The 56,088-nt window shown below is 72.1% G+C and carries 50 protein-coding genes, 1 tRNA gene and 2 pseudogenes (2 of these 53 only partly in view); 21 read left to right on the top strand and 32 right to left on the bottom strand.

The features are described 5' to 3' along the window. Positions 1-579: the 3' portion of a L,D-transpeptidase family protein gene (locus tag NUT86_RS34880; protein ID WP_274739330.1), read on the top strand. The gene continues 210 nt to the left of window position 1, outside the view; the window shows 579 of its 789 coding nt (coding positions 211-789); the start codon falls outside the window, past its left edge; the stop codon is at positions 577-579. Here NUT86_RS34880 and NUT86_RS34875 read toward each other — a convergent pair. From NUT86_RS34875 to NUT86_RS34860, 4 genes are all read right to left on the bottom strand, one after another. Then, positions 566-2,773 (bottom strand): dipeptide ABC transporter ATP-binding protein, encoded by a 2,208-nt coding sequence (locus tag NUT86_RS34875; RefSeq protein WP_274739328.1) that lies wholly within the window; start codon positions 2,771-2,773, stop codon positions 566-568. The genes NUT86_RS34880 and NUT86_RS34875 overlap by 14 nt on opposite strands. Before the next feature lie 105 nt (positions 2,774-2,878). Beyond that, positions 2,879-3,778 carry an ABC transporter permease gene (locus NUT86_RS34870; RefSeq protein ID WP_266443836.1) on the bottom strand — a complete coding sequence of 300 codons (900 nt, stop codon included), beginning with the start codon at positions 3,776-3,778 and terminating at the stop codon, positions 2,879-2,881. Next, positions 3,775-4,725, bottom strand: a complete 951-nt coding sequence (locus NUT86_RS34865) for an ABC transporter permease (RefSeq protein ID WP_266443839.1) — start codon at positions 4,723-4,725, stop codon at positions 3,775-3,777. Before NUT86_RS34865 ends, NUT86_RS34870 begins: the two co-directional genes overlap by 4 nt. Next, positions 4,722-6,521, bottom strand: a complete 1,800-nt coding sequence (locus NUT86_RS34860) for a peptide ABC transporter substrate-binding protein (protein WP_274739325.1) — start codon at positions 6,519-6,521, stop codon at positions 4,722-4,724. Before NUT86_RS34860 ends, NUT86_RS34865 begins: the two co-directional genes overlap by 4 nt. Before the next feature lie 206 nt (positions 6,522-6,727). Between NUT86_RS34860 and NUT86_RS34855 the strand changes: the two genes are divergently transcribed. After that, positions 6,728-8,254, top strand: a complete 1,527-nt coding sequence (locus tag NUT86_RS34855; protein WP_274739324.1) for a M81 family metallopeptidase — start codon at positions 6,728-6,730, stop codon at positions 8,252-8,254. Positions 8,255-8,284: 30 nt separating this feature from the next. On the opposite strand, the gene NUT86_RS34850 is transcribed toward NUT86_RS34855, so the two are convergent. The 3 genes from NUT86_RS34850 to NUT86_RS34840 all read right to left on the bottom strand — a co-directional run bounded on the left by NUT86_RS34850 (position 8,285) and on the right by NUT86_RS34840 (position 13,309). Beyond that, the gene (locus tag NUT86_RS34850; protein ID WP_018088425.1) at positions 8,285-9,574 is read right to left on the bottom strand and encodes an MFS transporter; all 1,290 of its coding nucleotides are present in this window, start codon (positions 9,572-9,574) and stop codon (positions 8,285-8,287) included. Between the two features lie 187 nt (positions 9,575-9,761). After that, positions 9,762-11,162, bottom strand: a complete 1,401-nt coding sequence (locus NUT86_RS34845) for a glutamine synthetase family protein (RefSeq protein ID WP_274739321.1) — start codon at positions 11,160-11,162, stop codon at positions 9,762-9,764. Positions 11,163-11,245: 83 nt separating this feature from the next. Then, a complete protein-coding gene (locus NUT86_RS34840; protein WP_018088423.1) occupies positions 11,246-13,309 on the bottom strand; it encodes a SpoIIE family protein phosphatase in 2,064 nt (687 codons plus the stop codon). 206 nt (positions 13,310-13,515) lie between these two features. On the opposite strand from NUT86_RS34840, the gene NUT86_RS34835 reads away from it, so the two are divergent. The 6 genes from NUT86_RS34835 to NUT86_RS34810 all read left to right on the top strand — a co-directional run bounded on the left by NUT86_RS34835 (position 13,516) and on the right by NUT86_RS34810 (position 18,237). Further along, complete coding sequence (locus NUT86_RS34835; protein WP_018088422.1) at positions 13,516-14,385, top strand: TetR/AcrR family transcriptional regulator; 870 nt, start codon at positions 13,516-13,518, stop codon at positions 14,383-14,385. A 53-nt stretch (positions 14,386-14,438) separates the two neighbouring features. After that, positions 14,439-15,326 (top strand): 3-keto-5-aminohexanoate cleavage protein, encoded by an 888-nt coding sequence (locus NUT86_RS34830; protein WP_272595468.1) that lies wholly within the window; start codon positions 14,439-14,441, stop codon positions 15,324-15,326. Positions 15,327-15,387: 61 nt separating this feature from the next. Continuing rightward, on the top strand, positions 15,388-16,356 hold the full coding sequence (locus NUT86_RS34825; protein ID WP_274739317.1) for a 3-hydroxyacyl-CoA dehydrogenase NAD-binding domain-containing protein: 969 nt from the start codon (positions 15,388-15,390) through the stop codon (positions 16,354-16,356). After that, positions 16,353-16,823 (top strand): thioesterase family protein, encoded by a 471-nt coding sequence (locus NUT86_RS34820; protein WP_159484969.1) that lies wholly within the window; start codon positions 16,353-16,355, stop codon positions 16,821-16,823. The genes NUT86_RS34825 and NUT86_RS34820 overlap by 4 nt, the downstream gene beginning before the upstream one ends. 158 nt (positions 16,824-16,981) lie before the next feature. After that, positions 16,982-17,314 carry a DUF427 domain-containing protein gene (locus tag NUT86_RS34815; protein WP_018088418.1) on the top strand — a complete coding sequence of 111 codons (333 nt, stop codon included), beginning with the start codon at positions 16,982-16,984 and terminating at the stop codon, positions 17,312-17,314. Between the two features lie 350 nt (positions 17,315-17,664). Next, positions 17,665-18,237, top strand: coding sequence for a DUF309 domain-containing protein (locus NUT86_RS34810; protein ID WP_274740727.1), 573 nt, complete (start codon positions 17,665-17,667; stop codon positions 18,235-18,237). A gap of 93 nt (positions 18,238-18,330) precedes the next feature. Here the strand turns inward: NUT86_RS34810 and NUT86_RS34805 are convergent, their stop codons facing one another. The 5 genes from NUT86_RS34805 to NUT86_RS34785 form a co-directional block, all read right to left on the bottom strand. Continuing rightward, entirely contained in the window at positions 18,331-19,500 is a 1,170-nt protein-coding gene (locus NUT86_RS34805; protein ID WP_274739315.1) for a D-alanyl-D-alanine carboxypeptidase family protein, read from the bottom strand. Positions 19,501-19,709: 209 nt separating this feature from the next. Then, positions 19,710-20,933 (bottom strand): cytochrome P450 family protein, encoded by a 1,224-nt coding sequence (locus NUT86_RS34800; protein WP_274739313.1) that lies wholly within the window; start codon positions 20,931-20,933, stop codon positions 19,710-19,712. Positions 20,934-21,089: 156 nt separating this feature from the next. Beyond that, positions 21,090-22,310: an MAB_1171c family putative transporter gene (locus tag NUT86_RS34795; protein ID WP_274739311.1), complete on the bottom strand. Its 1,221-nt coding sequence runs from the start codon at positions 22,308-22,310 to the stop codon at positions 21,090-21,092. After that, entirely contained in the window at positions 22,303-23,013 is a 711-nt protein-coding gene (locus NUT86_RS34790) for a hypothetical protein (RefSeq protein ID WP_446750803.1), read from the bottom strand. Before NUT86_RS34790 ends, NUT86_RS34795 begins: the two co-directional genes overlap by 8 nt. After that, entirely contained in the window at positions 22,994-23,482 is a 489-nt protein-coding gene (locus NUT86_RS34785; RefSeq protein WP_018088412.1) for a helix-turn-helix domain-containing protein, read from the bottom strand. The genes NUT86_RS34790 and NUT86_RS34785 overlap by 20 nt, the downstream gene beginning before the upstream one ends. A 314-nt stretch (positions 23,483-23,796) precedes the next feature. On the opposite strand from NUT86_RS34785, the gene NUT86_RS34780 reads away from it, so the two are divergent. Continuing rightward, the gene (locus NUT86_RS34780) at positions 23,797-24,030 is read left to right on the top strand and encodes a hypothetical protein (protein WP_159484977.1); all 234 of its coding nucleotides are present in this window, start codon (positions 23,797-23,799) and stop codon (positions 24,028-24,030) included. Positions 24,031-24,058: 28 nt separating this feature from the next. Here NUT86_RS34780 and NUT86_RS34775 read toward each other — a convergent pair whose 3' ends face one another. Both NUT86_RS34775 and NUT86_RS34770 read right to left on the bottom strand, forming a co-directional pair. Continuing rightward, a complete protein-coding gene (locus tag NUT86_RS34775; RefSeq protein ID WP_274739308.1) occupies positions 24,059-24,817 on the bottom strand; it encodes a DUF6215 domain-containing protein in 759 nt (252 codons plus the stop codon). 345 nt (positions 24,818-25,162) lie between these two features. After that, positions 25,163-25,236 (bottom strand) — tRNA-Pro (locus NUT86_RS34770). A gap of 161 nt (positions 25,237-25,397) precedes the next feature. Here NUT86_RS34770 and NUT86_RS34765 point away from each other — a divergent pair. The 3 genes from NUT86_RS34765 to NUT86_RS34755 all read left to right on the top strand — a co-directional run bounded on the left by NUT86_RS34765 (position 25,398) and on the right by NUT86_RS34755 (position 27,513). Beyond that, positions 25,398-25,691 carry a YiaA/YiaB family inner membrane protein gene (locus tag NUT86_RS34765; protein ID WP_026169423.1) on the top strand — a complete coding sequence of 98 codons (294 nt, stop codon included), beginning with the start codon at positions 25,398-25,400 and terminating at the stop codon, positions 25,689-25,691. A 210-nt stretch (positions 25,692-25,901) separates the two neighbouring features. Beyond that, positions 25,902-26,552, top strand: a complete 651-nt coding sequence (locus NUT86_RS34760; protein WP_093645756.1) for a thiamine pyrophosphate-dependent enzyme — start codon at positions 25,902-25,904, stop codon at positions 26,550-26,552. A gap of 52 nt (positions 26,553-26,604) precedes the next feature. Beyond that, positions 26,605-27,513 carry a transketolase family protein gene (locus tag NUT86_RS34755; protein ID WP_274739306.1) on the top strand — a complete coding sequence of 303 codons (909 nt, stop codon included), beginning with the start codon at positions 26,605-26,607 and terminating at the stop codon, positions 27,511-27,513. Positions 27,514-27,572: 59 nt separating this feature from the next. On the opposite strand, the gene NUT86_RS34750 is transcribed toward NUT86_RS34755, so the two are convergent. Beyond that, the gene (locus NUT86_RS34750) at positions 27,573-28,496 is read right to left on the bottom strand and encodes an alpha/beta fold hydrolase (RefSeq protein ID WP_274739304.1); all 924 of its coding nucleotides are present in this window, start codon (positions 28,494-28,496) and stop codon (positions 27,573-27,575) included. Between the two features lie 183 nt (positions 28,497-28,679). On the opposite strand from NUT86_RS34750, the gene NUT86_RS34745 reads away from it, so the two are divergent. From NUT86_RS34745 to NUT86_RS34735, 3 genes and pseudogenes are all read left to right on the top strand, one after another. Further along, positions 28,680-31,871, top strand: a complete 3,192-nt coding sequence (locus tag NUT86_RS34745) for an amidohydrolase family protein (RefSeq protein ID WP_274739303.1) — start codon at positions 28,680-28,682, stop codon at positions 31,869-31,871. Between the two features lie 301 nt (positions 31,872-32,172). Next, positions 32,173-33,519: an acyl-CoA dehydrogenase family protein gene (locus tag NUT86_RS34740; RefSeq protein WP_159484987.1), complete on the top strand. Its 1,347-nt coding sequence runs from the start codon at positions 32,173-32,175 to the stop codon at positions 33,517-33,519. Between the two features lie 97 nt (positions 33,520-33,616). Next, positions 33,617-34,642 (top strand): annotated as a pseudogene (locus tag NUT86_RS34735) (MFS transporter); the annotation flags it as partial. An 80-nt stretch (positions 34,643-34,722) separates the two neighbouring features. Here the strand turns inward: NUT86_RS34735 and NUT86_RS34730 are convergent. The 7 genes from NUT86_RS34730 to NUT86_RS34700 all read right to left on the bottom strand — a co-directional run bounded on the left by NUT86_RS34730 (position 34,723) and on the right by NUT86_RS34700 (position 41,166). Further along, positions 34,723-35,793 (bottom strand): helix-turn-helix transcriptional regulator, encoded by a 1,071-nt coding sequence (locus NUT86_RS34730; protein WP_266443881.1) that lies wholly within the window; start codon positions 35,791-35,793, stop codon positions 34,723-34,725. A gap of 51 nt (positions 35,794-35,844) precedes the next feature. After that, positions 35,845-36,447 carry a GAF domain-containing protein gene (locus NUT86_RS34725; protein ID WP_018088402.1) on the bottom strand — a complete coding sequence of 201 codons (603 nt, stop codon included), beginning with the start codon at positions 36,445-36,447 and terminating at the stop codon, positions 35,845-35,847. Further along, entirely contained in the window at positions 36,444-37,064 is a 621-nt protein-coding gene (locus tag NUT86_RS34720) for a GTP-binding protein (RefSeq protein WP_018088401.1), read from the bottom strand. The genes NUT86_RS34725 and NUT86_RS34720 overlap by 4 nt, the downstream gene beginning before the upstream one ends. Continuing rightward, on the bottom strand, positions 37,042-37,440 hold the full coding sequence (locus NUT86_RS34715; RefSeq protein ID WP_093645536.1) for a DUF742 domain-containing protein: 399 nt from the start codon (positions 37,438-37,440) through the stop codon (positions 37,042-37,044). The genes NUT86_RS34720 and NUT86_RS34715 overlap by 23 nt, the downstream gene beginning before the upstream one ends. Before the next feature lie 2 nt (positions 37,441-37,442). After that, positions 37,443-37,892, bottom strand: a complete 450-nt coding sequence (locus NUT86_RS34710; protein WP_018088399.1) for a roadblock/LC7 domain-containing protein — start codon at positions 37,890-37,892, stop codon at positions 37,443-37,445. Continuing rightward, positions 37,882-39,891 (bottom strand): sensor histidine kinase, encoded by a 2,010-nt coding sequence (locus tag NUT86_RS34705; protein ID WP_274739296.1) that lies wholly within the window; start codon positions 39,889-39,891, stop codon positions 37,882-37,884. The genes NUT86_RS34710 and NUT86_RS34705 overlap by 11 nt, the downstream gene beginning before the upstream one ends. 336 nt (positions 39,892-40,227) lie before the next feature. After that, a complete protein-coding gene (locus NUT86_RS34700) occupies positions 40,228-41,166 on the bottom strand; it encodes a GlxA family transcriptional regulator (RefSeq protein ID WP_274739295.1) in 939 nt (312 codons plus the stop codon). A gap of 218 nt (positions 41,167-41,384) precedes the next feature. Between NUT86_RS34700 and NUT86_RS34695 the strand changes: the two are divergent. Both NUT86_RS34695 and NUT86_RS34690 read left to right on the top strand, forming a co-directional pair. Then, positions 41,385-41,853: pseudogene (locus NUT86_RS34695) on the top strand (DJ-1/PfpI family protein). 79 nt (positions 41,854-41,932) lie between these two features. Then, positions 41,933-42,415: a DUF2269 family protein gene (locus tag NUT86_RS34690; protein ID WP_274739294.1), complete on the top strand. Its 483-nt coding sequence runs from the start codon at positions 41,933-41,935 to the stop codon at positions 42,413-42,415. A gap of 72 nt (positions 42,416-42,487) precedes the next feature. On the opposite strand, the gene NUT86_RS34685 is transcribed toward NUT86_RS34690, so the two are convergent. Beyond that, the gene (locus NUT86_RS34685) at positions 42,488-43,672 is read right to left on the bottom strand and encodes an FAD-dependent oxidoreductase (RefSeq protein ID WP_274739293.1); all 1,185 of its coding nucleotides are present in this window, start codon (positions 43,670-43,672) and stop codon (positions 42,488-42,490) included. A gap of 263 nt (positions 43,673-43,935) precedes the next feature. Here NUT86_RS34685 and NUT86_RS34680 point away from each other — a divergent pair, with 263 nt between their 5' ends. Beyond that, the gene (locus tag NUT86_RS34680) at positions 43,936-44,535 is read left to right on the top strand and encodes a TetR/AcrR family transcriptional regulator (RefSeq protein ID WP_274740725.1); all 600 of its coding nucleotides are present in this window, start codon (positions 43,936-43,938) and stop codon (positions 44,533-44,535) included. A gap of 3 nt (positions 44,536-44,538) precedes the next feature. Here NUT86_RS34680 and NUT86_RS34675 read toward each other — a convergent pair whose 3' ends face one another. From NUT86_RS34675 to NUT86_RS34660, 4 genes are all read right to left on the bottom strand, one after another. Next, a complete protein-coding gene (locus NUT86_RS34675) occupies positions 44,539-45,402 on the bottom strand; it encodes an alpha/beta fold hydrolase (protein ID WP_274739291.1) in 864 nt (287 codons plus the stop codon). Positions 45,403-45,513: 111 nt separating this feature from the next. Continuing rightward, positions 45,514-45,954 carry a GNAT family N-acetyltransferase gene (locus NUT86_RS34670; RefSeq protein ID WP_274739289.1) on the bottom strand — a complete coding sequence of 147 codons (441 nt, stop codon included), beginning with the start codon at positions 45,952-45,954 and terminating at the stop codon, positions 45,514-45,516. A gap of 174 nt (positions 45,955-46,128) precedes the next feature. Next, positions 46,129-47,304 carry an MBL fold metallo-hydrolase gene (locus NUT86_RS34665; protein ID WP_187412997.1) on the bottom strand — a complete coding sequence of 392 codons (1,176 nt, stop codon included), beginning with the start codon at positions 47,302-47,304 and terminating at the stop codon, positions 46,129-46,131. Positions 47,305-47,653: 349 nt separating this feature from the next. Further along, positions 47,654-49,060, bottom strand: a complete 1,407-nt coding sequence (locus NUT86_RS34660; RefSeq protein ID WP_274739287.1) for an NAD(P)/FAD-dependent oxidoreductase — start codon at positions 49,058-49,060, stop codon at positions 47,654-47,656. 420 nt (positions 49,061-49,480) lie between these two features. On the opposite strand from NUT86_RS34660, the gene NUT86_RS34655 reads away from it, so the two are divergent. After that, the gene (locus NUT86_RS34655) at positions 49,481-50,497 is read left to right on the top strand and encodes a carbohydrate kinase family protein (RefSeq protein ID WP_274739286.1); all 1,017 of its coding nucleotides are present in this window, start codon (positions 49,481-49,483) and stop codon (positions 50,495-50,497) included. 50 nt (positions 50,498-50,547) lie between these two features. On the opposite strand, the gene NUT86_RS34650 is transcribed toward NUT86_RS34655, so the two are convergent. From NUT86_RS34650 to NUT86_RS34640, 3 genes are read right to left on the bottom strand one after another with little or no spacing between them, the layout of a single operon-like run. Beyond that, positions 50,548-51,453, bottom strand: a complete 906-nt coding sequence (locus NUT86_RS34650; protein WP_274739284.1) for an SAM-dependent methyltransferase — start codon at positions 51,451-51,453, stop codon at positions 50,548-50,550. Then, on the bottom strand, positions 51,450-51,728 hold the full coding sequence (locus NUT86_RS34645) for a DUF397 domain-containing protein (RefSeq protein WP_018088387.1): 279 nt from the start codon (positions 51,726-51,728) through the stop codon (positions 51,450-51,452). The genes NUT86_RS34650 and NUT86_RS34645 overlap by 4 nt, the downstream gene beginning before the upstream one ends. Positions 51,729-51,731: 3 nt before the next feature. After that, the gene (locus NUT86_RS34640) at positions 51,732-52,598 is read right to left on the bottom strand and encodes a helix-turn-helix domain-containing protein (RefSeq protein WP_026169419.1); all 867 of its coding nucleotides are present in this window, start codon (positions 52,596-52,598) and stop codon (positions 51,732-51,734) included. A gap of 137 nt (positions 52,599-52,735) precedes the next feature. Between NUT86_RS34640 and NUT86_RS34635 the strand changes: the two genes are divergently transcribed. Next, a complete protein-coding gene (locus NUT86_RS34635) occupies positions 52,736-53,197 on the top strand; it encodes an ATP-binding protein (protein ID WP_229837912.1) in 462 nt (153 codons plus the stop codon). 69 nt (positions 53,198-53,266) lie between these two features. Here the strand turns inward: NUT86_RS34635 and NUT86_RS34630 are convergent, their stop codons facing one another. Further along, on the bottom strand, positions 53,267-54,067 hold the full coding sequence (locus tag NUT86_RS34630) for an SGNH/GDSL hydrolase family protein (RefSeq protein ID WP_018088384.1): 801 nt from the start codon (positions 54,065-54,067) through the stop codon (positions 53,267-53,269). A 256-nt stretch (positions 54,068-54,323) separates the two neighbouring features. Between NUT86_RS34630 and NUT86_RS34625 the strand changes: the two genes are divergently transcribed. Continuing rightward, on the top strand, positions 54,324-55,133 hold the full coding sequence (locus NUT86_RS34625; RefSeq protein WP_266443903.1) for a tyrosine-protein phosphatase: 810 nt from the start codon (positions 54,324-54,326) through the stop codon (positions 55,131-55,133). A 16-nt stretch (positions 55,134-55,149) separates the two neighbouring features. On the opposite strand, the gene NUT86_RS34620 is transcribed toward NUT86_RS34625, so the two are convergent. Then, positions 55,150-56,088 carry the 3' portion of a serpin family protein gene (locus tag NUT86_RS34620; protein WP_266443906.1) on the bottom strand. 231 nt of this gene lie beyond the right edge of the window, so 939 of the gene's 1,170 nt are visible here — the last part of the coding sequence; the start codon falls outside the window, past its right edge; its stop codon occupies positions 55,150-55,152.

Genomic DNA, 56,088 nt, shown 5'->3' with positions numbered 1-56,088 from the left:
CTCACCGCCCGTGCGCGCACCACCGGCGCCACCATCGGGACGGTGCGGTGGTGGCAGCGGCACAACGGCCGCTGGCGGCAGGTGGGTTCGGCACCGGCCCGCTTCGGCGCCGGCGGGCTGGCCGAGGGCGGCAGCCGGGTGCAGGGCACCGCGACCACCCCGACCGGGCTGTACGACCTGCCGTTCGGCTTCGGGACCGCGCCGGCGCCGCCGGGCACCACGACCCCCTACCGCAGGGTCGGCGCCGCCTCCTGGTGGTGCGAGGACAACGCCTCCGCCTCCTACAACCGCTGGGTGGAACCGCTGCCCCCGGACTGCGCGGCCGGTGAGTCCGAGCGGCTGGCCGGCTATCCGACGCAGTACAGCCGGGCCCTGGTCATCGGCTTCAACTACCACCGTCCGGTGCGCGGCCGCGGCGCCGGGATCTTCCTCCATGTCCACGGGAAGGGCGCCACGGCCGGCTGTGTGTCCGTACCGGCCGGGGCGATGGCGCGGATCCTGTCCTGGGTGCAGCCCTCCGCGCATCCGCACATCGCCATCGGCACCGCGTCCGGGCCGACCGCGCTCACCCGCTACTGAGCGGTGCCGCGGTAAGCGGGAAGTGGCAGGCCACCCGATGGCCTGGCGTCTCCGGTTCGGCGGGCGGCGGCTCGGTGGTCGCGCACAGCGCCGTCGCGAGCGGGCAGCGGGTGCGGAAGCGGCAGCCGGAGGGCGGGTCGGCCGCGGAGGGGGCTTCGCCGCCGAGCGGGGTGCCGGGCGGGGCGGCGTCCGGATCGGGTGTGTTGACGCTGTCCAGCAGCCCTCGGGTGTACGGGTGCAGGGGGCGGGTGAAGACCTGCTCGGCGGGGCCGGTCTCGACGAGCTTGCCGAGGTACATCACGCCGACGGAGTCCGCGAGATGCCGTACCACCGCCAGGTCGTGCGAGATGAAGAGATAGCCGATGCCCTTCTCGCGCTGCAGCGCATGCATCAGGTTAAGGATCTGCGCCTGGACCGAGACGTCGAGCGCGGAGACCGGTTCGTCGGCGACGACGAGGGACGGGCCCGGCGCCAGGGCCCGGGCCAGGCCGAGGCGCTGGCGCTCGCCGCCGGAGAATTCGTGCGGATAGCGGTCCACCGCGCCGCGCGGCAGCCCGACGTCGTCCAGCAGCCCGGCGATCCGCCGCCGCTGCTCGGCGCGGTCGCCGATGCCCTGGATGACCAGCGGTTCGCGCAGTACCGCGCCCGCCCGCATCCGCGGGTCCATGGCCGCGGCGGAGTCCTGGAACATCAGCTGGACGGCCCGCCGGTGGGAGCGCAGCTCCCGTTTGTTCAGGGTGGCGATATCGCGTCCGGCGATGTGGATGGCGCCGCCACTGGGCGCCTCCAGGCCGACGGCCAACCGGCCGAGCGTGGACTTGCCGCAGCCGGACTCCCCCACGATGCCGAAGGTCTCACCGCGCCGCACGGTCAGCGAGATCCCGGCCACGGCACTTATCTCGGCGGCTCCTTTGCGGCGGGCGAAGGGGCCGCCGTGCAGCGGGTAGGTCTTGCTGACATCGGCGAGCCGCAGGAGGGGTTCGTCCGTGCGCACCGGGGGCGCGGCGGGGACGGGCGGACGCGGCTCGGCGGGGACGGGCGGACGCGGCTCGGCGGCCGGGGCGGTGCTGGAGGTAGGGGCGGCGCCGGTGGTTGGGGTGACGCCGGAGCTAGGGGCAACGCCAGAGGCTGGGGCAACACCGGAGGCTGGCGCGACGCCAGAGGCTGGGGCAACGCCGGAGACCGCGGCGGCGCCCGGTGCCGGTCCCGTGGGGTGGAAGCAGGCGAAGGCATGGGCGGTGGCGGCGGGTGTGGTGCCGTCGAGGCCGTCGGTGAGCTCCGGGTCGGCGGTGTGGCAGAGGTCGGTGGCGAAGCCGCAGCGGGGGGCGAAGCGGCAGCCGGCCGGGCGGGTGGTGAGGGACGGCGGCAGGCCCGGGATGGTGGCCGGCGGCCGGCCGGCGGCGGTGGCGCGGTCGGGGAGGGCGGCGAACAGCGCCTGGGTGTAGCGGTGCCGTGGAGTGGCGAACAGCGGGCGGACCGGGGCCCGTTCGGCGATCCGGCCGCCGTACATCACCGCGACCCGGTCGACCCGGCGGGCGATCGCCCCGAGGTCATGACTGACCAGGATCATCGCCATGCCGAGGCGGGCCCGCAGGGAGTCGATGAGTTCCAGGATCTGGTGCTGGGTGGTGGTGTCGAGGGCGGTGGTCGGTTCGTCGGCGATCAGCAGCCGGGGCTCGCACACCAGGGCCATGGCGATCGCGACGCGCTGCCGCATGCCACCGCTGAGCTGGTGCGGATAGCTCTTCAGCCGTTCGGCCGGTCGTGGCAGACCGACCAGCCGCAGGGTCTCCTCTGCCCTGGCCCAGGCCTCGGCCCTGGTCAGCCGGGTGTGCAGCAGCAGAGGTTCGGCGACCTGGGCGCCGATGGTGAGGGTGGGGTTGAGGGAGGTCAGCGGGTCCTGGAAGACCATGCCGACGGTGTGGCCGCGGACCTTCCGCAGCACGGGTTCCGGGGCGGCGGCGAGATCGGTGCCGTCGAACAGGATCCGGCCTCCGGTGATCTTCCCGCCGGGCGGCAGCAGACCGAGGACGGACAGCGCGGTCATGGTCTTCCCGCAGCCGGATTCGCCGACGATGCCGAGCGCCTCGCCGGGTGCGAGGTCGAGGTCGATCCCGTCGAGGGCCCGGACGGTGCGGCCGCGGCCGGCGATCTCCACCTGCAGAGCGTCGATCTTCAGGAGCGAGTCGGTCATGGTGTGGTTCCTCGCTTCAGTTCGTCCGGAACCGCGGTCGGTTCGTCGGCGAAAGCCGCGTCAGTTCGTCGGGGAAAGCCATGTCGGTTCTTCGGGAAACGCGCGTCAGGGCTTCTTCAGCCGTACGTCGAAGGCGTCCCGCAGACCGTCTCCGACGCAGTGGAAGGCGGCGACGGTCAGCACGATCGCAAGGCCCGGCGGGAAGATCAGCCACCAGTGGCCGACCTGGGTGTAGGTGAGGCCGGCCGAGAGCAGGGAGCCCCAGTCGGCGGCGGGCGGCGGGAGGGAAAGGCCCAGGAAGGACAGATAGGCGACGTAGAGGATGGCGTCGGCCACCTGGAAGGTGGCGTTGACGATGACGGTGCCGAGGGCGTTGGGGAGGATGTGCCGGAAGACGGCACGGCCGCCTCCGCCGCCCATCAGCCGCATCGCATGGATGTAGTCGCGGCTGCGCAGCGCCAGCGCCTCACCGCGGACGAGACGGGCCGGGGAGAGCCAGGCGACGGAGGCGACGATCAGGATGAGGAGGGGCTTGCCGGGGGTGACGATCGCGGCCACCACGACGAGCAGGAAGAGCGCCGGAATGGCGAGTGCGGCATCGGTGACGCGCATCATCACCGCGTCCGCCCAGCCGCCGAAGTAGCCCGCGACGGCTCCGTAGACCGTCCCGAAGAGGGTGGCCAGCAGCCCTGCCGCCAGCCCGACTTCGAGGGAGGTCCGGCCGCCGTACATCAGCCGGCCCAGCTCGTCGTAACCCAGGTCGGTGGTGCCCAGCGGATGGCCCGCGCCGGGGGCCCGGCCGGCCTGGGCGAGGTCGGTGTGGATCTGGTCGGTGGGGTGGACCAGCGGCCCGAGGAAGCAGAAGGCGCACAGGGCGAGCAGCACCAGCGCGCCGCTGAGGGCGAGTTTGTTGCGGGCGAAGACGGCGAGGGTGCGGCGGGCGGGGCCGGGGCCGGCCGGGGTGGTGTCCGTCCGGGCGGCGGCGTCGAGGGCGGTGGGCGTCACGTCACGCTCCTGATGCGCGGGTCGAGGACGGCATAGGCGATATCGGCGATCAGGGAACCGAGGACGGTGGCGGTGCCGACGACGAGGGTGACGCCGAGCAGGACGGGGAAGTCCGAGCTCTGGGCGGCGTTCCAGAACAGCAGCCCCATTCCCGGGTAGTTGAACATCGACTCGACGACGAGGGTGCCGCTGAAGAGGGTGGGGAGGTAGAGGCCGAGGAGGGTGGCCAACGGGATGAGGGCGTTGCGCAGCACATGTCTGGTCATGAGGCGGGCGGGCGACTGCCCCTTGGCGCGGGCGGTGCGTACGTAGTCCTCCCCGAGGTTGTCGAGGACGGCGGAGCGCATATACCGGCTGAAGACGGCGATGATGCCGAGCGCGGCGGTCACGACGGGGAGGACGAGGGCGGGCAGTTCGGCGAGGAGGCCGCCCACCGTGTCGGCCTGTGGTGCCTCGGCGGGCAGCAGGGGGAGCTCCTGGCTGAAGACCAGGATGAGCACCAGGCCGAGGAAGAACACCGGGGTGGCGTAGGCGAGGAAGGCCGCACCGGTCAGCACGTGGTCGACGGCCTTGCCGCGGCGTACGGCCTGGAGGATGCCCAGCGGGACGGCGAGCAGCGCGGCGAGTGCCAGGGCGAGGCCGGCGAGCAGTGCGGTCTTGGGCAGCCGCTCGGCGAGCAGTGCGGCAACGCCCTGGTTGAGCTTGTAGGACTCGCCGAGGTCGCCGGTGAGCAGCCGTCCCAGGTACCCGAGGTACTGCTCGGGCAGGGAACGGTCGTACCCCTGCTGGTGGTTGAAGTGGTCGACGGCCTCCGGGGTGGCCTGCACACCGAGGATGGCGCGGGCCGGGCCGCCGGGGAGCAGATGCAGCAGGACGAAGACGATCACGGAGACCAGCAGCAGCACGACGAGGGCCTGGGCGAGGCGCTTGACCAGGAAACGGATCATCTGCCGGCCCCGCCCTTCTTCACGAAGTACCAGTTCTGCGGCGCCAGGGACAGGGTCGGGTTCTGGTCGACGCCGCGCAGATCGTTGCGGATGACGGAGACCTGGTAGGCGGGGTTGGGGGTCCACAGGACCGGGAGCTGACGGGCCACCTCCCGGCCGTAGTCACGCAGGGCGGCCGGGTCGTCGGAGTACTCGGTGGCCCGGATCAGCCGGTCGGTGCGGGGATCGGACCAACTGCCCATGTTCGAGGGCGCGTTGCTAGCGAAGATCTTCTCTCCGCTGGGGTCGGGCGGGAAGTACCAGCTGCCCTGGGTGCCGAAGAAGCCGAGCTGCCACTGCGCGCAGCGGGGTTCGGTCCGTTTGCAGGGGACGGTGGTGCCCAGGACGGTGTTCAGCGGCTGCTGCCGGATGTCGAGAGTGACGCCTGCCTTGCCGAATTCGGACTTGATGACCTGCATGGTGTTGGAGGTCTCGGTCGAGCCGGACTGGGAGAGCAGCGCGAGCCGCAGCTCCTGGCCGTCCTTGATGCCCGCACCGCACTCCCCCGCGCCGGTCCCGGGCCGTACGCAGCGCAGCACACCGGCCCGCTCTGCCCAGCCGTGCCCGGCGAGCAGCGCCCCCGCCCGCCGGGGGTCGTACGGATATGGGTCGCGGTCGAGGAGACCTGCGGGGACCGGGCCGAGGGTGGGTGCGGCGCTGCCGTGCCAGACCACCCGGGAGAGCGCCTTCTGGTCGATCAGATGCTGGAGCGCCTGACGCAGATAGTCCTGGCGCAGCAGCGGTCCGGCCGTGGGGTGCTGGAAGTTGAGGACGATATAGGTGATCGCCCAGCCCTCCCACGGATCGATCCGATAGCCCCTCTCCCGGAATTTCGCCGACTGCGCCATGACCGAGGGCGGGATATAGCCGTAGTCGACGCCGCCGGCGCGCAGCACATTGAATGCGGAGTCGGCGGTGGTGAAGGGCTTGAGGACCACCCGGTCGAGATGGGGTGTGTCAGGCCCGCGGTAATGCTTGTTGGGGATCAGGGAGACCTGTCCGGAGGTCGTCCATTTCTCCACCTTCCAGGGCCCGTTGACGGTCTGCCACAGGGGGTCTGTGGCAAACCGGGAGAATTGCCTGGCGTGCCGCATCAGCCGGGCGAAGGCCCGCTCGGGGCTCTGGTTACCGGGGTTCCAGGCGTGTACGGGGAGGGCGCCGAAGTCCTGGAGTTCATTGGCCGTGAACCAGGCCGGGTTGTAGGCGCGGTCCAGCCGGAGACGGAAGGTCCGGTCGTCGACGATCTCGAAGGTCTTGACGTCGTCCGGCATCAGCCCGGGCGAATAACCGGCCCAGTCCTTCTTGTTGTGCTTGATCAGATCGAACCAGAACTTCACATCGCGGGTGGTGACAGGCTTTCCGTCGGACCACTCATAGCCCTTTTTCAGGGAGATGGTGACGGTTTTGTTGCCGTCGCGGTAGCGGGGCATTTCCGCGAGGCCGCGGGGCGATTCCATGGTCAGCGCCGCACCCTTGCGCTCGGGGGTGAACAGCGGCAGGAACAGCAGGTTCTGGATGGCGCTGTTGAAGGACGCCAGATAGCCGGGGGCGCCGATGGGGAAGATCCAGTTGGGAGTGGCGGCGGGCGGCAGCGCCATGGTGACGGTGCCGCCCTCGACGGGTGTCCCGCCGGTGGCACCGAGGTCGGTGACAACGTTGCCAGGCGGCCCGCAGCCGAAGAGCACGAAGGTACCGAGCAGGACGGCGGCCGCCATACGCCCCAGGGGCCCGCGGATGCGTGTGGTGCGCGGACCCATGCTGCCTCCGGGAGGTCGGCCGGTCGAAGTGCGAGCAAAGTACGGAGGGCCGAGAAAGGAAGTCAAGACCTTGGCGAAAGCAGGCCAACTACGGCCTATTGTCGGCGAGTTGGAGCACCGTCTGCCGATGGCCACCAGCGCACTCACCCTCAGTGCCGCTGAGGCGCTCTGGTCAACTCCAGCCCGCCCGAGGGAAAGTGAGCCCCATGTCGTCCACCCCTTCCGGTTCCCGGCTCCGCATCGGTATCGGCGGTATGGCCATCGAGTCCAGCCAGTTCTGCCCGCACCGCTCGGGATACGACGACTTCCGCATCACCCGGGAGCGTGCGCTGCTGGACCGCTACACCTGGACCCGGCCGGACGGCGAGCTGTCCGGACTCGTGGAGTGGGTGCCGCTGGTGCATGCCGTCGCGGTGCCCGGCGGGCCGGTCGAGCGCGCCGTCTACGACCGCATCAAGGAGGAACTGACCGGCCGCATCGAGGAGTCGGGCCCGCTGGACGGGCTCGTGTACGACATCCACGGCGCCATGAGCGTGGTCGGACTGGACGACGCGGAGGCCGATCTCACCGCCGCGGTACGGGCCGCGACCGGTCCCGACACCCTGATCTCGGCCGCCATGGATCTGCACGGCAATGTCTCGCGCCGCTTCGCCGAGCATCTCGATCTGCTCACCGCGCACCGGACGGCCCCGCACGAGGACGCCTGGGAGACCCGGGAGCGGGCCACCCGCAAGCTCGTCGAACGGCTGGTCCACGGGCGGGGCCGCCCGCACCGGGCCTGGGTGCAGATTCCCGTCCTGCTCCCCGGCGAGAAGACCAGCACCCGGCTGGAACCGGCCAGGTCGCTCTACGGGCGGCTGGCCTCGGTCGAGGCGCTCGACGGCGTCGTGGACGCGGCGGTCTGGGTGGGCTACGCCTGGGCCGACGAGGCACGCTGCCGGGCCGCCGTGGTGGTCACCGCGGACGATCCCGAACTCGCCCTGACGCAGGCCGGATCGCTGGCCCGTGCGTACTGGGACGCCCGTCGCGACTTCGCCTTCGCCGGCCCGACCGGTGACGCCGACACCTGTATCGCCCGCGCCGTCGCCTCCCCCGCCCGCCCGTTCCTGATCAGTGACTCCGGCGACAACCCCACCGCGGGCGGCGCCGGGGACCTCGCGTACATGCTCGGCCGGCTGCTGGCCCACGAGGAGCTGGCGAGCGGCCGGGTCACCGCGCTGCATCCGGGCATCACCGACCCCGAGGCCGTCGCCGTCTGCCGCGCCGCCGGGGTGGGCGCCGAGGTCACGCTCGGCGTGGGCGGCCGGTTCAGCGCGGGGACCGGCCCGCACACCGCACCGTATGTGCTGACCGGCACGGTCACCGCCGTGGACGAACCGGCCGGACCCGGCCCCGGTACGCCGCGCGGGAATCCGGCCTACGACGGCGGCGGCCGGTCCGCGGCCGTCACCTGCGGCGGGGTGACGGTGGTGCTGACCGAGCGCCGCAAGCCGTTCCACACCCGCGCGGACTTCGGCTCACTGGATCCGCTCGCCTACGACTTGGTGGTCGTCAAGATCGGCTATCTGGAACCCGAGCTGTACGAGATGGCCGCGGACTGGCTGCTCGCACTCACCCCCGGTGGCGTGGATCAGGACCTGCTGCGCCTCGGACACCACAGGGTGCTGCGGCCCCTCTACCCCTTCGACGACGAGGGGTTCGAGGATCCGGGTCTGACCCCGGTGTTGCTGTAGGGAGCCGGAGGCCGGGGACCGCCGCCACCCTCACGGCTGTGGATCGCGGGCGTCGTAGCGGGCGAAGGCGCGGCGGCCGAGACCGAGTGCGGTCACGGCCAGGACGCAGGCCACGCCGCCGCCGATCACCGCGGTGGCCGGGGAGGTCAGATCGGCCGCCGAGCCGGCGAGGAAGTCCCCGAGCCGCGGGCCGCCGGCGACCACGACGATGAAGACGCCCTGGAGCCGGCCGCGCATCTCGTCCGGCGTCGCGGCCTGCAGCATGGTGCTGCGGAACACCATCGAGACGGTGTCCGCGCAGCCGGCCACGGCCAGGAAGAACAGCCCCAGCCACAGATGCCGGGAGAGCCCGAAGCAGGCGATGGCGGCGCCCCAGGCGGCCACCGCGATCAGGATGGCGAGGCCGTGCCGGCGGATGCCGCCGAGCCAGCCGGAGAACAGCCCGCCCAGTACGGCGCCCACCGCGGGCGCGGCGACCAGCAGGCCGACGGTCTTGGCGTCCCCGGCGAACCAGAGCACCGCGACCGCGGGGAACAGGGCGCGCGGCTGGGCGAGCACCATCGCCGCGAGGTCGGAGAAGAACGTCATCCGCAGATTCGGCCGGGTGGCGAGGAAGCGCAGGCCGTCCAGGACGGAGGCCCGGCGCCGCGGCCCCTCTCCCTGGTCGGGCCGCATGGACGGCAGCCGCCACATCGCGTACAGCGAGCCGCTGAAGGCCACCACATCGATCAGATACGCGGTCTGATAGCCCCACAGGCCCACGATGACCCCGCCCAGCATCGGTCCGCCCATCAGACCGAGGTTGCTGGTCAGGGAGTTGAGGGCGTTGGCGGCCGGCAGCTGTTCGGTGGGCAGCAGCCGCGGGATCATCGAGCTGCGGGCCGGTGAGTTCATCGCGAAGCAGACGGCCTGGCAGGCGACGACGGTGTAGAGCAGCCAGACCCGGTGGTATCCGGCCAGCGCGGCGGTGGCGAGGACCAGGGACATCACCGTCGCGCCCATGGCGCTGTAGAGGCCCAGTTTGCGGCGGTCGACGGTGTCGGCGATGGCGCCGCCGTAGAGCCCGAAGACGACCAGCGGGACCAGTGAGCACAGCCCCACCAGGCCGACCGAGAAGGTGGAGTGGGTGATGGCATAGACCTGCAGGGAGACCGCGAGCGCGGTCATCTGCTGGCCCATCCAGGAGATGGTGTTGCCGCACCAGAGACGGCGGTAGTCCGGGGAGGTGCGCAGCGGGGTCAGATCGGCGAATATCCGGGAGCGCAGGGGTATTTCGCCCTTTTCGGAGGTCGTTGTAGAGGGCACGCGGCAGTAAAGCATGCGTCGGGGGTGCCGGGGCGGGAAGGGGCGGGAAGAGGCACTCCGGCCGCTCGCCCCTTACGCCCGGAGCGTGCGGCGGGAGGGGCGACCAGCTCGCCCGTCCCCGCCGCTCCCGGCCGGTCCGTCAGGTCTCCGGGGCAGTCCGGCGTCCAGGAGGGGGCCGCCGCCCCCGGGGCGTCCTCCGGCCTCACCAGCGCCAGCGGGTCGCGGCGGCGATCTCCTCGGCCTCGCTGTCGGCGAAGTGGGCCTCCTCGGCGCGCCGGACCGCGAGCACCGCGCCGTGCAGCACCTCGCCCATCGCCTCGTACAGCGGGGCGGACTTCTCCAGCCGGTCGGCCGCCTCGGTGAGGGTGGCGGGCAGCCGTACGATGCCGCGCCGGGCGCGTTCGCGGACGCCGAGGATGCCCGGGTCGCCGGTCTGCGGTGCCGGCAGCTGCGCCGCGGACTCGATGCCGTGCAGTCCCGCGGCGAGTACCGCGCCGACCGCGAGATACGGGTTGGCGGCGGCGTCGAAGGTCTTGACCTCGGCGTGGCCGCCGTCCGGGTCGTGGGGGGCGCCGGTGATCAGACGCAGCGCCGCCTCCCGGTTCTCCACGCCCCAGCACTGGTAGATGCCGGCCCAGTGGGAAGGCTGCAGCCGCAGATAGCTGGCGGGTGAGGGGCAGCCGATGGCGAGCAGGGCGGGCAGGGCGTTCAGGACGCCGCCGAGGAAGGCCACCGCGTCCGGCGCCAGGCCCCAGGGGGCGTCGGGGGTGCGGTGCAGGCTCGCGCCGTCGCGGTACAGGCCCAGGTGGAGGTGGCAGCCGTTGCCGACCTCTCCGGCGACGACCGACGGGGCGAAGGAGGCCCGCAGTCCGTGCCGGGCGGAGACGGCGCGGACGGTCTCGCGGACCAGCACCACATCGTCGGCGGCGCGGACGGGGTCGCCCGGGGCGGTGGTGACCTCGAACTGGCCCGGGGCGTACTCGGGGTGGAGCTGGAGGACGTCGATGCCCTGGACGGCCAGCGCCTCGGTGACATCGCGGAGGTAGTCGGAGAGTTCGACGACCCGGGTCATGCCGTACGCGGGGCCCGCGCAGGGGTAGTCGAGCGCCTCGTCCGGGCCGGTGGCGGCCGGGTGGTGTCCCTCCGGGGCGCGGGTGACCACCCATTCGGTTTCGAAGCCCATCCGCAGCTCCAGCCCGGCCGCGGCGGCCCGCTCCACCATCCGCCGGGCGAACTGCCGCTGGCAGGCGGGGTGCGGACGGCCGAGCTGGTCGTAGCGGTCCACCGGCGCCCAGGCCCAGCCGGGCTGTGCGGCGAGTACGGTGACGCGGTCCAGGTCGGGGAAGAGCCGCAGGTCCCCGTCGGGTCCGCCGAGGTGGTCGGACGCGGTGATGGCGTCGTCGGAGGTGAAGACGTCGAAGACGGGCGACATCCCGACGCCGCGCTCCGCGGCAGCGGTGAGCCGCTGCGCCGGAATGGTCTTGACGCGGGTGACGCCGGCGTTGTCCACCCAGGTCAGCGCCACATTCCGGACACCTTCCGCCTCCAGTTGCGCCGCCAGCCGGCGGGCTTCCTCGCGCTGTTCCGCAGCCCGCGTTCCCATAGTGCCGTCCTCACTCGACCGTGCCGGTGCCCGGCACCCGTGCCCGCTGATCGCCCTTGCCGGCCCGGCTCGACGCCGCCCGGTCAGGAGCAGTTGAACTCGCACCATACGCACTTTCCGCTGCCGCGCGGTTCCACACCCCAGACGTCCGCCAGGCGGTCCACGAGGAGCAGACCGCGGCCGGAGACGCCGGCCTCACCGGGCTCACGGCGTCGCGGCAGGCTGCTGGAGTGGTCCTCGACCTCCAGCCGCAGCAGCCGCCCGACGCTGTGCGGCATACGGATGTTGACCACGGCCTCGCCGTCGGTGTGCAGCAGCGCATTGGTGATCAGCTCGTCGGCGACCAGTTCGATCTCCTCGGCACGGTCCGCCGCGCCCCAGGCGCGCACCGCGGCCCGGATCATGTGCCGGGCGGCGGAGAGGCCTTCGGGGTCGGCGGGCGCGATGTGCTGGCGGAACCGGCCGACGATGTCGTGCTCCGGGGCGCCCAGCCGGCGCAGCAGCAGCAGCGCCATATCGTCCTCGCCGGTCCGGTCGCCCGCCGACTCGCAGAGCCGGTCGGCGAGTTGCTGGACGTCCTGGGGGCCGTCGCGGACCTCGCGGGCCAACTCCCGCATCCCGATGTCGAGGTCGGTGCCGGGCTGTTCGACGATGCCGTCGGTGCACAGCAGCAGAGTGTCGCCGGGGGCGAGCTGGACGGTGGTGACCGGGTAGTCGAGCCGCCGGAATTCGGAGGAGATCCCGAGCGGCAGCCCGCCGGCCACCGGCAGCCGGCGGCAGATGCCCTCGGCGTGCCGCAGCAGCGGGTCGATATGGCCGGCCCGGACGATCCGGGCCGAGCCGGTGCTCAGGTCGGCGTCGACGTAGGTGCAGGTGGCGAAGCGGTCGGCGTCCAGCTCGTTGAGGAAGGCGGAGGCGCGGCCCATGACGGTGGCGGGGGCATGCCCTTCGGCGGCGTAGGCGCGCAGCACGATCCGCAGCTGGCCCATCAGCGCCGCGGCCTGGGTGTCATGGCCCTGGACATCGCCGATGACGGCGGCGACCCGGCCGTCGGGCAGCGGGATCACGTCGTACCAGTCGCCGCCGATGTCCCGGCCCATCCGGGCGGAGCGGTAGCGGACGGCGATCTGGGCGCCGGGGATGCCGGGGATCCGGCGGGGCAGCATGGCCTGCTGGAGACCGGCGGCGAGGTCATGCTCCTGGTCGTAGAGCATGGCGCGGGCCAGGCTCTGCGCGATGCTGCTGCCGAGCGCCACCAGGACGTTGCGCTCCTGGTCGCGGAAGTCGCTCTCCCGCTCGAAGAACAGGCCGATCACCCCGATCGGGCGGCCCTGCGCGATCAGCGGCAGATATGCGGCGGAGTTGACGTTCAGCGGCTCGATGGCCGGCCACAGCCGGGGGTATGTGTGCCGGAATTCGGCGCGGCTGCCCACATAGCGCGGGGTGAGGGTGCGGACGACCTCACTCATCGGGAATTCGTCCCCCACCCGCGTGTATTCGAGGTCGGGGACGAAGCTGCCGGCCTTGCCCTCGGAGATCAGCCGGATGCGTCCGGCCTCGACGAGGCCCAGGATCACGTTCTCCGCGCCCAGCCGGCTCAGGCCCTGCTCATCGGCGAGCACCGCGATCACTTCACCGACCGTCCTGGCGTGTGCCAGGGCGGCGGTGGTGCGTTCGACGACGCTGGTGTGCCGCCGGCGCTCCTCATCGCCGGCGAGCCGCTCCGCCGCGTGGGTGTATTCGTGGCTGGCGTCGCGGACCACTCCGATGATGCGGCGGGGCCGGCCGGTGTCGTCGCGGCGGATGCTGCCCTGGGAGTGGGTCCAGCGCAGCTCACCGCTGCGCAGCCGTACCCGGAAGTAGGCGCCGTAGGAGTCGCTGCCGTCCTTGAGCGCCCGCGCGACCAGGGCGTCCAGACGGGCCGCCTCATGGGCCGGGACACGGCAGTTGAGCGTGGCCGGACGGTCGTCGTACTCCGCCGGAAGCATGTCGAACACCTCGAGGGCGGGCGGGTCCATGTGCATCAGCCCGCTGTCGAGGTCCCAGTCGAAGGCTCCCATGCCGTTGAGGGCCAGGGTCAGGTCCGGGTGGGCGGGCCAGTCGTCCGGCACCGACACGGTGGGCCGCTTCGCTCCCCGGTCAGCCATGTCGTCACTTTGCCACATTCACCCGGATTGCGGCGTCTTCAGTCCCTTCACCCGATCGGGCTGCGACGGCAGCCGTCGCCACACTGACTCTGCTCTCAGTTTCCCCGCATTCCCGCTCCCTGATGCTGGCTATATCAGGCCAATACGCACCCCGCCTTCCCCCAACCGTTGCGATGTTCTCAACACGCCTGTTACGGTCCCGGACCATGAAGGACACCCCCGGAGACCGGGTCACCGACGACGCCGGAGAGGTCACGGACCGTGTCCGGCAGGTGATCGGACGGCTCGGCTGCAGCCATCGCGAGTTCGCCCGCCGCATCGTGATGGACCCCTCGAAACTGTCCAGGTCACTGGGGGGCACCCGGCGTTTCACGCTGGCCGAGATCGTGCGGATCGCCGACATCGGCGCGGTCGACACCGGCTGGCTGCTCGGGGCCCCGGAGCGGCCCTCGGCGCCGCCCGGCCGCGAGCCGGCCGCCGTGCCCGAGGGCGGCCGGCCCCTGCAGATCGTGCGGGAGACCGTCCGGCTGATCGCCGAGCACGGCTTCCACGGCGTACGGGTCGCCGATATCGCCGCCGCCTGCGGTACCAGCCCGGCCGCCGTCCACTACCACTTCCCCGGCCGCGACGAGCTGCTGGAAGCGGCCGTGCGCTGGTGCATGGACGAGGACACCGAGCGCCGCGCCGCGGGGCTGGCCGCGGCCCCCGACGCCCGCGGCGAGCTGCTGCATCTGATCGCGCTGCAGACCCCGCGCACCGATCAGCAGCGCCGCCAGTGGCTGGTCTGGCTCGATCTGTGGGCCCAGGCCGCCCGCTCCACCGCCGTGGGGCGGCTGCACGAGCACTACTACCGGCAGTGGCGCACCACCGTCGCCGAGGTCGTACGCCGCGGCGTCGACCAGGGCGTCTTCCGCACCGTCGATCCGGAGTTCACCGCGCTCCGGCTGACCGCCCTGATCGACGGCCTGGCCACGCAGGTGCTCGCCACCGCTCCTGACAGCACCGGCCCCGACACCATGCACACCGCGCTGCTGGCCTTCGTGGAGAGCGAGCTCACCCCCGCCTCCGCGGTCTGACGCCGCCGTTCCCCGCCGAGCCCGAGGCACCCACCCCCATCGAAGGGATCCCCGTGAATCACGAGGTCATCATCACCTGCGCGCTCACCGGCGCCGGCGACACCGTCCGCCGCTCCCCGCACGTCCCCGTGACGCCCGAGCAGATCGCCGCATCGGCCGTCGAGGCGGCGGCCGCGGGCGCCGCGGTGGTGCACATCCACGTCCGCGATCCGGAGACCGGCGATCCGTCGCGCGACCCGCGGCTGTACGCCGAGGTGGTCGAGCGGATCAAGGAGACCGGCACCGACGTCGTCATCAACCTCACCGCCGGCATGGGCGGCGACCTGGTGATCGACCCCGACGCCCCGCTGCGGCAGCTGCCCGGTACGGACCTGGTGAGCGGTCTGGAGCGGCTGCCGCACGTCGAGGAACTGCTGCCCGACATCTGCACTCTGGACTGCGGCTCCCTCAACTTCGGTGACGGCTCCAACCTCTATGTCTCCACCCCCGACATGCTGCGGGCGGGCGCGAAGCGCATCCAGGAGCTCGGGGTGCGGCCCGAGTTGGAGATCTTCGACACCGGTCAGCTGTGGTTCGCCAAGCAGCTGCTGGCCGAGGGACTGCTGGACGACCCGACCGTCTTCCAGCTGTGCATGGGCATCCCGTGGGGCGCGCCGGCCGACCCCGGGGTACTGCAGTCGATGGTGCGGATGCTGCCCGAGGGCGCCCAGTGGGCGAGCTTTGCGCTCGGCCGGATGCAGATGCCGTGGGTCGCCCAGTCGATCCTCCTCGGCGGGCATGTGCGGGTGGGCCTGGAGGACAACCTGTACCTCAGCAAGGGCGTCAAGGCCACCAACGGGCAGCTCGTCGAACGCGCCGTCCAGATCACCGAGTTGCTCGGCGCCACGGTCGCCACCCCCGACCAGGCGCGCGCCCGGCTGGGCCTGAAGCCCCGCGCCTGACCCGCGACTGCGCTCCCCCGTTCTTCTCCCTCTCCTCCCCTCCACCTGGAGCCGCTCCCCCATGCCTGAAACCACCCCTGCCCCCTGCGCCCCCGAGGACGTACGCCGCATCGCCTGTATCGGCGCCGGAGTGATCGGCGGCGGCTGGGTCGCCCATTTCCTCGCCCGTGGCTACGACGTCACCGCCTGGGACCCGGCCGCGGACGCCGAGGACAAGCTCCGCCGCCTGGTGGCCGCCGCCTGGCCCGCGCTGGAACAGATAGGCCTGGCCGAGGGCGCCGCGCAGGACCGGCTGACGATCGCCCCCACCCTCGCCGAGGCAGTCGCCGACGCCGACTTCGTCCAGGAAAGCGCCCCGGAGAAGCTGGAGTTGAAGCGCTCCCTGCTCGCCGAGCTCGCCGCCGCGACCCGGCCGGGCGTGGTCATCGCCTCCTCCACCTCGGGCTACCCGATGACCGATATGCAGACCGCGGCCGAGGACGCCGGCCGCCTCGTCGTCGGCCACCCCTTCAATCCGCCGTACCTCATCCCGCTGGTGGAGGTCGTCGGCGGCGAGCAGACCGACCCCGAGGCCGTGGCCTGGGCCTCCCGCTTCTACGACGTGGCCGGCAAGTCCGTGATCACCATGGCCCGCGAGCTGCCCGGCTTCATCGCCAACCGCCTCCAGGAGGCGCTCTGGCGCGAGGCGCTGCACATGGTCGCCAACGGCGAGGCCTCGGTCGAGGACATCGACGCCTCGATCACCGAAGGGCCGGGCCTGCGCTGGGCGTTCATGGGCCCCTGCCTGACCTTCGCGCTGGCCGGCGGCGAGGGCGGAATGGCCCATATGCTCGACCACTTCGGCCCGTCCCTGAAGTCGCCGTGGACCCGGCTGGAGGCGCCCGAGCTGGACCGTGAGCTGCGTGACGCCATGGTCGACGGCTGCCGGGAGGCCGCGGGCGACCGTACGTACGCGGATCTGGTCGCCGCGCGTGACCAGGGCGTCATCGACGTCCTCCGCGCCACGGGGCGGCTGGGGAGCACCCGATGACCGACGGCACACCGGGCGGCCCGCCCCTCTTCCGCCAGACGGTCCGGGACGAGTGGATCGACTACAACGGCCATCTCAGTGAGGCCTATTACGTCCTGGTCTTCGGCTTCGCGACCGACGCCCTCATGGACGCGGCCGGCCTCGACGCCGCCTACCGCGAGCGCACCGGCTGCTCCCTCTACACGGTCGAGGCCCACGTCCGCTATCTCCACGAGGTCGCCCGCCACAGCGAACTCACCGTCCGCACCACCGTGTTGGGCGTGGACGGCAAGAAGCTCCGCCTCCTCCACGAGATGTTCGCCGGGGAACCCTCCGGCGAGCCGGTGGCCACCGAGGAGCTGTTCACCCTGCACATCGACCAGGCCGCCGGGCGCTCGGCACCCCTGCCCGCGACGGCCCGCGCGCACCTCACCGCCCTCGTCGCTCCGGCGCCGGAGTGGGCGGGACGCGGTATCCGAGAGGTGTGAGGCGGGAGGCGCGGCGACGGCGTACGGGCTGTCGGTGGGCCCCAGGCCCACCTCGCCCGCCTCACCCGCCCGAGCCGCCTCACCCGCCCCTGCTCCCTCCCGGTGCGATCCTGGACCGGGAGGGAGCCGCCTCCCTCGCCCACCGAAGGGAAGTGACCATGAGCACCACCCGAGGCCACCGCATCGACGTCACAGAAGGCACCGACCATGTCCGCGTCGAGGTCGACGGACAGCTGATCGCCGAGAGCCGGCGCCCGCTGCTCCTCACCGAGACCGGCTATCCGGTGCGGTACTACCTCCCTCCCGAGGACGTCCGCACCGAGCTGCTCACCCCCTCCGAGACGCACACCGTCTGCCCCTTCAAGGGCACCGCCTCGTACTGGTCGCTCGCCGGCGGTCCGGAGGACATCGTGTGGGCCTACCCCGAGCCGCACCCCGAGGTCGCCCGGATCAAGGATCATTTCTGCTTCTACAAGACCGAGTTGGCCTGAGCGGGAGCGGCCCGGTAGCCCACCTCGGACGGGAATAGGAAATACTCCCAACAATTCCGGGCGCGCGACGGTACCGGCAATGTGCCCGCCCCCCGGCGACGCCGACCGGCCGCACGGCGCACAATCGAAGCGTGACCGACGCCGACAGCCCCCACGACCAGCCCCTCCCCTCCCGCCCGTCCGTCCCGCACCGGGCGGGCGACGAAGGCGGCGATCCGGCCTGCTGGCTGGACCAGGTGTGTGACGCCTGCGGCCGGATCAGGGAACGGCCCGGCAGTGCGGTCTGCGAGCACTGTGGCGCCGGGGCGTCAGACGCCGGGGCGGCGGACGCCGAGGTGGCGGACGCCGAGGTGGCGGACGCCGAGGGCAGTGGCGTCCCCGACCGCGCCCCCGACCCCGTCGCCGCACCGCGCCGGCGGGACCGTGACGAGGAGGGGCGGGCCCGTAGCGCCCGCCCGCGGGACGGCCTCGGCCGGCCGCTGCCGTACGGCTCCCCGGGCGTGGCCCGGCAGCCCGAGGGGGTGCCCCGGACGCCCGCGCAATCGCTGACCGAGGCGCAGCGGCTGCTCGACGGCGGGATGCCGTTCCACGCCCATGAGGTGCTGGAGGACGCCTGGAAGGCGGCGCCGGAGGCGGAGCGCGAGCTGTGGCGGGGGCTCGCCCAGCTCGCGGTGGGACTCACCCATGCGGCGCGTGGCAATACCGTGGGCGGTACGGCGCTGCTCGACCGGGGTGCGGCGGCCATCGCGCCGTATGCCGATGCCGCCCCCTACGGGATCGATATCGCGGGACTCCTGGCCTGGGCCCGGGAGCTGACCGGGCGTCTGACCGGCTCCGGGGCCGTGCCGGCGGCGGAGTCCGCGCCCCGGCTGCGGGCAACGGGAGAAGAGACCGAAAATCGCCCCACCGGGGACGAGGCCTGAGACCGCCCTACAGGCGACCGGTGGGGCCGGGCTCCGCCGGGACGCGCGGAGCCGTCGCCGCTGTCGTACACACCACGGGCCGGGGCCCCGGGCCTACGCCGTCCCTCCGTTCCGTCCGCTGCGGGCGCGTGCCTGCCGCAAGCGGGCGAGCAGGGCGCCGAGCCCGAGTGCCGCGAGGCCGGCGCCGCCAGCCCCCAGGGCGAGGGTGTCGCGCCGGGGAGAACCGTCGCGGTCCCCGGTGCCGGTGACATCGGCAGCCACCGGGCTCATCGGGCCGCCGCCGTCGTGGGCGGCGCGTACGGCGTGCAGGGTGCCCACCGGCTGGGCCGTGCCGGCGGTACGGAAGCCCCAGTCCAGGAGGGCGCCGGCTTCCTTGTAGACGGCGTTGTACTCCTTCGACTGGGGGTTCAGCACGGTGACCAGGAGGGTGCGGCCGTTCCGGCGCGCGGCGGCGATCAGCGTGTTGCCGGCCTTGGAGGTGTAGCCGTTCTTGACGCCGATGAGGCCGGGGTAGCGGGACATCCCGTGCGAGCCCACCAGCAGGCGGTTGGTGTTCTCGATCTGCGTGGTGCCGCCCGCGGCGGGGAACGTGGCGCGGGGGGTGGCGCAGTAGCGGGCGAAGTCCTCGTTGGCGAGCCCGGCGCGGGCGAAGACGGTCAGGTCGTGGGCCGAGGACACCTGACCGGGCGCGTCATAGCCGTCCGGGGACTTGACGGTGGTGTCGCGCGCGCCGAGTTTCCTGGCGTTCTCCTGCATCTCCTCCGCCGTGGTCCGCCAGCCGCCGTTCATCGCGGCCAGTACGTGCACCGCGTCGTTGCCGGAGCGGAGGAAGACCCCGCGCCACAGGTCGCCGACGGTGTAGCGGCGGCCCTGCTGGACGCCGACGACGCTGCTGCCGGCCCCGATTCCCGCGAGGTCGGCGGAGCTGACCCGGCGTACCGTACCGGCCGAGAACTTCGGCAGGACGGTGACCGCGAACAGCGTCTTGAGGGTGCTGGCCGGGGCGAGCTTGCGGTGCGGGCTCTTCGCCGCCAGCACGCTGCCCGTGTCCGCGTCGGCCACCATCCAGGACAGGGCGGACAGACCGCTGGGCAGCCTCGCGCTGCCGGGGGCGGTGGGTGCCTGTACCCCGGCGCCGGCGACGGCGGGCTGACGGACCGTGGCCCCGTTGGCCGCGGCCGGTATGGACGTCAGCGACACACCGGCGACAGCGATCAGCGCGACCGCACCGGCCTTCCTGGACACACGCGCGTCAATTGTCATGCCGTCACGCTATGGAGCGGTGCCGCGGTCCGCAGCGCAGTTGCGCCACACGGACCAGGGCCGCGCCGCGTCCGCGGGCGTGTCGCAACTGCAACCGGTGCAAAGAAGGACCCGCCCGGTGCGACGGGGGATGCACACCGGGCGGGTCTCAGGAACCTTTTTACCGCATGAGCGAACGGTTATGCCTCAAAAACTTGTTCGTTTGCCGATTACCAGGTGACGGGCAGCGAAATCAGGCCACGTGCCCGCAGGGCCCGACGATGCCGCAATTCACCACGCGGGACGCCCAGTCGCAGCTCCGGGAAGCGGCCGAGGAGCGCGTCGAGCGCGGTGACGGCCTCCAGCCGGGCCAGCGGGGCGCCGAGGCAGTAATGGATGCCGTGCCCCATCGCGAGATGCCCGGAGAGGTCGCGGCCGCGGTCCAGCGTGTCCGGTGCGGGGAAGCGCGCGGGGTCCCGGTTCGCGGACGCGATCGACAGCAGCACGCTCTCCCCGGCCGGGATCCGTACGCCGCCGATCTCCATGTCCTCCTTGGGGAAGCGACGGATCGACAACGGAGAGGGGCCGTCGAAGCGGAGGAACTCCTCCACGGCCGTCGGCAGTTCGGCCGGATTGCGCTGCAACTGCCGGAGCTGGTCCGGGTGGTCGAGGAGGGCGAGCACGGCGTTGCCGATGAGGTGGACGGTGTTCTCGTATCCGGCGAAGAGAATGAGGAAGGCGAGCGAGGTCAGTTCGTCCTCGGTGAGCCGGTCGCCGTCCTCGCCGGCGGCCGCGTCATCGCGCACCGCGATCAGATCCGAGAGCAGATCGTCGCCCGGCTCCGCACGCTTGGCCGCGATCAGACCGGTGTAGAACTCCAGCATCGCCCCGATCGCCTGCTTCATCAGTTCCGGCCGGCTCGGGTCCGGTGTGATGAGGGCGTCCGACCAGGCGAGGAAGTCGCGGCGGTCACGGTCCGGGATGCCCAGCAGATCGCAGATCACGGCGATCGGCAGCGGCCCCGCGTAGTCGGCGATCAGATCCGCGCGGCCGCGCTCCGCCATCGCGTCCAGCAGCTCGTCGGCGATCCGCCGTACGGGCGCGCGCAGCGCCTCGACCCGGCCCGGGGTGAAGGCCTTGACCACCAGACGGCGCACCCGGGTGTGGTCCGGCGGATCCATGTTCAGCAGATTCGCGTCCAGCGCGGGCGGCAGCGCGAAACCGCGGTAACCGCCGGGCGCGGCATACCGCTTGTCCAGGGAGAGCCGGGGATCGGCGAGGGCGCGGCGGACGTCGTCGTAGCGGGTCACCAGCCAGGCGGGGTGCCCGTCGGCACCGGTGATCCGGTGCACCGGCCCGGCGTCGCGCAGCGCGGCACAGGCGGCGTACGGATCGTCGAGGAGGGGCGTCACATCGATGGGGGCGTCGGGGCCGGTCTCGGTGGTGTTCTGCATGAGCCCGACCCTAAGGGCCGTCCCGCAAACTCCCGTTCCGGCGCACGCCGTTCGGTGACAGCCGCGCGGGCGGCACCGGTCACGTCGACCGGTGCCGCCCGGGGGGTACGGGCGGCCCGGACCCCCGTGCCGGGCCACCCCGTCTGTGGTGCTTCCTCAGCCGTGCGCCACCGAGCTCCGCTGGCGCAGTTCGGTGAGCACGGTCTCGATCAGCGGCGAGTGGTAGACATCCGCGACCAGCGCCAAGTGTTCGTACTCCGCGCTGAGTTCGGCCGGTTCGGCACCGGTGGCGACCACCACGCTGTCGGCGCCGTGGTCGGGGACATGGCCCACCGCACGGTTCTCCAGGCCACGGCGGAGCGCGGCGGCCTCCGCGACGGCCGCCAGCTGCCTGTCGTCGAGGGCGACCGCGCGGGCCCGCTCGCGGGCGATGTCGACGGCGTCGGACTCCACATGGCGCCGGATGCCGCGCTGTACGTCCCGGATCTCGGCCATCTGCCGGTTGGCCCGCCACTCCAGGTCGGCGAACGGCCACCGTACGGACCACGCCGAGGAACCCATCGTGACCTCGGGGGTCTGCGCGGTGACGGTCCGCCAGAGCGGGGAGAGGCGGCGCAGCCGGCGCCAGGCCGCGACCCGGGGGCCGGCCGCCGGCAGCGCGAATCCGGTGAGGACCATCAGCGCCGCGACCGAGGCGCTCAGCGGGGCCACGCCGTTGGAGAGCCACAGCGCCGGGTGTCCCGACCAGGACAGGACGAAGCCGATGACCTTGCAGGCGCAGTAGACCAGGCCGAGCCAGCAGCCCGCGGCCAGCACCCGCAGACCGCGCGCGAGGTGTGTGCCGCCGAGTTGTGCGGCGTAGCGCGGGCAGAGCGTCCCCAGGGCCGCCGAACTCAATCCGAAAATGGCCAAATACAGCACCAGGAACAGCATGACTCCCGGGGAGTCGGTGTAGGCGGTGCTGAAGTCGCGGGGGTGCTCGACGGCGTCCGGCCGGCCGACCGCGAAGCCGGTGACCGCCACCGCCCACAGCGCGGCCACGATCCCCACGGCGACGCGCGCCCTGGTCCGGGCACGGGCCCGCGCGCACGCGCCCTCGCCCGCCGTCCAGCGCAGCAGCAGCACCAGCGCACCCGCGGCGAACACCACCACGGAGGAGTAGAGGAAGACCATGGCGAGGTTGGCCACGCCGGTCAGCCGGTCGAAGGCACGGTAGAGGCTGGGCGCGGAGAAGAGGAAGACCGTCGCCACTCCGCCGGTCATCACACAGGCCAGCCCCAGATCCGCGTTGCTGCGGTCCCGGAACCAGGCGACGGACTTGTATCCGACGATCGCCCAGGCGGCGACGCCGAAGGACAGATAGAGGACGTCAAACACGCGGACCCCCGTCCCCCGCCGCGCCCGCTCCGACGCCGTCGGTCCCCTCGTCCCCGGCCGGGGTCCCCTGCCGGCGCCGGATGTGCTGCAGCGCGGGCCCGAGCGCCGCCGCCAGCTCGGCCGCCTGTCCCTCCAGGGGGAGTTCCCGCTCGGCCGCGGACGGCGCCACCCGCTCCATCAGCAGGGTGCCGAGCACTTCGGTCTCCCGCTCGGCGAGGTTGTCATAGCCGTGATGCCGGGCGAAGCCCATGGTCAGGCCCATCCGCCGCATGGCGGTGGCGACATCGACCGACGGGGTCCACAGCTTCAGCGCGTCCTCGGTGACCGCGGGATCCTGGCCGTGTCCCAGCAGAAGATGGCTCAGTTCGTGCAGCACGATGTGCGCCTGGTGCCACGGTGAGGTCTTGAGCTCGTAGAAGACCCAGTAGCCGTCGTCGGTGACGGCCGTCATCCCCGAGACCACGCCGCCCAGGCTCATCGGCACCAGGTGGACGGGCAGCGCCACCCGTGTGGCGACGATGTCGCACATCCCGCGCAGATCAGTTGTGGCCGGCAGCGCCAGCTCCTTGATGAGCCGCTTGCACCGCCTGCGTATCTGCCCCACTCGCATGCTCGTCCCGTCCTCGTCTCCGACCCGCTGCCAGGAAGAGAAGATCTGGCCGCGCTCAGCGGTCCGCATCGGTTCACTCACCGCGTCGGTCACCGCCCTGCTCCGGCGGATCGGCCGGCAGATTCATCTGCTGCCGGAACTGGGAGATGATCGTCGTCAGACTGTCCTGCACCTCCGGCGGCAGCCCGACGGAGCGCAGCGCGATCGCGCGCACCCGCTGGTCGCGCATCGCGGCCAGGAAGCGGACCTCTTCCTCCACCCGCGCGGCCTGCGGCTGCGAGAGGTCCCCCAGCAGATAACCGACAGGTACGGCAAAGAACTTGGCCAGCGCGCGCAGCAGCTCCGGACTCGGGTTCGTACGCCTGCCGTTGCGCAGCATCGACAGATACTGCTCGGTGACCTTGACCCCGCCGTACTCCGCCGCGCCCCCGCTGATCTCCTCGGCCACAAAGGCGTTGGTATACGGGGCCCCCGGCGGATGCATGTTCGCGAAGAGGTGGTTGAGCCGTTCCGCGAGCACGCTGCCCGCCCCCTTGGACCGGCTGTCTCCCCCCACGTTCATCTCTTCCGTCCCCCGTCGATCGAGCCCAACGAACAGTTAAGGCTCCGTTACCCGGCCATCATCCTGTCACGGCAGGAACACGGTGCACCAGTCCACTTACGGACAGTAGGGACCGCCGGACTTAACCGGGAGTTGAGCGGCGAAGGGCGCAGGTCACACAGAGCGTCACATGGAGCATGCCGACGGGGACGCCCCACGGGGGGCGACCACCGCCCGGAGCACCAGGCGTCGCCAGAACCCGCCGTTCGCGCAACGCCGTCCCTTTACCGCCCTGTTGGTCGCGGCTCCCCGCCCGCCTACTAGGCTGCCGGGCCATGACGGTGACGAACATGCGCCAAGGAACATGCCCTGCCTGCGGTTCACAAGAGGTCTACTGCCTGAAGGCCATCAAGAGGCAGTTCATGGTGGAGCTCGGCTATTGGGGGGCGGAGGACATTCCGAGCAAGGTGCTGGTGTGCGTGGAGTGCGGCCGCTGCGAGCGATACCTCCAGCTCACGGACAAGCACAAGAAGAAGATCAGGGACGAGGCCGCACGCGTACAGGGATGAAAGCGTGCCGAGGCGCCGCCCAAGGCAGTCACCCGCCGGCAGCCCACCCCGGCACCGTCGGCAGCACCTTCTCGGCGACGCGGAGCAGCACCGCGTCGTCCGGCACCATGCCGTCCGCGCGCCACAGGGACACCTCGAAGGAGCTGCCGCTGTCCTTCGCGTCCCGGGCCACGGTGACGGTGCGGGCCGGGACACCGGGACCGCTTTCGGAGTCGCTCCCGTCGAGGCGGAATCTGATGCTGATGGTGCGGTCCGCGTAGACGACCGCCGGGCGCTCCAGAACCGTTTGCTGCCGCGCGCCGTCCCCCAGAAGCCCGGCGGACCCGGCCACCGGGTGACCGTCGTAGGTGGCCGACAGCGTGACGGTGTAGGTCTCGAACTCGACCTGGGCGGACGGAGTGGCGATCTCCTTGCCGTTGCCGAGCTTGACGGAGTCACCGCTGCCGCCGGCGGTCTTCGCGGCCTGGCCCGGCGTGCCCAGCAGGTCAGCGAGGTCGGGACGGTTCAGCGCCTTGCACAGTTGCGCCCCGGAGACGCGCCGGGACTCCTTCTCGGCCTCCCCGCCCGAGCACGTTGCAGGCGGCGGGGCACTGTCCGATCCCGATGACGACTCCATCCCCTGCAACGCCCACAGACCGATACCGAGCCCCGCCACCAGCGCCACGGCCGCGACGGCCTGCCCCCACGCGCCCGCCCCCTCCGCGGGCGCACCCTTCGTGCGGACGCCCTTCGCGGGTCCGCCCTGCGTAGGCGCACCCGTCGTGGGCTCGTCAAAAACGTCCGTCATATCCCCCGCCTGCCATGATCCCCCGATAAGTGCCCCGGGACCTTAACCCGCGACCATCAGGCGAACAAGGACTTTTGTCATCACCGCGGTACCGGCCCCGGTGAGCGCGCAAGCCAGGCCCACTCCTGCTACCGATCGGGGCGCCGTCCGTCTGGTCCTGGCACGGCTGTGCCGACTCCGCGGTCGAACTCGGCGGCGGGCGCAGCCCCGTGGTGTCCGGCGGCGCGCACTGGGGCGGCGGACCGTGGTTCAGCGCTCTCGACCCGGCTCCCGCTCCGCTTCCAAAGCGCTCCCGAACGCACAGTAGGGGCCATCCGAAGATGACCCCTACCTGCGCTTGCACCGTCGGGACGACAGGATTTGAACCTGCGACCCCTTGACCCCCAGTCAAGTGCGCTACCAAGCTGCGCCACGTCCCGGTGCCCGATCCGGCCGGGATGTCCCGGCTGACCGCGCACGAGAACAATACCGCATGTCAGAGGGTGGGTGCTGCCACTTTCCCGTCGCGCGGCGGGGCGGGAGGGGTCAGATGAGTACCTGTACTCATGCGCCGGGGTCACCGCGCCGCCACGCTACGCGCATGACTACTCCATCGATTCAGCGGCCGACGACCACGGCCTTCTTCGTGCAGGCCGCGATCTCCTTCGGGCTGTCGCTCGTGGCGCTGGTGATCGGGATCATCAAGCTGCCGGTGGGACCGTGGGAGCGCGGGTTTCTCGCCCTTGGTCTGATCTTCGTGGTGTCCTCGGCCTTCACCCTGGCGAAGTGCATTCGCGACCGCCAGGAGGTCGAGGAGGTGACGAACCGGGTGGACAAGGCCCGGATCGACAAGCTCCTCATCGAGCAGGACGTCTTCCATCCGGGTCAGGTCTGACCCCGGCGGCCGCGGGCCCGGGGATCTTCCGGTCCGCGGCCCCGCAGCCCTACGCTTGACCTCAAGCGCGCTTGAGGTTGCAGGCTCTGTCGTATGACGCACCTGACGACGGAAGCGACAACGGACCTCACGACGATCCTGACGGCAGAAACCCCGGCGGGGACCACCCCGCGCGACGACACCATCGGTTTCGCCCAACTGCCCTCCCTGATGGGCCTGATGACGGGCGATGAGAAGCACGGCCCGGCCGCCACCTCCACGCTCGACGCCCTCTGGGTCCTCTACGACCGGGTGCTGCGGGTCTCCCCCGGCACCGCCGCGGACCCGGACCGGGACCGCTTTCTGCTCTCCAAGGGGCATGGCCCGATGGCCTACTACGCGGTGCTGGCCGCCAAGGGCTTCTTCCCCACCGAGTGGCTGCCGGGCTTCGGCTCGTACGACTCCCCGCTCGGCCACCACCCCGACCGGCTGCTGGTGCCCGGAGCCGAGATCGGCAGCGGGTCGCTCGGCCACGGGCTGCCGCTGGCCGTCGGCACCGCCCTCGGTCTGCGGGCGCAGGGCCGGCCGGGACCGGCCGTATGGGTGCTGATCGGTGACGCCGAACTGGACGAGGGCAGCAATCACGAGGCCCTGGCCTACGCGGCCGCCGCGGGCCTGGACCGGCTGCACACCCTGGTCATCGACAACTCCTCCGCCACACATGGGTGGCGCGGCGGGATCGCCTCGCGCTTCGAGACCGCGGGGTGGTCAGCGGCCACCGTGGACGGCCGCGACCACGAGGCGCTGTACGCGGCCTTCAGCGCGCCGCACCCGGGCCGTCCGCATGCGGTGATCGCCCGTGTCGAGCCCAAGGACGCCTGAGCGGCCTGCCCGTCTCCCCGTATATGACCAGGACTTCGAGAGGGATTCAGTGATGGACACCATGCGTGAGCGCTTCGCCTCGGTCACCTCGCAGCTGCTGGCGGAGGACCCGCGGCTGGCGCTCGTACTCGCCGACATCGGGGCGGCCGGCTTCGCCGAAGCGGAAAAGCAGCATCCGGACCGGGTGGTGAACGTCGGCATCCGGGAGCAGTTGCTGATCGGTGTGGGCGGCGGCCTGGCGCTCACCGGGCTCCGCCCGATCATGCACACCTTCGCCAGTTTTCTGGTGGAGCGCCCCTTCGAGCAGGTAAAGCTGGACCTCGGCCACCAGGGCGTGGGCGGGGTGCTGGTGAGCGCCGGGGCCTCCTACGACTGGCCGAGCGGCGGCTTCACCCATATGGCACCCGGCGATGTCGCGCTGCTCGACACGCTCGACGGCTGGACCGTGCATGTGCCCGGGCACCCGGACGAGGCCGAGGCCCTGCTGCGGTACGCCGCGGCGGCCGGTGACGACAAGGTCTACGTCCGGCTGTCCGTACAGACCAACGCCGCGCCCCGGGCGGTGGACGGGGCGCACTTCCGGACCGTGCGGGAGGGGCGCGACGGGGTGGTGATCGCCGTCGGCCCGATGCTGGACCCTGTGCTCGCCGCGACCGAGGGGCTGTCGCTGACCGTGCTCTACGCGACGACCGTGCGGCCCTTCGACGCCGCCACGCTGCGCGCCGCGGCCGGGGCCGCCGGCACCTCGGACGTGGTGATCGTGGAGCCCTATCTCGCGGGGACCTCGACGCGCCCGGCGGCCGAGGCGCTGGAGGACCGGCCGCACCGGCTGCTGGGGCTCGGCGTCGGCCGCCAGGAGCTGCGCCGCTACGGACAGCTCGACGAGCACCTGGCGGCGCACGGCCTCGATCCGCGCGGTCTGCGCGAGCGGATCGCCGGGTTCCTGACGGCAGGATCCTGACCGGGGCCCGGGGTACGGGGTGCGGGGCGCCGGCGGCGGGCCCCGCAGGTGCGGCCGGCTCAGATGCGCTTGTCCAGCCAGGCCAGCAGATCGTCCTGGACCTCGTCGCGGTTGGTCTCGTTGAGGATCTCGTGGCGGGCGTCCGGATAGGCCTTCCAGGTCAGATCGCGGGTGCCCACATAGTGGAAGTCCTCCAGGAGTTCATGGATCAGGGTCATCCGCTGGTGGCAGGGGTCCAGATCGCCGACGGCGACATGGACGGGCAGTCCGCTCGGCATACGGGCGAGGTTCCCCGGGTCGTTGATCTTGCGGATGGCGCGTACCCAGTCGGCGGCGAGACCGGCGCAGAAGGGGAAGCCGCAGTCCTCGTCGGCGACGTAGAGGTCCACCTCAGCGGCGTCGCGGGAGAGCCATTCGAAGCCGGTGCGGTGGGTGAAGGCGTCGTTGAAGGAGCGGAAGGTGCGCGGGATGAAGGCGGAGAGCGCGTCACGGCCGCGCTCGGCGATCTCCTCCTCCAGTTCGCTGACGGCACCGTCGATGTCCAGACCGGGCAGGGTGCGGAAGGTGCCGGTGAGGATCAGCCCGGCGAGGTCGGCGCCGTACTCCTGGGCGTAGTCGCGGGCCAGCATGGCGCCCATGCTGTGGCCCAGCAGCACCAGCGGGAGGCCGGGGTGGGCGGCGGCCGCGTGGTTGCCGATGCCCTTGAGGTCGCTGACGATCGACCGCCAGGCGTCCTCGCCGACCACTCCGCGGCCGCCGGTGGAGGCGGCGGTGGCGCCGTGGCCACGGTGGTCGGAGGCGATGACGGCGTAGCCGTGGCCGGTCAGAAAGCGCGCGAAGCGGTCGTAGCGCCGGCCGTGTTCCGCGGCGCCGTGGGCGATCTGGACGAGGGCACGCGGGTGGCCGGACTCCGGGAGCCAGGTATAGGTGGCGATACGGGCGCCGTCCGGAGCCTGGTGAAAGTCCTGCTGCATAGCCTGCATGGCGTCGTCTCCTGACTGCCGGGGGCGGTGGCTGACGAGTCGTCGCCGCCCACTCTTCCGCGCCGGGCGGAAGTGCGCCATGGGGCGCGCGTGGCGGGGGTGGCCGGGTGTCCGAGCGGCGTGGCACGATCGGGCGGTTCTTGCCCGGCACCTGTGCGGCAACCCCCTTTCGCAGGAGGATCGTTGGACACCACGGACCGTTCCGAACATGCCCCCCGTCGCCCCTCACCGCTGTCCCGCCGCAGGTTCCTCCAGGGCACCGCCTCGGCCGCCGCCGCGGCCGGACTGACCGGCGTCACCGCTGCCCCCGCAGCGGCCCGGGCGACCGGCACCACCTTGTCCTTCACCGCCGCCACCAATGGCGCGGCCTCCCTCGCACCGGCCGGTGACCGGTTGGTCGCCGAGGTCCAGAACGTCCTGTGGTCGATGCCGCGCACGGGTGGCGACGCGGTGGCGCTGACCCCGCCCGACCTGGAGCCCACCCGCCCGGTGCACTCCCCCGACGGCCGGCGGATCGCCGTCTGCGCCTTCCGCGGCGGCGGCTTCCACCTGTGGATGCTCGACGCCGACGGCTCCGGGCTCCAGCAGCTGACCGACGGCCCGTGGGACGACCGGGGCCCCGCCTGGTCCCCCGACGGAACCCGGATCGCCTTCGCCTCGGAGCGGGGCGGCGACGCGGTGGCCGGCAGCCCGTACCGGATCTGGGTACTGGAGGTGGCGTCCCGGCGGCTGACCCGGGTGACGGGGCTGCCCGGCCAGGACGGGCCCCATCAGGACGGTGCCTGGGAGGACTTCGACCCCTGCTGGTCACCGGACGGCTCACGGATCGTGTTCGTACGGGGCCGGGTGGCGGGTGCGGCGCTGCTCTCCCGTACGGTCGCGTCCGTGCCGGCCGACGGGGACGGCGCGGTGCGCACCGAGCACACCGAGACGGCCGCCGCGCAGGTGATGGTGCCGGCCCTGTCGCCCGCGGGGCGGCTCGCCTATCTGCGGACCACGGACTACCCGGGCCCCACCTGCACGCTGGTGGTGGACGGTGCGCCGGTCGCGGTCGAGGGTGATGTCGAGCCGGTACCGCCGCGCTGGGTCTCGCGGGACGAGCTGCTGCTCACGGTCGGCGGACAGTTCCGGATCGTCCCGGCCGACGCCCCCTCGCGGGCCGAGCACCTCCCGTTCAGCGCGCGGCTGCCGCTGGACCGTCCCCGCTACCGCGTCAAGGACTACGGCTTCGAGCGGACGGCGGCGGCCCCGGTGCGCGGGGTGCATCTGCCCGCGCTGTCGCCGGACGGCCGCAGGGTCGCCTTCGCCGCACTCAACTCGCTCTGGATCACGCCCACTTCGGGAGGCGGTACGCCGCGCAGAATCGTCCGGGCCGACGCCACCCGGTACGTCCTGGCACCGAGCTGGTCCCGCGACGGACGGTCGCTGCTGTACGCGGACGACCGGGACGGGCTGTTCGCGGTGCGCCGTCACGAGCTCGCCTCCGGCGCGGAGACGGTGCTGGCCGCCGGCGGCCGGGTGCACCCCGCGCTGTCGCCGGACGGCGGGCGGCTGGCCGCACTGGACATGACGGGGAATCTCGTCGTGCGGACGCTGTCCGACGGCAGTGAAAAGGTGCTGGCCGCGCCACTGGGCGCCGGCGGGCTGCCCGGCCGGCCCAGCTGGTCACCGGACGGGCGCCATCTGGCGTACTGCGACCGCAACCGGCTCAACCGCCGCTTCCGCGAGGGCTACCACCTCATCCGGGTCGTCGACACCGAGACCGGAAAGGACCGCCTGTATCCCGTCGCCGAGCATGTCTCGATCGCCGACCGCTACGACTCCGGGCCCGTGTGGTCGCCCGACGGGCGCTGGATGGCGGTGATCGCCGAGTCCGCGCTGTGGGTGCTGCCGGTGCGGCCCGACGGTACACCGGACGGGGCGCCACGGCGGCTGACCGACGAGAGCGCGGACCATCCGTCGTGGTCCGGGGACTCCGGCACGCTGTTGTACCTCTCGGCCGGAAAGCTGCGGCTGATCAGCGTGTCGGGCGGCGCGGCACGGACCGTTCCGCTGTCCCTGGAACAGCGCCCCGCGCGCGCCCGGGACACCGTCGTCCACGCGGGCCGGTTCTGGGACGGCACCGGTGACGAGGTGCGGGAGGACGTCGATGTGGTGGTGCGGGAGGGGCGGATCACCGCCGTGGAACCGCACCGCCCGGCCCGGTCCGGGGCGGGCCGACGCATCGACGCCTCCGGCCGGACCGTGCTGCCCGGCCTGTGGGACGCGCACACCCACCCGTGGCAGACGACCTACGGCGGCCGGCAGACCGCGACACAGCTCGCCTACGGCATCACCACCGCGGTCTCCTGCGGCGGCTTCTCCTATGAACAGGCCCGCATCCGGGAGGCCGTGGCGGCCGGTGTGCTCGCCGGACCGCGGCTGCTGACCTGCGGGGAGCTGCTGGACGGCGGCCGGGTCGCGTACAGCATGGGACGGGCGCACCGCACCCGCGCGGGACTGCGCCGCTCCCTGGAGCGCGGCGCGGCCCTGGACTGGGACTTCGTGAAGACCTACGTACGGGCGCCGGGCTGGGTGATGGCGGAGGCGGCGCGCTTCGCCCACCAGCGGCTGGGGGTCCGGGCCGGGAGCCATCTGCTCAGCCCGGGAGTACAGCTCGGACAGGACCTGACGACCCATCTGCAGGCCACCCAGCGACTGGAGTTCGGCCATGCCGTCTCCGGTTCCGGGCGCGCCTACCAGGATGCCGAGGAGATCTACACCGGCACCGGCTTCCACCTCCTCGCCACCCCGTTCTCGGCGGCCGTGCTGCTGGGTGAGGATCCGGCGCTGGCCGACGATGTACGGGTGGGTCGGCTGATGCCGCCCTGGGACGCCGCGTTCATCAAGGACAACGCCGGACACCGGCCCACCCCGGCGCAGCTGGCCGACATCGCGACCGAAGTCGGCTTCTACCGGCGGGTGCTGGACGGCGGCGGACTGGTCGCGCTGGGTACCGACCAGCCGCTGGTGCCGGTGGGGCTGGGGCTGCACCTGTGCCTGCGGGCGTTGCACCGCGGCGGCCTGAGCGTGAGCCGGACGCTGCGCACCGCGACCGCGCTGCCCGCCCGGGTGTTCGGCGCGGAGCGGGATCTGGGGACGCTGGAGGTCGGCAAGCTCGGCGACATGACGTTCGTGGACGGTGATCCGTTCACGGACTTCGACGCGCTGGTGCGGACCCCGGCGGTGCTGCGCGGCGGCCGGCTTTTCGAGCAGCGGGAGCTGACCGAGTCCTTCCCCGCGCCCGCCACCCGCACCCTGCGGCCGGCCGGCACCGACTGGCTGGAGGTGGGCCGGCAGCAGCGCCGCGAGTCCTGCTGCGGCGACTCGCACTGACGCGGCGCACCCCCGTCACGGCGGGACGGGGAGGCGTGGGGTGGCGTGGTTCCGGGACTCTCGGGACCACGCCACAGCCGTTGCGGCGCGGGGGGTGGTGCGCGACTCCTTCGCGCTTCAACTCTTCGCTTAAATGCCACCAGTTGATGTTTTATGCGCCCCGCAGTAGGTATGCCAACGGGTATTGCACGGGGTAAGCGAAAGATCACTTTCCGGAACGTTCGCTCCAGACGGCACCGCCGGTGCCGTCCCAAGGCGGGGTGCAACCAGCGCGGGAAAGATCGCGAAGGAGGGGCTCGTCTTGCATCGCTATTTCACGGACCAGAGACATGAGGCACTCCGGCACCGGGTGCGGGACTTCGCCGAAAGCGAGGTCCGCCCCCGGATCGCCGAGATGGAGGCGAACCGGTCCGTCTGCCATGACCTGTCTCGTCTGATCGCCCGGCAGGGGTGGATAGGCGCGACCGTGCACCGCGCCTACGGCGGGATGGGCGCCGGCCATGTCGCCAAGACCCTCATCATCGAGGAGCTCTCCCGGGTGAGTGCCGCGATGGGCGCCATGGTGCAGGCGTCCCAGCTGGGCGTCGCGAAGATCGTCCACTTCGGCAGCGAGGAGCAGAAGAAGACCTGGCTGCCGGCCATAGCCTCCGGCGACTGCCTGCCGACCATCGCGGTCACCGAACCCGAGTCCGGCGGCCATGTGCTGGGCATGTCCTCCACCGCGGTCCGCGACGGCGACGACTATGTCCTCAACGGCCGGAAGATCTACGTCGGCAACAGCCATGTCGGCGATCTGCACGGCGTCGTGGTCCGCACCGGTGAGGGCTCCAAGGGCCTCTCGGCGTTCCTCGTGGAGTCCGACACCCCCGGCTTCCGGGTCGGCGAGCAACAGCCCGCGATGGGTCTGCACGGCTTCAGCTTCGGTGAGCTGTTCTTCGACAACTGCCGGGTGCCGGCGGCGAATCTGCTGGGCCGCGAGGGCGACGGGCTGTCCGTCGCGTACTCCTCCAGCGTGCTGTACGGACGGCCCAATCTCACCGCCGTGTCGCTGGGCATCCATCAGGCGGTGCTGGACGAGACGACGAGGTTCTGCACGGAGCGCCAGCGCTACGGCAAACCACTGGCCGACCTGGGCAACATCAAGCTGAAGCTCGGCCGTATCCAGTCGCGGCTGCTGCTGGCCCGGCTGTCCGCGTACCACGCGGTGCATCTGCTGGACCAGGGACTGCCGTGCGACGCGGAGCTGATGAACGCCAAGCTGGTCAATGTGGAATCGGCGCTGGAGTCGGCGCGCGACGCGATGGACATCCATGCCGCGTGCGGACTGTTCACCGACCGTCCGGTGGAACGTTTCCTGCGCGACGCCCACCACATCTTCGCGCCGGCCGGCACCTCCGACATCCAGCTGCTGCGCCTGGGCGAACTGGCCCTGGGCCGGGCGCAGGGAGACTGGTCCAGCCGACTCGCGGATCTGCTGCGGCTGGAGCCCTCGGAGTGGCCCGAGGAGGACGAGGTCCCCGACGAGGCCCCCGGCATGGCCCCCGCGGACCCGCCCGTCACGGTACGGACCGACGGCACCACGCCCACGGTGCCGGGCCAGCGCACCGGACCGGCACACCGGCACTCATGGTTCGCCCGGCCGAGATGAGGGGGCAGCGGCGGTACGGGAACGCGGCCGGAAGTCCGCCTGAGCGGCATGGATTTCACTGACAGAAGATGTCAGTGAGCCTCCGGACACTGGGGCCATGATCCTCAGCCACCCACCCCGCCGGGCCGAGCGGCTGCTCGTGTCCGCTGCCTTCGCCACCGCCCTCGGGAACAACGTCCAGCTTATCGTCGGTGCGTTGCTCATGATCAGGGAGCAGCGGACCATGATGGCCGTCGGCTGGCTCTTCATCGCCGTCGCCGGTCCGCAGGCCCTGCTGTCGCCCTTCTTCGGACGGCTGGCCGACCGCTTCGACCGGCGGGCCCTGTGGATCGGCTGCGACGCCACCAGTGCGTTGCTGGCCCTCGGGCTGCCACTGTGGCTGGCCTGCGGTGGTGCCCCGGGGCCCGGGATCTACGGCGCCAATCTGGGGCTGGCCGTCGTCAGCGCCCTGTTCCTTCCGGCCAGCTCCGCGCTGATCAAGGAACGGGTCCCGGCGGGGCAGCTGCGGCGGTTCAACGCCCGGTACGAGATGGGGACCCAGGCGGGGATGCTGCTGTCCGCGACGGTCGGCGGACTGTCCGTCCAGGCGTTCGGCGCCGTGCCGCTGCTGGTGCTCAACGCCGGGACCTTCATGGTCTCGGCGCTCTGCGTCGCCGCGGTGGGGCGCCGCCCGGACCCGGCGGCGGCTGCCACCGCCGCCGGGGAGCAGACGCCGGTCCCGGCAGCGCCGCGCGGGCCGCTGCGGGTGCGCCGCTTCATCCTGCTCTACGCCCAGGGGAGCGTGGTCGTCACGGTCTTCAACGCGCTGCTGCCCACCGCCGTCATCGGCGAACTCCACCTGGGCGCGGCCGCGTTCGGCGTCGTGGACGCCCTCGGCTGCCTCGGCTTCCTGGCGGCCACCGGTGCCTACCGGATCGTCAGCAGACGCCATCCGGACCTTCGCATCGCCGTCGTGGGCTTTCTGCTCTGCAATGCCGGCCTGGTGCTGCAGAGTCAGTTCGGGATCGCCGGCTACCTCGCCGGGGTGCCGCTGGGTGCGTTCTTCTTCGGGCAGGCCAGGATCGCCTCCCGCACCATGCTGATGGCCTCGGCCGACGACGCGTCGGTGGGCAGGGCCTTCGGGCTGGCGAACGGTGGCGGGCTGGCGGCCACGGTCGGGGTGATGTTCCTGGTCGCGACGGTCACCGACCACAGTGACACGCGCTACGGCTTCGGGGCCCTCGCCGCCGTCGCACTGCTGGCGACCCTGTCCGCCGGACTGCTGCTGAGGACACCGGCCTCGGCCCGCCCGGACCCGTCCGACGATCGGTACCGGTCGAACACGGCGCCCGCCGCCTCCGCGATCCCCCGGCGCAGCTCCTCGGGGGCGAGCACCTCGATGTCCGCGCCCAGCGACAGCAGCGTCGGCACCGCCAGGTCGACCGACTCCAGCGGCACCGTCGCCGTCACCCAGCCCTCGGCGTCCGGCGGCCCTGCCGAGGCTTCGACGGCGCGGACCAGTGCCGCGTCCAGACGGTCCGGCAGTGCGGACAGCAGCGCCGGAGCGATCCGGACGGAGGCCTGAAGCCGCAGCCTGCGGGCGTCGTAGGTGGTGAGGTAGTCCTGCCAGTGGGCGGCCAGGTCGAAGCCGTCGGGGCGCTCGAAGCCGTCCTCCCCGACGTCCAGGCGGAGGATCGACGACACCCGGTAGGTCCGCACCGCGCCGTCCACCGCCGCGACGAGGTACCAGACGCCCGCCTTGAGGACCAGGCCGTAGGGGTCGAGCGCGCGCTCGACCTCCTGCGGCTCGGCCCAGCGGCGGTAGCGCACATGGATCCGGCGCTGGTTCCACACGGCATCGGCGAGCGCCGCGAGGGCGGACGGTGAGTCCTGTTCCCGGTACCAGCCGAGAGCGTCGAGGTGGAACCGCTCACGAATCCGGCCGGCCCGGTCCCGCAGCGGCGGCGGCAGCGCTGCGGTGAGTTTCAGCTGCGCCGCCGCGAGCACCTCGCCCAGCCCCAGGTCGGCCGCCGCACCCGGCAGTCCGGCCAGGAACAGCGACTCGGCCTCCTCGGCGTGCAGTCCGGTGAGCCGCGTCCGGTAGCCGCCGAGCAGCTGGTACCCGCCGCCGTGCCCGGCATCCCCGTAGACCGGGATGCCCGCACCGCTCAGCGCGTCGATGTCCCGATAGACGGTCCGGACCGAGACGCCCAGCTCCTCGGCGAGCTCACCGGCCGTCAGCCTGCCCCGGTTCTGCAGCAGGAGGACGAGGGAGAGGAGCCGGGCCGCACGCATGGTCCGATCATTCCAGGTCCGGTCCGGGTCGGGTCCGGCCTTCGGGCCGCATCAGACGTCGCTCTGCTGCTTCTCCATATGGTGGATCTGCTCGACGAGTTCGGCGGCCATCGACTTGATGGTCTCCAGCCCCTCCCGTCCCCAGGGCCGCGGTTCGAGGTCCACGACACAGACGGTGCCCAGCGCCGTCCCCGTACGGTCGATCAGCGGCGCGCCCAGATAGGAGCGGATGCCGATCTCATCGACGACGGGGTTGCCGGCGAACCGCGGATAGTCGCAGACGTCCTCCAGCACCAGGGCCTTGCGGCGGACGATGACATGCGGGCAGTAGCCGTGGTCCCGGTCCATCACCCGGCCCGGCTGGGCGCTGGCGGGCGCCGGGCCCAGCTCGACGGCCTGGTCCTGGGAGGGCGTGTAGAGACCGGCGAAGTACTGCCGCCGCTCGTCGATGAAGTTGACCATCGAGTAGGGCGCCCGGGTGGTCCGGGCGAGCTTGCGCGCGAACTCGTCGAACGCGGGCAGCGGGGAGTCACCGATCCCCAGGGCGCGCAGCCGGGCGACACGCGCCGGGGCCTCGTCGTCCTGCGGGGTGAGCAGCAGATGCCGCGTCGGGTCGTAGGAGATGTACGGGACGCGGGAGGCGGGGTGGTTCATGGCAGCTCCGGGGTCGCGGCGAGGGCGGGGGTGAGCAGATGCTGGACGAGCGAGACCAGGACTTGGGTGGCCGAGCCGCCCCGGCGGGCGTCACAGAGCACGACGGGAATGTCCGGGGAGACGTCCATGGCGCTGCGGACCTCGTCCGGGTCGTAGCGGTAGGAACCCTCGAACTCGTTGACGGCGACGATGAACTGGATGCCGCGCCGCTCGAAGAAGTCGACGGCGGCGAAACACTGGTCCAGGCGACGGGTGTCGGCGAGGATGACCGCGCCGAGCGCGCCGTTGGACAGCTCGTCCCACATGAACCAGAAGCGCTGCTGCCCCGGCGTCCCGAAGAGGTAGAGGATGTGCGCCGGGCTGAGCGTGATCCGGCCGAAGTCCATGGCGACGGTGGTGGTGTTCTTCTCCTCGACGCCGGACAGATCGTCCGTCCCCACGCTGATCTGGGTGAGGAGTTCCTCCGTGCTGAGCGGCTCGATCTCACTCACCGCCCCGACGAAGGTCGTCTTGCCGACCCCGAAGCCGCCCGCCACCAGGATCTTGAGCGCGGTGGGGAAGAGGTCGGTCGCGGGGTCCCCCTGGGCACGGGGGTCACAGTCGTTTGCGAAGTCCATTCAGCACCGCCTCCAGCAGGGCACGGTCGGTACGGGACGCGGGCCCTGCCGAAACGGCTGCGGGGGCCCGCGCGGTGATCGCCCCGCAGTCGACGAGGTCGGCGAGGAGCACTTTGGTGACCACGGCGGGCAGCCGTATGTGGGCGGCGATCTCGGCGACCGAGACCGGCCCGCCGCACAGCCCCAGCACCTGGGCGTAATCGGGGCCCTGGCAGGAGACGGGCCGCCGGCCGGTGGCCATCACCATGGTCAGCAGGTCGAAGTGCGCCGTCGGACGGGTCCGGCCGTTGCTGATGGTGTACGGACGGACCAGCCGGCCGGCCGCGTCGTCGTACCACGGCTCCCCGCCCTTCCGCCGTCGGCGACGCACGGTCATGGTCAACGACCGCCCGCGGGCGCCTGCTGGCGTGCGGGGGTGGACAGATACGGCCGGACGCTCTTGACCAGCATCGACATTTCGTAGCCCAGCACCGCCACATCGGCCTCACGGCCGGCGAGCACGGCCAGACAGGCGCCCGATCCGGCGGTGGAGACGAACAGGAAGGTGGACTCCAGCTCGACGACGACCTGGAGGACGTCGTCGCCCTCCCCGAAGCGCACACCGGCGCTGCGGGCGAGGGAGTAGAGGCCGGAGGACAGGGCGGCCATGTGGTCGGCGCTGTCCGGGTCGAAACCATGGGCGGCCTTGACCAGACCGTCCGAGGACAGCAGAAGCGCGCTCCGGGCGTGCGGCACCCGCTGTACGAGCCCGGTCAGCAGCCAGGACAGGTCGGTGTGCTGGCCTCCCTGCGGCTGCAAATGCGCCTGCGCACGCACATCACTCACCATGGTTACGGTCGTCTCCTCGGGGGCGGGCCATCGGGGCGTCGTGGTCACGGTCGTAGAGCAGGTCGTTGCCGGCCGGGCTGCTGGGGTCGCCGCCTTGGGCCGGGGTGGTGCCGGTGTCGCCGGCGTAGGTGTCGTCGGCGAGGCTGAAGCCGCGCCGGAAGGCCGCCATCAGGCCCGGGTCGTGCTCGGGTTCCGGGCCCGTACGGGGCGTCGTGGACGGCAGGATCGGCTCGCCGCGCAGTTCGGGAACGAGATGGGTCTGCTTGTGCCGCCGGGGCAGTCGCGGGCGGGCGCCGTTGTCCACGGCGGGCGGCGCGGGCGGCAGCACGACCGGGCCGGGGTCGGCGGGGCGGTCGGTCGGCGGGATGTCGGGGGCGGGGGTCTCGTGGGCATGCGCGTCGGGCATGTGGACTTCAGGAGTGTGGGCGCCGGACGCGCGGACCAGCCGGCGCCGGGTGGCGCCGAGGTCGGCATCGGTGTCCGCGGGGACGGGGGCCGGGCCCGGGTCCGTGCGGCCGTCGTAGCCGCGCGGTGAGCTGTCGAGCACGTCGTCGGGGGCGGGGCCGGGGGCGGGGATGGCGAGGGTCCGCGTGGCCGCGGGGGCGGGGTCATGGCGGTCGTGACGCTCCTGGTCCGCGTCGTGGTCGCCGGGGTATCCGCCCTCGTACCCCAAGTCGTGCTCGCGCGCCGTGCCGGGGTCCGGTGATCCGGTGTGCGGCGCACCCGCCCCGTTCGTGTCCCCCTCGGCCGGTTCCGCGCCGAGCAGTTGCTGGGGCACGATCAGCACGGCCTGCACGCCGCCGTAGATATTGCTCTGCAGCCGGACCACGATGCCGTGCCGCCGGGCGAGCGAGGAGACCACGAAGAGCCCGATCCGGCCGTCGCTCAACAGCTCGGCGACATCGATGTGTTCGGGGTCGGCCAGCAGTCCGTTCATCCGCGTCTGCTCGTCCGCGGACATGCCCAGACCGCGGTCCTCGACCTCGACCGCGAGTCCGGCGGTGACGAGTTGGGCACGCAGCAGGACCGGGGTCTGCGGGGCGGAGTAGATCGTGGCGTTCTCGACGAGTTCGGCGAGCAGGTGGATGACGTCGGCGACGGCATGTCCGCGCAGGGTGCCCTCGATCGGCGGCACCAGCTTGATCCTCGGGTACTGCTCGACCTCGGCGATCGAGGAGCGCAGGACCTCGGTCAGGGACACCGGGCGGCTCCACTGGCGGCGCGAGATGGCGCCGCCGAGGACGGCGAGGTTCTCGGCGTGCCGGCGGATGCGGGTGGCCAGGTGGTCGACGTGGAACAGGCCCTTGAGCAGGTCCGGGTCCTCGACCTGGTTCTCCAGCTCGTCCAGCAGCTCGATCTCACGGTGCACCAGGGACTGCAGCCGGCGGGCGAGGTTCACGAAGACCTCGACCTTCTGTTCGCTGCCGCTGGCGTTGCTGCGGGCGATGGCGACCGCGTCGATGACGGCGGACTCGGCGGCCCGGCCCGCGGCGGCCACTTCGTGGGCGAGCAGGTCGAGGGTGTCGCCGGTGGGCACCGGCCCCGGGTCGGGCTCGCGGCGCTGGATCCATTCGCCCTGCCGTACGCGGTCCAGGAGGTCGTACAGGTCGGACTGGCTGCGGGCGCAGACCTGGCGCAGCCGGGCGTAGCGGGCGACGGTGGCGCGGGCCTCGGCATTGGCGGCGGCGCTCGCGGTGAGCACGATGACGCAGACCAGGGCGAGCCCGCCGCACAGCACCACCCACTCGCGGCCGGTGATCCGGGCGCCCCCGGCCTGGACGACGAAGGCGGCGACGGCCGTGCAGAGGACGGCGACGAGGAGGCAGGGGACGGCGGCGAGCCTGACCAGACGGGACCGTATCGCCGAGTCGGCGGCCGACTCGGGGAACGCGGCCCGGCCGTGTCGTCCGCCCTCACGCTCCCGCCGCCGGGCGGCGGGTACGGGGGCGGCCCCCGGGGAACCCTGGGACCCTGGGGATCTCTGAGCCTCCTGGGACATCTGGGTCCCCTGGGGGAATGCGGTAGGCATCGGCGCCCTCCGGATCGGCCGTGGCAGTTCGCGGAGCACGCACGCTAGTTGTTGCCGGGGTGGGGTCCGGAGCCACTTCGAGGTTTCGCTACCCCTCGCCACCTCCCTGAGTGGGCGCCGCACGGACATCAGTGCGACACAATCCGAACTTCCGTTCCGGAAGGGAGAGTTGAGACCTCCCAGGGTGGCCCTTTCGATGGCTCACGCACGGCGCTCGTGGACGCGACGCGCGCCGGGGGCATCGGTTCGGTCACGGATGACGCCCGGGCGCGCCGAGGGCCGCCCGGCGGCGGTCGGCGAGGGCGCTCAGCGGAAGGTGCGCCGGTAGGTCTTGGGGCTGACGCCGGTGGTGCGTTTGAAGCGGTCACGGAAGGCCGTCGGTGAGCCGAAACCGACTTGAGCGCCGATGCGTTCGACGGAGTGCGTGGTGGTTTCCAGCAGGTGCTGGGCCTGGCGCACCCGGGCGCGGTGCAGCCACTGGAGCGGAGTGGTGCCGGTCTGTTCGCGGAAGCGGCGTATCAGGGTGCGGGTGCTCACATCCGCCCGGACGGCGATATCGGCCAGTGTGAGTTCGCGGGCCAGATTGTCCTGCAGCCAGGTGAGCAGGGGTTCCAGGGCGGAACCGCGGGGTGTGGACGGGTAGGGCTGGACGATGAACTGCGCCTGGCCGCCCTCCCGTTCGAGTGGCATCACCGACAGCCGGGCGGCGTCGGCGGCGACGGCGGAGCCGTAGTCGCGGCGGATCAGATGCAGACACAGGTCGAGTCCGGCGGCGGCTCCGGCGGAGGTGAGGATCTGCCCGTTGTCGACGTAGAGGACATCCGGGTCGACGTCGATGTCCGGGTAGGCGGCGGCGAGCATGCCGGCCGCGATCCAGTGGGTGGTGGCGCGCAGCCCGTCGAGGAGTCCGGCGGCGGCCAGCGAGAAGGTGCCCGAGCAGATGGAGGCGATACGGGTGCCGTTGGCGGCGGCCGCGTTCAGCGCGTCGTGGACGGCGGGCGGGAGGGGCCCTGTCGGGTCGGCGGTTCCGGGGACGATCACGGTGTCCGCGTCCGTCAGCCCGTCCAGGCCCCACGGCGCACGCAGCGCGAACGCGCCGGCATCGACCTCGGGCCGCTCGGCGCATACGCGGACCTGGTAGCCGGGGCGGCCGTCCGGAAGACGCGTACGGGTGAAGACCTCGATCGGGGTGGAGAGATCGAAGGGGATCACCTTGTCGAGAGCGAGGACGGCGACGGTGTGCATGGCAATAAATTACCCGACCCTCGGAATCCCGCCACGGGCGGCAACTGGCCGAACCCTACGCTCCCTGCCCGGCCATGCCTGTTCAACCGCCCTTCCGGTCAGCTGTCGTTATTCCGTTGACGGTTGTCCATAGCGCCACTGGGGCGCGCGGGCGCGGCGGGCTAACTTCGCTGGTGATCCCGGCACGGGGCCGGGCCGGTCTCCCCGAAGGACTGCCCATGCACGCTCAGATCGTCCTGTTCGACGGCTTCGATCCGCTCGATGCCATCGCTCCCTATGAGGTGCTGTACGCCGGGGGCGCCGCCTCGGACGGGGTGGTGCGGGTGGAGCTGGTGTCCGCCGAGGGGCGGCGCGAAGTGATCAGCGGCACCGGAGACTTGGCGCTGCGGGCCACGGCCGCGCTCGACCCGGAACGGGCCGGTCTCGTCGTGGTGCCCGGTGCGGCGGGCCGCGTCGGAAAGCCCGGACACGCTGGAGGCGGCGGGTGCGCACGTGGTGCGGGCCCGGGTGGTCGACGACGGCGACCTGGTCACCGGTGCCGGCGTCACCTCCGGCCTGGACCTGGGCCTGTATCTGCTGGAGCGGGAGGTGGGGCCCAAGGTCGCCCTCGCCGTTGAGGAGTTGTTCGCCTACGAGCGGCGCGGCGTCGTCTGGCGCAACCACGGCCCGGAACCGTCCGTTCGATGAACCACTCCCCTGCCCCCCTTTCTCTCTGTCCCCGTCCCCCGTCCCTCCGCACCGCCGCCGACGCGAAGGCTCCACCACCGTGACAAAGCTCTTCCTCACCCTGCATGTCCTGGCCGCCATCCTTGCCGTGGGGCCGGTCACCGTCGCCGCCGGCATGTTTCCCAGGGCGCTGCGCCGCGCCCAGGCCGAACCGCAGGACCCCGCCGCCCGCTCGGTGCTGCGCACCTTGCACCGCATCTGCCGCGTCTACGCCGCTCTCGGTGTCGCCGTACCCGTCCTGGGTTTCGCCACCGCCGGCAGCCTCGGTGTCCTGGGGAGCGGCTGGCTGATCGCCTCCATCGTCCTCACCACCGGCGCCGTCGCGCTTCTGGTGGTGCTGGTGCTGCCCGGCCAGGATGCCGCCCTGGACGAAGTCGAGGCCGCGGCGGACCGCCCCGGCGCCTCGATACCCGGTCAAGGAGCCGCCCGCCGGCTGACGATGCTCACGGGCCTGTTCAACCTGCTGTGGGCGACCGTCACCGTGCTGATGATCATCAGGCCCGGCTCCACCACGGGAGCCTGACCCGGCAGGTACGGCACGGCTGACCGGCCCGACTCGCGCCTCCGAGGCGCACGGGGCGGTGCCGGCCGACGGTCATCGGCTGCGATATGCGGCGGCGCCCTGCCGGTACCGCTCCTTCTCCTCGGCGAAGTCGGGGACGTCGGCGCGGCCGCGGTCGCCTGGCCCGAGGAGGCTCTTCAGTGCCGCCGCGCCGTCACCGGCCGCGGCGGCGCGCGGCAGCATGGTCCGCTCATAGGCGGTGACGGCCTCGTCGAGGGTGTCGTGGCGGGCGAGGGCCAGCGCGAGTTCGCAGCCGTCGAGCAGGGCGAAGTTGGCGCCATTACCGCCCAAGGGAGTCATCAGGTGGGCGGCGTCCCCGAGCAGGGTGACGCCCGGGGTGTGGGGCCAGGTGTGCGGGGCCGGGAGGACGAACAGCGGCCGGTTGACGTACGGGCCGTCGTTGTCGGTGATCAGGACGAGGAGCCGCTCGTCCCAGCCGGCGAACGCCCGGAGCAGCGCGGCGCGTACGGCCTCGGTGTCGTCGAGGCCGTTGCCGGCGGCGCGGTACCGGTCCTCGTCGTCACGGAGCGCGATGTAGGCGCGTACGTGCTGCTCGCTGTTGCGTTGCGCGATCAGGCCCTTGTGGTCGCCGGTGGCGAAGACCTGCCCGTCGCCGACGAGTTCGGCGACGGCGGGGTGTTCGGTGTCGACCTTGTCGAAGCGGGCCTCCAGGAAGGTCACGCCGGTAGGGACGGGCGTGGCGGCACTGACCAGCGGCCGCACCCGGGACCAGGCGCCGTCCGCGCCGATGACCAGGTCGACGTCTCTGGTGACGCCGTTGTCGAAGGTGAGGCGGTGCGTACCGGCCGGGTGCGGGGTGACGGAGGTGAGGGTGTGGCCCCACCGGACGGTGCCGGGGGTGAGGGAGTTCGCCAGCAGGGTGCGCAGCCGGCCGCGGTCGATCTCGGGGGCGGCGTCCTCCTCGTCGGTGGGGCGGTAGTCGACGAGGACCTCGCCATGGCGGGTGAGCATGCGCATGGCCTGCCCCTCGGGCCGGGCCAGGGCGTGGAAATCGTCGAGAAGTCCGGCTTCCTGCAGGGCGATCTGGCCGGAGTCCGCGTGCAGGTCCAGGGTGCCGCCCTGGTCGCGGGCGTCGGCGGAGGCGTCCCGGTCGTAGACGGTGACGCCGATGCCGTGGCGCTGCAGGACGCGGGCGCAGGCCAGTCCGCCGGGGCCGGCGCCGATGACGGCGATCCGCGGTGCGGGGGTGGTGGGCATGGGTGATTCCTCTTCCTGGTCGGGTGGGGCGAGCGGGCCCACGCCGGCCCATCGGACCGGTCCGGTCCGGTCCGGTTCCGGTCGGCAACAGGCAGGGAGCATCGCTCAGTTCACCGGTGCGATGGCACCGGAGCCGGTCGGAGTTCGTCCTCCGGCTCCGGCCCCCTCAGAAGAGCACACCGATTAAAAAAGTGCAACGAGTCAACTTTTTCAATCGGTCAACAAGAGGGTAGGGTGAAGTCGTGAGTGAGACGACAGAGCCCATGGGCCGCCGTGAGCGCAAGAAGGCCGCCACCCGCCAGGCGCTGGCCGACGCGGCCCTGCGGCTGTTCCTCGAACGCGGCTACGACCAGGTCAGCATCCGGGACATCGCCGAAGCCGCCGATGTCTCCACCACGACCCTCTTCAAGCACTTCCCCGGCAAGGAAGCCCTGGTCTTCGACGCGGACAGCGACCACGAGGCCGCCCTGGTCGCCGCCGTCCGCGAGCGCCCGGACGGCCAATCCCTCCCCGCCGCCCTGCGTGACCACATCCTGCGCAGCCATGTCGAGACCCTCGCCGACCCCGCGTTCGCCCGGTTCAGGGAACTCATCACGAGCACACCGGCCCTCCGCGACTACGGCCACCGCATGTGGATGCGGCACCAAACGGCGCTCGCACAGGCCATCGCCGCCGACGTCGGTGCCCCCGAGGACGATCCGGCCTGCGCCGCACTCGCGCACTTCGCCCTCGAAGCGCCCGCCCTCGCCCGGGACCAGGCCGACCCCCGCGCAGCCGTCGACGCTGCGTTCGACCTCCTGGAACGCGGCTGGCACCCACCCGCGCGGCGCCCTGCCCGGGCACCACGGAAGGGCACTGTCTGAGCGTCAGCCGACGGGCCCGGCAGGCTCCTGGCCGAGGAATGCCGCGACGGTCCGGGTGAAGCGGCGGGGATCGTCGAGCCAGGGATAGTGACCGGCGCCCGGCTGAACGACGAGTTCGGCCCGGGGCAACAGCTTCGCGATGTCCGCGGCGATACGGGGAAGCGGGCCGCTGTCGAACTCACCGGCGAGCAGCAGGACCCGTGCCTCCATGCCCTCAAGGGCGGCGCGGGCCGCGTCCGGGGCGAAGGCGCCGGAGGACGCATAGATCCCGGCGGCCTCGTCGTGGGTCTGTACCACCTCGGATGCGGCGTGCGCCTGCGCGGCCACGTCCCAACGGCCGTAGAAGAAGGGGGCGATGGCGTCCCAGTCGGCATCGGCCTCGGAACCGGCCCAGACCCTTTCGTAAGCGTCGTACGCGGCCCCGAACCATGGCTCGGCGGTGCGCAGGGCGGCCGCCTCCCGACGGTGCGCTTCGGTGAAGTCGACACCGAGGGCGCGGGCACGTGCGGTGATGAGAGTGAGGGTGCGGATGCGCCGCGGATGCCGGGCCGCGTAGAGAAGGGCGAGATCACCGGCCGCCGAGTGCGCGAGGAGATCGATACGGTCCAGCCCGAGGTGCTCGCGGAGCGCTTCGACATCGGCGACCTGCCGGTCGCAGCGGTAGGTGGCCGGGTCGGCGGGCGTGCCGGAGTCGCCGGTGCCGCGCAGATCGAGCTTGATCAGCCGACGCCGCTCCGACAGCCCGCCGAGATCACCGAGGTAGCCGGAGGCCCGCATGGGCCCACCGGGGAGGCAGAGCAGCGGCTCCCCCTCACCCACGACGTGATAGGCGAGCGCGGTCCCGTCCGGAGCGGCGAAGGCAGGCATGGCGTCATCCTCATCGCCGCGTGACGATCACGGCAAGCCGTTTACCTCCGGGCAGGCCAAGTCCTCAGGGAAGCGGGCGGATTGGACCTGTGGAGGAGCCCGACCGGGCGGTCAGGGAAGCCTCAGGGTGAACCACGGCACGCTGTCGCCCGGCAGCAGATACTCCTCCACCTCGACGAATCCATGCCGTTGCGCAAACCGCAGCCCGTCCGCGTTGGACGCCCAGACGACGGTCTCGATGGCCTCGGGGTCCAGGTCCCGCGCCTGTGCCAGCCCACGCGCCCAGAGTTCGCCACCGAAGCCCTGCCTCCGGTGCGCGGGGAGCACCCGGGCGATCACCGTGGCTGCCGCGGGGTCGCCTGTGGGCGGACGGACGGTCGTGCAGCCCACGAGGACGTCGTCGAGGTATGCCACCTCCAAGAGGTAGCGCCGGGACCGCTCACGCACCTCGTCGAGGGACAGGGCGGCGGAGGGAACGATCAGGTTGTGGACGTACTGCCAGTCGTGAAGGCCGGCGTCGCCGTCCACCCGTTCGATGCGGAGGAGAGACACCACCACAGAAAACCGTGCACACCATGGGGCCTCAACTGCAATTGCCGCCCGGCCCGTTGTGCCCTCGGCCCCTCGGCAGCCTCTCGCCCGGCCCGGCGTCAACGGCACGTCCACAGGCACGTACCCGGCAGGCGCCGGGCGGGACTCGTGCTCCCCGCACGCTCCGGTGCGCGCTCACCGGTCCGCGGCGAGGCCCACGTCGGTGGGGGACACCGCCGGCGGCCAGGCGGGCCAGCCATGGATGGGCGGCACCGCAATGGCCCGCCACCACGGATAGACGGCCGCCGGCTCGGCGGGCTCGAAGGGCTCGCCGGGTCTGGGGTGGGCCGTGGTGACCCCCGATGCGCGGCCGGCGGCCAGCGTCCGTTCGGCGGGCTCCGCCCATGGGTGCGGTGCGAGGTTGAACGTGCCCCAATGGATCGGCAACAGCACACCGCGCGGCTCGCCGCCCTGGAGGTCGAGGTGGGAGCGGACGCCCTCTTCCGGGGTCATGTGGATGTCCGGCCAGAAGTCGCTGTACGCGCCGATCTGGATCATCGTCGCATCGAACGGGCCGTGCGCCGCGGCGATCTCCGCGAAGCCGGAGAAGTAGCCGGTGTCGCCGCTGTGGAAGATCCGGTGCTCGGGTCCCGCGACCACCCAGGAGGACCACAGGGTGTGCTGCGGGCCGCGCAGCCCGCGGCCGCAGAAGTGCTGTGCGGGGGTGGCCGTGAGGGTCAGCCCGCCGACCCGGGTGGACTCGTGCCAGTCGAGCTCGGTGATCCGGTCCGCGGGCACACCCCAGAATTCCAGGTCGGCGCCGATACCGAGCGGTACGACGAAGACCGCGCCGGTGCCGGCCAGGCCCTGGACCGTTGACATGTCGAGATGGTCGTAGTGGTCGTGCGAGATCACCACGGCATCGACCGGGTCCAGCTCGTCCAGTGCGAGGGGCACCGGGTGCAACCGCTGGGGGCCGATCCAGGTGAACGGCGAACAGCGCTCGCCCCAGACCGGGTCGAAGAGCACCCGCTGCCCGTCTATCTCGGCCAGCACGCTCGAATGGCCCATCCAGGTGAGCCGCAGCCCGGAAGCGGGCGGCTGGCCCCAGTCCGCGGCGGTCGGGCGGTACACCGGAATCCGGCCGACCGGTGCCCGGCGCAGCCGCCCCTCCCGGCTCAGCTGGGTACGCGCCATCGGCAGCGCGGAGCCATGGAGCAGCTGCCTGGTCGGCATGGGATTGCGGAACTGGCCGTCCACGAACTGGGGCGACCTGCGCATCCTGGCCAGCCGCTCCCCGGTGGGCTCGATACCGAAGCTCGCGGGCCGCAGCGCGGAAAGTCGAGTGCGGCGGGGTCGGGAACCGGTCACGGCACCTCCATGGTCAGAGCGGTCGCGAAGTGAACGGGCCGCATGAGCGGTGGGTTCCGGCACACCGCGCCACTCGGCGCCGTCGTACGGTTTCCGCACCACGACCACCCGGACTCAACACCATCACCCGCAGAAGCAAACCGCGCGACCGCCCGTCGCATTCCTGACGGGGGTGTGGCCTTTCCCGGGCCTGCCGGGGGTGTCTCCGCGCCCGGCCACCGGGACGCGTCCATTGCGGTGAACGCGAGCCGGCGGTGGGGGCGCGCGGTGGCCGGGCCGCTCGCCTCAGGCGCCCGCGCGCCCGGAGGGTCGCCGGTGCGGTCCGCACTCCCTCACGAGGTGATCCGGGTCAGACCGCTTCGATGGCCACGGGCGGGCCGGGCAGACCGGGGCGGCGGGGCAGGAAGACGGTGCGCAGGAAGATCTGCGGGGCGACGAGACGGGTCGGGGGCGCGGTGAGGGAGAAGACGTCCCGGAAGGCCGCGCCGACGACGGGGTCGATGGAGGCGCGGGCGGACAGCCGGGCGATGTACCACGTGGACAGCCGCTCCCCGACGCCCGCCTTGGTGTCGCCGGGGCTCGCGTACGGGCGGTCCGCGCCGACCGCGGCGAGCCAGGCGGGCTCCACGGCACGGGCCACCGCCCGCTGCGCCTCGGCGGCGATGCCGGGACGCAGACCGCCGCCGTCCGCGAGCGTGGTGCGTACGGCCAGCGCGCCGAGGGCGGCGACCGACATGCCCTGCCCGTACACGGGGTTGAAGGTGCACCCGGCGTCCCCCAGGACGAGGAATCCCTCGGGCAGGGCACCGGGCCGTTCGAAGTGCCGGCGGCGGTTGCAGGTGTCGCGGAAGCCGTGCACCGGCGACAGCGGCTCGGCCCGGTCGAGCAGTTCATGGACGTACGGGTCACCGACGGTGGCGCTGAAGGCGGTGAACTCCGCCGCGTCCGTGGGCGGGTGGTGCCCGCGCACACCGGACAGCGTCAGCAGCCACTTGCCGTCCTCGACGGGGACGTAGGCCGCGCCCCGCGGGCACTCGGGCCAGCCCGGGACATTGACGCCCGCGTCCGGTGCCGTGGCCGGGTCCTTGGGGCGGTACATCCGGGTGGCGTAGGCGATCCCCGCGTCCACGGTCTCCTCCTGCGGCGCGGACCGGCCCAGCGCGGCGAACCACTGCGGTGCGCGGGATCCGCGGCCCGAGGCGTCCACGACGAGCGCGGCCGGCAGCTCCCGCTCGGACCGCCCGCCCGGCGCACCGTCCCGCGACCGCACCCGGACCCCGGTCACCCGCCCGGCGTCCCCGGTCAGCCCGGTGGCCTCGGTCGCCTCGAGAACCTCGACCCGGGTGGCCGAACCGGCCGCCGCCCGCAGCACCCGCTCCCGTACGACCGAGTCCAGCACCGGCCGGGTGACGCTCAGGGTCAGATGCCGGCGCTCGTCGAAGCGGCGCTGCCAGCCGGTGGGGGTACGGGTGAGCAGATCGCGCGACAGATACAGGCGGCGTGCCCCCGCTTCGCCGAGCGCGGCGACCGTGCCGGGCAGCAGCTCCTCCAGAGCGAGGCTGCCGCCGCGGAGGAGGATGTGCAGATGGCGGGCCTGCGGGACGCCCTTGCGGAAGGCGCGCCCCTCCGGATAGCGGTCGCGTTCGATCACGGTGACCGTATCGACGTGTCCGGTCAGGGCGGTGACGGCCAGCATCCCGGCGAGTCCGCCACCGATCACGATCGCGGTGTGCCCGCCATTGGAGTGCTCTGCCACCGTTGCCTCGCTCCCCCGACGGCGTGGTCCGACCGCCGTACGGCCCACTCGTTGCTGTCCCCGGACCTGCTCGCCCTGCCCGGTACCTGAGCACCGTCCGCGGAATCCGATCACCGTCGGCCACAGACTTCAGTGCCCCCGGCAGCCGTGTCAACGGCCCTTTCCGCCAACGGTCCGTGGTGTCCCGGCCGTTCCCGCCGTCATCCGCCGTCGCCCGCTCACCACCGGCCACTGATCACGGGTCACCTGATCACGGGCCCGGCTCTTGCGCGTCCCTTCCTCCCCCGTGTCACCGGAATCCCTGACATCCCGTCATGGGACGAGCCTGCGTCTAGACTCCCGGCAGCGGATGCACCTCGTCCGCAAAACGGTCCCACCAGCAAGGGATTCGTCTCATCAGCAAGGGATTCAGGGACGCTTGTGACATTCCAGCAGGTTTCTGAGCCGTATGACGCCTATGACGTCCTCGTCGTCGGCGGGTCGGGCGTGGATACTCTCGTGCAGGTCGGCGCGCTGCCCGTACCGCTCGCCGATTCCTACCCGGTCCCACCTCTGCACGAAGGGGCGGGGCACACCGGCACCGGTGTCGCGCTCGGCTGCGCGGCGCTCGGGCTCACCACCGGGTTCGTGGATTTCCTCGGCGACGATCATCCGGGCACGCTGGTCCGCGAGCGGCTGGCCGGTACCGGCGTCGACTTCCGGCCGCTGATCTCACCGCACGGCACCCGGCGCGCGGTCAATCTCGTCGCCCCCGACGGCCGCCGGATGTCGTTCTACGACGCCCGCGACCCGGCCGATCTGCGGATGCCGCCCGAGCACTATCTGCCCCCGCTGCGCCGCGCCCGCCACGTCCATCTGTCGATCATGCACTTCGCCCGTTTTCTGTACGACGACATCGAGGCGCTGGGCATCCCCGTCTCGACGGATCTGCAGGACTGGGACGGGCTGACGGACCATCACCGGGAGTTCGCGCTCCGTTCCGACCTGGTGTTCCTCAGTACGGCCGGGGCGGGGGAACGGATCGGGTCCGTGATGCGGGAGATCCTGCACGAGGGCCGCGCCGAGGCGGTGATCGCCACGGCGGGGGCGGGCGGCGCCTACCTCCTCAGCGCCGACGACCGCACCCCGCGCCCGGTGCCGGCCGCGGTCCCGCCCGGCCCCGTCGTGGACAGCAATGGCGCGGGCGACGCCTTCACCAGCGGATTCCTCTACGGCAGGCTGGCGGGCCGGAGCCTGGAGGAGTGTGCCCGCCTGGGCGCCGTCGCGGGGGCGTACGCCTGTACCTCGCGGGGCACCCACACCGCCCTCGTAGGACCGCAGGAACTGCACGCCGCCCTCGGCGCGAAGGCACCGGCGACCGTCATCACGGCACCGGCCGGTGACGGGCCCCGGCTCCCGGGCCCGCCGGATGCTCAGGTGTCCCGTACGGGGGCGTAGGGCGTGCCGTTCGGCCGATGGAGCGCGGACCGGTCGGGAGCCCCGGCCGGTCAGTTCTTGCGGCCCACTCCGCCGTAGAAAATGGTGTTGTTGAGCTCCTCCGCGCCGGGCACCCGGCCGTCCGGCCGCCACAGCGGTACCCGTACGACGCCGGGCTCCAGCAGGGCGAACGGGCCGAACAGCGGCTCGAACTCGGCCTTCGACCGCAGATTGAGGGTGGCGGTGGCGCTCTTGTAGACGTTCACCACGCCGTCGCGCGCCCGCTCGTCCGTGCGGCCCGCCTCATAGGCCTCGTAGGGCTCACCGGTCGCATGTGTCAGGACGAGATGACTGCCCGCGGGGAGCGCATCGGCGAGGGTGGCGATGAGCGCGGCGGGGTCCTCGTCGTCCCGGATGAAGTGGAGTACGGCCACCAGCAGCAGCGCCACCGGCCGGTCGAAGTCGATCAGCTCCCGGACGGTGGGGTGGTCCAGCAGCGCCTTGGGGTCGCGGACGTCGCCGAGCACGAATCCGGTGCGTTCGGTGTTGGTCAGCCGGGCCCCGGCGTGGGTGGCGACGATCGGGTCGTTGTCGACGTAGACCACGCGGGTGTCGGGAGCGGTCTCCCGGGCCACCTCATGGGTGTTGGGCGAGGTGGGGATGCCGGTGCCGATGTCGATGATCTGGCGGATGCCGCCGGCGACCAGCTCGCGTACCGCCCGCCGCAGGAAGGCGCGGTTGGCGCGGGCGCTGAGCCGTACCTGGGGGTGGACCTCGATGACGCGTTCCGCGGCCACCCGGTCGACCTCGTAGTTGTCCCAGCCGCCGAGGTAGTAGTCGTACATCCGGGCGGGGTGCGGCCGGCCGGTGTCGATCTCCTCGGCGGAGAAACCCGAGTGCTCCGGCCCCTGGACGTACGGTCCGATCTCCGGGACCTCGCCGTCCGGCGCCCCCTGGGACACGCCGTGTTGGCTCATGCCGTCCTCCGTTCGGTGCGCCGGCCCGGGGCCGCCGCGAGCAGGAAGTCGGCGTGGCCGGCCTTCGCTCCCTCGATGAAGCTCACCATTTCGCGGTGGGTGTAGATCAGGGCCGGGCCGTCCGGGTCGGTCGACTGCCGCAGCGCTATCCGGCCGTCCCCCAGCCGCATGGCCTCGACGCACTCGCCGCCGTTTCCGCCGCTCCACGGCTTGTGCCAGCCCTCAGTGCCCAGTTCTTTGGCGGGCATGCCGTTGTAGATGCGTATGCGATCCATGGTTCAGATCTCCTTGCGAAAGCCACCCAGAATGGCCTCGGTGGTGTGTGCCGGCGCGGCCTGTGCACACATCCGGTCCAGGGCCTCCAGGAACTGCGAGACGTCGTTGCGCTGGTCGAAGTACACGGCTCCGACGAGGCTTTCCGCGTAAGCGATGTCCGGGAGTTCCGGGATCGGGAAGCGGAAGATGTGGAAGGGGCCGTACATGGCGGGGTGCGGTCCCGCCGCGAACGGCATGATCTGCAGCCGGACGTTCGGCAGCGCGGTGGCCTCCATCAGCCGGGAGACCTGGTCGCGCATCACCTTCGGCCCGCCGATCGGGCGGCGCAGGACGGTTTCGTCCATGACCACCCACAGCATCGGTGCGTGGTTACGGGTCAGCAGGGACTGCCGCTCCATGCGCAGCGCGACGATGCGGTCGATGTCCTTGGCGGAGGCGTGCGGCATACCGGCCTTCAGGACGGCGGCGGCATAGTCCTCGGTCTGCAACAGCCCGGGGACGTAATGCGGTTGGTAGGCCCGGATGAGATTGGCTTCGCTCTCCAGGCTGACGAATGCGCTGAACCACTCGGGCAGCACATCGCGGAACCGGTGCCACCAGCCGGGCTTGTTGGCCTCGCGGGCGAGGGAGACAAAGCCCTCGATCTCCTCCTCGTCGGTGACGCCATAGGTCGCCAGCAGTTTCTCGACGTAGGGGAGCTTGAGGCCGACCTCGGCCTTTTCCATGCGCCGTATCGTGGCGTGGGTCACATCGAGGGCCGCGGCGGCCTGCTCGAAGGAGAGGCCCGCTTTCTCGCGCAGGTCCTGCAGTCGCTTGCCGAGCACCACCCGCAGAACGGTTGGTGCACCTGCCGACCGTGGGTCCGCCACGTCCGATCGCCTCCAACTGACTTCAATTGTCAGCAGTGTGTCATGCCGTCAGCACGAACGAACAGACTGCACTTACGATTCTGCAAATTACAGACTGATCCTTGCCATCGGTGACCAACATCGCACATAGTTGCGGAGTGGCTTCCTCCAACAACGCTCCTTCGTTAGGGCGCTGTGGCGGCTTTGTCGCCCAGTACCCGCAGGACGCGTTCCACTTGCCGGCGCGACGCACGTCCGTTCCCGAGGCGCGCAGACGCGTCAGTGCGCTGCTGTGCGAGTGGGGCGCGGATCAACAAGTCCGCGACGACGTGGAGTTGGTGGTCTCCGAGCTGTTCACCAACGCGGTGCGGCACACCGACAGCGAGAAGGTCGGCTGCGAGCTCGCCCTCTTCGGCGCGCACATACGCATAGAGATCACGGACCAGGGCGGCGCGGCGGACTCGGCGCCGCACATCCAGCCCGGCAGCGTGGACCAGGAGTGCGGACGAGGGCTGTTCCTCGTCGGCGCACTGTCCGAGAGCTGGGGGTCGCGGCCCGCCGACAGCGGTCAGGGCCGGGTGGTCTGGGCAGACCTGCCGTACTCCTCCCTCGCGCACTGAGGCCCCGCTCCGCATTCGCGGCAACGGGGCCTCAGTCATGCCAGGGGCCCTGCCGGCCCGTGGGCTGCCCTACAGCGGCAGCAGATCGGGCCGCTTGGGCTCGACATGGTCGCCGGAGGACTCCCCTCGCAGCCGGCGTCCGATCCACGGCACGAGATGCTCCCGCGCCCACTGGATGTTGTCCCGCCGCGCCTCGGCGGCCGAACGCTCCGCCTCCGGGGGCCAGGGCTGGTCCGGATCGGCCGGCACCGGCAGCCCGAGCACCTGCGCCGCTCGCAGCGCCACCCGGGTGTGCCCGTCGGCGGACAGATGCAGCCGGTCATCGCTCCACGCCCGCCGGTCCTGCACCGACTTGAGCGACCACAGATCCAGGACCGGGCAGTCGTGCCGGTCCGCGATGGCCCGGACATGGGCCGTGTACGTCGCGATCTTGCCGCGCAGATGCTTGAGAACCGGGACACCGCGGGTGTCGAAGCCGGTGCAGAGCAGGACCGCACCGACCGCCTCCCGCAGATCGGCGACCGCCGCCTCGTAGCGCTCGGCAACCGCGTCCGGGTCCGAGCCGGGCCGCAGGATGTCATTGCCGCCGGCACAGAACGTCACCAGCGCAGGGGCGAGGGCTTTCGCCCGGGGCACCTGCTCCTCCACGATCTGGTCGAGGAGCCGCCCCCTGACCGCGAGGTTCGCATAGCGGAAGTCCCCCTCCGCCTGCTTGTCCGAGAGCAGGACCGCGAGCCGGTCCGCCCAACCGATGTACGCCCCGTCAGGGCCGGGATCCCCGACCCCCTCTGTGAAGCTGTCCCCGACGGCTGCGTACGACTCGATGGCGCCAGGGGCGCCGTTGCTGAAGTACTTCGAATCGTCTGCCACGTCAGGACATACTTCACCTCAAGAAGTGACTTACGCCACCGTAACCAGGGGTTGACGAGGGGTGATTAATGCCACCAGGTCAAATTCTGCTCAAGTCGGAATAATGTTCGATCGCACCCTGCTCCGCCGGGCACTTCGGCGCGTATGACGACGTCCCCATTGCGGCCTGATTGTCTATTGCATCAATGTCGTATCGTCGGAGGTGCCCCGCCTCGTCGACGAGCAGCGTCGGCGGCCGAACCCGAGGAGCGCGCCCGTGACGCAGCAGACGCCGCAGGTCCCACAGGCCCAGCCCGAGCTCACGGAGGTCCGGAACTTCCGCGATGTGGGCGGTCTGCCGACCGTGGACGGGCGTCACGTACGGGAGGGCAGGCTGTTCCGCAGTGGCCATCTCGCCCATGCGACCGAGACCGACGCCGCCTTTCTGGCCGGCCTCGGGCTGCACACCATCTTCGATTTCCGCAATGCCTCGGACATCAAGCTGGAAGGCCCCGATGTCGCGCTGCCGGGCGTGCGCAATGTGAACATTCCGCTCACCGACCCGGCCGACGGCGCGGAATTCTGGACAATGGTGCGCGACGGTGAGCTGGAGCAGCTGCGCTCCGCGCTCGGCGACGGCAAGGCCGCGGCCCGTATGGCCGCGACGTACCGCCACATCATCACCACCCGTACCGAAGACCACAGCAGGGTGCTGCATGCGCTCGCCGAGGACAGCGTCCCGGCGCTGATGCACTGTGCGGCCGGCAAGGACCGGGCGGGCCTGTCCGTCGCCGTGACCCTGCTCGCGGTCGGGGTGGAGCGGGACGCCATCGAGGCGGACTACCTCAAGTCCAACGATCCCCACCGCCGCTACAAGATCCGCCGCTCCGACAACTCCGCGGTCGGGATGTCGCAGGAGGTCATGGAGCTGCTCTCCCCGCTGTTCGGGGCGCACACCGACTACCTCACGGCCGCCTACGACGCGGTCGAGCGGACCTGGGGCTCGACGGAGAAATACCTCACCGACGGCCTGGGGCTGACGCCCGCCGTCCGCGAGCGGCTGCGGGACCAGCTGCTGACGGACTGACAGCCGCGGCCCCGGCTCACGGGGTGGCCACCCACCCCGCGACCAGCACCAGGCCCGACGCCCGGTGCACCGCGAGGAAGCCGAAGGGCCGGTCGTAACGGGCCGAGACCCGCAGCGCCCGGTACGGCGGGGGCGGTGGCACGGAGCCCGCGGCGACCGGCATGACCGTGACCGCGGCCGCCCGGAAGCCCAGTGCGCCGAAGGTCGCGGTCGCCGTCTGGCGGGCGGCCGACACCGCCAGCGGCTGATCGCTCATACCGGGGAAGTGTCCGCGGGAGGTGTCGGAGGCGGTGGTGAGCCCGAAGAGGTCCGCCTGCTCCAGCAGGTCGTGGTCGGCGTCGACGGTGAACCGCGGGACGGTGAGATCGAGCTGCGGGACGTCGTCGTAGCTCGGCACGGTCGTCACCCGCAGACCCGGACCGGCGCCCTCGGTCAGCGCCTCGCCGGACACCGTCGGGTAGCCGCCGCCCAGCGCCGCGACACCGTGGTGCAGCACCTCGCCGCCGGGCAGGTCCGGCTCGCCGAGCAGCAGATGGACATCGAGTCCGTTGTCGCCCGCGACCCGCACCGCGGTCAGCGGACCGGCCGGTGTGCCGTGCACCCGTACCTGCTCCACATCCGGCCCGGAGCGGCTCAGCACCCCCAACTCCCGCCCTGCCCAAGGCCCTTCGGCCGTCATCCAGCACGGGAACTCGTCGAACGGCTCCGTCCAGGTCGTGCGCACCAGCAGCGCACTGGCCAGGACGAGCAGCGTGTCGGAGGTGAGCCGTGCCGGCATCCCTTCGATCAGGCCGTCGGTGTGCCGCCGCGCCCAGGCGTCCAGCGCGCCCTGGTCCAGGGTCTCGTCGCCGGTGAGCTCCCCGTGCGCGGCGGGCGGCAGGCCGGCCAGCCACTCGGCGTGCAGGGTCAGCGTGCGGCGGGCCCACAGCCCCATCGCGGCATCGACACCGTCCGC

The sequence above is a fragment of the Streptomyces sp. G7(2002) genome (assembly GCF_028870195.1).
GTDB lineage: Bacteria > Actinomycetota > Actinomycetes > Streptomycetales > Streptomycetaceae > Streptomyces > Streptomyces nigrescens.
The sequence above is the reverse complement of the archived record's forward strand: the minus strand, read 5'-3'. Positions and strand labels throughout refer to the sequence as shown.

What these genes read in the sequence shown, in the direction of transcription:
- NUT86_RS34875 (WP_274739328.1), bottom strand. Translation starts at nt 2,773, where the DNA reads ATGACCGACTCGCTCCTGAAGATCGACGCTCTGCAGGTGGAGATCGCC.
- NUT86_RS34865 (WP_266443839.1), bottom strand. Translation starts at nt 4,725, where the DNA reads ATGATCCGTTTCCTGGTCAAGCGCCTCGCCCAGGCCCTCGTCGTGCTG.
- NUT86_RS34860 (WP_274739325.1), bottom strand. Translation starts at nt 6,521, where the DNA reads ATGGGTCCGCGCACCACACGCATCCGCGGGCCCCTGGGGCGTATGGCG.
- NUT86_RS34855 (WP_274739324.1), top strand. Translation starts at nt 6,728, where the DNA reads ATGTCGTCCACCCCTTCCGGTTCCCGGCTCCGCATCGGTATCGGCGGT.
- NUT86_RS34850 (WP_018088425.1), bottom strand. Translation starts at nt 9,574, where the DNA reads ATGCTTTACTGCCGCGTGCCCTCTACAACGACCTCCGAAAAGGGCGAA.
- NUT86_RS34845 (WP_274739321.1), bottom strand. Translation starts at nt 11,162, where the DNA reads ATGGGAACGCGGGCTGCGGAACAGCGCGAGGAAGCCCGCCGGCTGGCG.
- NUT86_RS34840 (WP_018088423.1), bottom strand. Translation starts at nt 13,309, where the DNA reads ATGGCTGACCGGGGAGCGAAGCGGCCCACCGTGTCGGTGCCGGACGAC.
- NUT86_RS34835 (WP_018088422.1), top strand. Translation starts at nt 13,516, where the DNA reads ATGAAGGACACCCCCGGAGACCGGGTCACCGACGACGCCGGAGAGGTC.
- NUT86_RS34825 (WP_274739317.1), top strand. Translation starts at nt 15,388, where the DNA reads ATGCCTGAAACCACCCCTGCCCCCTGCGCCCCCGAGGACGTACGCCGC.
- NUT86_RS34820 (WP_159484969.1), top strand. Translation starts at nt 16,353, where the DNA reads ATGACCGACGGCACACCGGGCGGCCCGCCCCTCTTCCGCCAGACGGTC.
- NUT86_RS34815 (WP_018088418.1), top strand. Translation starts at nt 16,982, where the DNA reads ATGAGCACCACCCGAGGCCACCGCATCGACGTCACAGAAGGCACCGAC.
- NUT86_RS34805 (WP_274739315.1), bottom strand. Translation starts at nt 19,500, where the DNA reads ATGACAATTGACGCGCGTGTGTCCAGGAAGGCCGGTGCGGTCGCGCTG.
- NUT86_RS34800 (WP_274739313.1), bottom strand. Translation starts at nt 20,933, where the DNA reads ATGCAGAACACCACCGAGACCGGCCCCGACGCCCCCATCGATGTGACG.
- NUT86_RS34785 (WP_018088412.1), bottom strand. Translation starts at nt 23,482, where the DNA reads ATGAACGTGGGGGGAGACAGCCGGTCCAAGGGGGCGGGCAGCGTGCTC.
- NUT86_RS34780 (WP_159484977.1), top strand. Translation starts at nt 23,797, where the DNA reads ATGACGGTGACGAACATGCGCCAAGGAACATGCCCTGCCTGCGGTTCA.
- NUT86_RS34775 (WP_274739308.1), bottom strand. Translation starts at nt 24,817, where the DNA reads ATGACGGACGTTTTTGACGAGCCCACGACGGGTGCGCCTACGCAGGGC.
- NUT86_RS34765 (WP_026169423.1), top strand. Translation starts at nt 25,398, where the DNA reads ATGACTACTCCATCGATTCAGCGGCCGACGACCACGGCCTTCTTCGTG.
- NUT86_RS34760 (WP_093645756.1), top strand. Translation starts at nt 25,902, where the DNA reads ATGGGCCTGATGACGGGCGATGAGAAGCACGGCCCGGCCGCCACCTCC.
- NUT86_RS34755 (WP_274739306.1), top strand. Translation starts at nt 26,605, where the DNA reads ATGGACACCATGCGTGAGCGCTTCGCCTCGGTCACCTCGCAGCTGCTG.
- NUT86_RS34750 (WP_274739304.1), bottom strand. Translation starts at nt 28,496, where the DNA reads ATGCAGGCTATGCAGCAGGACTTTCACCAGGCTCCGGACGGCGCCCGT.
- NUT86_RS34730 (WP_266443881.1), bottom strand. Translation starts at nt 35,793, where the DNA reads ATGCGTGCGGCCCGGCTCCTCTCCCTCGTCCTCCTGCTGCAGAACCGG.
- NUT86_RS34725 (WP_018088402.1), bottom strand. Translation starts at nt 36,447, where the DNA reads ATGAACCACCCCGCCTCCCGCGTCCCGTACATCTCCTACGACCCGACG.
- NUT86_RS34720 (WP_018088401.1), bottom strand. Translation starts at nt 37,064, where the DNA reads ATGGACTTCGCAAACGACTGTGACCCCCGTGCCCAGGGGGACCCCGCG.
- NUT86_RS34715 (WP_093645536.1), bottom strand. Translation starts at nt 37,440, where the DNA reads ATGACCGTGCGTCGCCGACGGCGGAAGGGCGGGGAGCCGTGGTACGAC.
- NUT86_RS34710 (WP_018088399.1), bottom strand. Translation starts at nt 37,892, where the DNA reads ATGGTGAGTGATGTGCGTGCGCAGGCGCATTTGCAGCCGCAGGGAGGC.
- NUT86_RS34705 (WP_274739296.1), bottom strand. Translation starts at nt 39,891, where the DNA reads ATGTCCCAGGAGGCTCAGAGATCCCCAGGGTCCCAGGGTTCCCCGGGG.
- NUT86_RS34700 (WP_274739295.1), bottom strand. Translation starts at nt 41,166, where the DNA reads ATGCACACCGTCGCCGTCCTCGCTCTCGACAAGGTGATCCCCTTCGAT.
- NUT86_RS34685 (WP_274739293.1), bottom strand. Translation starts at nt 43,672, where the DNA reads ATGCCCACCACCCCCGCACCGCGGATCGCCGTCATCGGCGCCGGCCCC.
- NUT86_RS34680 (WP_274740725.1), top strand. Translation starts at nt 43,936, where the DNA reads ATGGGCCGCCGTGAGCGCAAGAAGGCCGCCACCCGCCAGGCGCTGGCC.
- NUT86_RS34675 (WP_274739291.1), bottom strand. Translation starts at nt 45,402, where the DNA reads ATGCCTGCCTTCGCCGCTCCGGACGGGACCGCGCTCGCCTATCACGTC.
- NUT86_RS34650 (WP_274739284.1), bottom strand. Translation starts at nt 51,453, where the DNA reads ATGAGCCAACACGGCGTGTCCCAGGGGGCGCCGGACGGCGAGGTCCCG.
- NUT86_RS34645 (WP_018088387.1), bottom strand. Translation starts at nt 51,728, where the DNA reads ATGGATCGCATACGCATCTACAACGGCATGCCCGCCAAAGAACTGGGC.